This window comes from Pseudomonas sp. 5.2, from assembly GCF_059025405.1.
Map to the genome: position 1 here is coordinate 113506 of NZ_JBYBHH010000014.1, position 55859 is coordinate 169364.

Below are 55859 nucleotides of genomic sequence, written 5' to 3' on the forward strand. Positions count from 1 at the left end.
TTCATGGGCATCACGGTGATCGTCGCCCCCACTGAGCAACAGGCCCAAGCCAAGCATGCCGAGTACCTGCGCCATGCCAGCCCCGAGGCCGGCGTGGCGCACTTTGCCGCCTCCACCGGCATCGACTTTGCGGCCTATGGGCTGGACGAGCCGATCGGCTTCAGCAAGGGCAACGCCATTCAATCGGCCACGCGCCAGCTGCAGGAAAACGCCTGGACCCGCCGCCGCCTGCTTGATCAGCACGCCCTGGGCGGGCGCTACGTGACCCTGGTCGGCACGCCTGAACAGGTTGCCGATGCCCTGATCGCCTGGCTCGACGAAACCGGGCTGGACGGCTTCAACCTGACCCGCACCGTCACACCAGAAAGCTTTGAGGATTTCATCGACCTGGTCATCCCGCAGCTACAACAGCGTGGCCGCTACAAGACCGCCTACGCCGAGGGCACCCTGCGCGAGAAGTTGTTCGATACCGACCATCCGCACCTGCCCGCCAGCCATCCCGGCTCGCGCTACCGCTTTACCCAAACCCCTGCCCCGACTGGAGCCCTGCACCATGCTTGAGAAACTGTTCCGGCCCGTCGCGGCCATTGCGGTCACCCTTGGCCTGTCCGCCAGCGCCTTCGCCGCCGAGCCGTTGAAAATCGGTACGACCTCCGCCTTCGCGATTCCCCTGGAAACCGCCGTGGAAGAAGCCCACAAGCAAGGCCTGGACGTGAAGCTGATCGAGTTCAGCGACTGGATAGCCCCCAATGTCAGCCTCAACAGCGGCGACATAGACGTGAACTACTTCCAGCACATCCCGTTCCTGGAAAACGCCAAGGCCGCTGCGGGCTTCAACCTGGTGCCCTACGCACCAGGCATCATCAACAACGTCGGCCTGTACTCGAAAAAGTACAAAAGCTTCGCCGAGCTGCCCGAAGGCGCAAGCGTGGCCATCGCCAACGACCCGATCAACAGCGGCCGTGGCCTGCAGCTACTGGCCAAGGCGGGGCTGATCACGCTTAAACCTGGGGTCGGCTACAAGGCCACGGAAGACGACATCATCGCCAACCCCAAGCACCTTAAAATCCTTCAGGTCGAGGCGGTGCAACTGGTGCGCGCCTATGATGACGCCGACCTGGTTCAGGGCTACCCGGCCTACATCCGCCTGGCCAACAGCTTCGACGCCACCTCCGCGCTGCTGTTCGATGGCCTGGAAAACAAAGAGTACGTGATCCAGTTCGTCATTCGCCCGCAAAGCAAGGACGACCCGCGCCTGGCCAAGTTCGTCGATATCTACCAGCACTCGCCCGCGGTGCGCGCGGCCTTGAACAAAGCCCACGGCAACCTCTACCAGGCCGGTTGGGAGGGCTGACATGAGCCAGGCCAGCGCGCTCAGGGCGCCGACACCCCAACCATTGCCGCCAACGGCCAAGGAACAGGCCCTGCGCCCAGAGGTCAACGAAGCCCACGTGCGCTTCATCGGCCTCGGCAAGACCTACCCTGGCCAGGCTCAGCCTGCCTTGCAAGGCATCGACCTGAACATCCGCCATGGCGAGATCTTCGGCATCATCGGCCGCAGCGGCGCCGGCAAGTCGTCGCTGCTGCGTACCATCAACCGCCTGGAACAACCCAGCCAGGGCCGCGTGCTGATCGACCAGGTGGACATCGCGCCCTTCGACGAGGACCGCTTGGTTGCGCTGCGCCGGCGCATCGGCATGATTTTCCAGCACTTCAACCTGATGTCGGCCAAGACCGTGTGGCAGAACGTCGAGCTGCCGCTGAAAGTGGCCGGCGTGCCCAAGGCCGAGCGCCAGCGCAAGGTGCGCGCACTGCTGGAGCTGGTCGGCCTGCAGGAAAAGCACCACGTCTACCCCGCGCAGTTGTCGGGCGGGCAAAAGCAACGCGTCGGCATCGCACGGGCGCTGGTGCACGACCCCGAGATTCTCTTGTGCGACGAGGCCACCTCGGCACTCGACCCTGAAACCACGGCCTCGATCCTTGAACTGCTGCGTGACATCAATCAGCGCCTGGGCCTGACCATTGTGCTGATCACCCATGAAATGGCGGTAATCCGCGATATCTGCCACCGCGTAGTGGTGCTGGAGCGCGGCGAAGTGGTCGAGCAAGGGGAAGTCTGGCGGGTATTCGGCACACCGCGCCATGAAGTGACGCGGACCTTGCTCGCGCCCTTGCAGGCCAAGCTGCCCGCGACTTTGCAGGCCAGCCTCAAGGCCAGCCCGCAGAGCCGCGACAGCGCCGTGGTGCTCAAGCTGACCTTGCTCGGCGAGCCGGAGCTTTCTGCCCTGTTCACCGACCTCGGCGGCCGCGTGCGCCTGCTGCAAGGTGGCGTTGAAACCATCGGTGAGCATGCCGTGGGGCAGTTGATCCTGTCGGTGCAGCATTCGCCACACGACACCCACCAATTGTTGGAGCGTGCCCGCCGTTGGGCCGAAGACGTGGAGGTACTGGGCCATGTGGTTTGATCGCCTGCTTGAAGGCTTGCTCGACACCCTGCTGATGGTCGGCGTGTCGTCGCTGATCGCGCTGTTGGTCGGTGTACCGATGGCGGTGCTGCTGGTCACCAGCGACAAGGGCGGCATCTTCGAGGCACCGCTGCTGAACCGGGTGCTGGGCGCGTTCGTCAACCTGTTCCGCTCGATCCCGTTTCTGATCCTGATGGTCGCGCTGATCCCCTTCACCCGCCTGGTGGTAGGCACCACCTATGGCGTGTGGGCGGCCGTGGTGCCGTTGACCATCGCCGCCACCCCCTTCTTTGCCCGGATTGCCGAGGTGAGCTTGCGCGAAGTGGACCACGGCCTGGTGGAAGCGGCGCAGGCCATGGGCTGCCGGCGCTGGCACATCGTCTGGCATGTACTGCTGCCCGAGGCGCTGCCCGGCATCGTCGGGGGGTTCACCATTACCCTGGTGACCCTCATCAACTCGTCAGCCATGGCCGGGGCGATTGGCGCCGGTGGGCTGGGCGACATTGCCTATCGGTATGGGTACCAGCGCTTCGACAGCCAGATCATGCTGACCGTGATCGCCATGCTGGTGGCGTTGGTGGCGTTGATTCAACTGGGTGGGGATCGGCTGGCGAAGGGGTTGAACAAGCGGTGAGTTATTTGGGGCCCTTTTGCGGCCCCATTCGACGTCGCGCAGAAAACTAAATTATCGTTGAGATAGAAACCATATAAAGGCGCTAAACCGTTCTAGCGAAACAATACTTTCGTTTTTTTGCACTGATCTCTTCTCATACCCTAAAACTAAATAAAACCTTAGTTTTCCTTGAATGTTCCCTGTCGCCGACCATAATCGAAACTATTCTTTCGAACCGGCTGAACACCCATGGGCTCCCTCAAACAGATCCAGACACCTCTCGATTTGGGAAATGCAGTACGTGAGGTACGCAAAAACCAGGCAATAACCCAATCGGACCTGGCCCTCATCGTCGGCAAAAGCCACGTCCTGCTCAGGGACATCGAGCGAGGCAAGGGCAGTGTGTCACTCGCAAGCGTCCTGCAAGTGATGCAGGAGCTTGGCATACGGGTCTATGTGGATGTGCCTGACAAATGAGAGCCCTCCAAATTCTGATCAACAGCCACCACGTTGCAACGCTCAGCGACAACGCAGGTGTCTGGAGCCTGGAATATACGCCAGCCTGGATAGCCCGACCCGACGGCTATGATCTGTCGCCCGCACTGCCTCGTGCCAAAGGCTTGCTGGTTGATGGATCATCCGAGCGCCCTGTCCAATGGTTCTTCGACAATCTGCTGCCCGAAGAGCAAGCACGCACATTGCTGGCCAGCGATGCAAAGCTCGAATTCGCGGACGCTTTTGGCTTGCTCAGCTACTACGGTTCAGAGTCGGCAGGTGCAATCACATTGCTACCTGAGCCACAACTTGAGCAGGCGAGCGGGCTGAAGCCCATCTCGGACGCTCAGTTGAGTGAGAGGATTCGCAACCTGCCCCGAGTCGCACTGACTACAGGTGCCCCGAAGCGTATGTCACTCGCTGGCGCGCAGCACAAGCTGCCGATTGTCATGGACAAAGACGCCCTGTTCGAACCGATCGGCAACACGCCGTCGACCCATATCCTCAAGCCCGACCACCCTGACCGTAACCTCTATGACGCGACCGCAGTGAACGAGTGGTTCGTGATGAGTCTTGCACGAGCGGTAGGGCTGCAAGTACCCGATGTGAAGGTTCGCCGCGTACCCGAGGCAGCCTATCTGATCGAGCGCTTTGACCGCACACGGGTGAATGATCGGCTCGAACGCGTGCATGCACTGGATGCTTGCCAATTGCTCACGCTCGACAAAAGCTTCAAGTACCAACAAGCGACTGCAGAAACGTTACGAAAGATTCTCGGGCAGGTCCGGAATGTGGCCCAGACGCGGCTTCAGCTATTCAGGTGGTTGGTATTCAACATTGTCGTTGGCAACAACGATGCCCACTTGAAAAACCTGTCGTTCTTCGTGCGTCCGGATGCGTATTACCTCGCACCGCACTACGACCTCTTGTGCACCGCCGTTTACGGCGAATCCGCTGCCCCTTGGCTTGAGGCAGAACTGGTGTGGAAGCCAGAAGGCGTCCGCACCCACGCTGACATTACCAGGGCCAGCGTCATCAGCCTCGGTGAAGCCATTGGCGTACGCCCGCCGCTGGGTAACAAGATCATTGATGAGCTGGTACCGGGCGTTGAAGATGCAGCACGAGACCTTCTGGAAAAAAACGTCCATGCCTGGCATGCCGGTGAAAGCAGGCTGGTCAGGCGCATCGTCCATGGCGTGATCCGCGACATGACGGAAAAACTACGGCCCTGAGCCATCACCCCCACTCTAGGTCCTGCGCCGGCACCGGCCGGCCGAACCAGTAACCCTGGCCCAACTGGCACTGCTCCTGCAGCAGGAAGCTGGCCTGCTCTTGCTGCTCGATGCCCTCGGCATGCACTTGCATGCCCATGCTGCGGGCCAGGGCAATGATCACCCGCACGATCGCGATGTCGTCATCGTCATGAGGCAGGCCCGCGACAAAGCCCTGATCGATCTTCAGCTTCTGCACCGGCAAACGCTTGAGCCGCAGCAACGACGAATACCCCGTGCCAAAGTCGTCGATCGCCAAGGTCACGCCCAGTTCACGCAGCCGATGCAGCTGCTCCAGCGCCACTTCCGGGTCTTCCATCACCGCACTCTCGGTGACTTCCAGCTCCAGCATCGCCGGGGCCAGGCCGGTTTCGTGCAGCACTTCGGCCACCTGCCGATACAACGCGTGCTGGCCAAACAGACGGCTTGAGATATTCACCGCGACGAACGCCAGCTGCCGGCCTTCGCGCTGCCACTGCACCATCTGCAGGCAAGCCTGACGCAGCACCCAGGTGTCGATTTCGGCAATCAACCCGGTGCGCTCGGCGATCGGTATGAACTCGCTCGGCGGCACCAGGCCACGCTGAGGATGCGCCCAGCGCACCAGGGTCTCGACCCCCACCCGCTCGGCCGTGGCCAGGTCATGCACCGGCTGGAAGTACACCCGCAGTTCATCCTGCTCCAAGGCACGGCGCAGCTCGCCCGCGGTTTCCACCCGGTGCTGGGCGTGCGCGGTCAGCTCTTCGGTGTACAGCGCATAACAGGCGCGCCCGCTGCTCTTGGCCTTGAACAGTGCCGCGTCGGCATTGCGCAGCAACTGCTCGGTGCCCAGCGCATCGCTGGGGAACAGGCTGATGCCGACGCTGACACTGATGAACAGGCGATGGCCATCAAACACGAACGGCTCGCGCATACGCTCGATGATGCGTTGTGCCAGCTTGCCCGCCTGGCCGACCTGCTGGCAGTTCTCGGCCAGAACACCGAACTCGTCCCCCCCCAGCCGCGCCAGGGTCACCCCATTGCCCACCACCTCGCCCAGGCGCTCGCCCACCAGCTTGAGCAACTGATCGCCGATGGTGTGGCCAAGGCCGTCGTTGATGCTCTGGAAATGGTCCAGGTCGAGCAGCAGCAAACCGCAACCGCGTTTGTTGGCTTGCGCCGTCACCAGCGCCTGCTCGACGCGGTCGGTGAACAGCAGGCGGTTGGGCAGACCGGTCAGCGGGTCGTGATGGGCCAGGTAGGCCAGTTCCTGCTCGGTATGTTTGATCGCACTGATGTCGCTGAAAACCGCCACGTAATGGCTTAGCTCACCAGCGTCATCGCGTATGGCGCAGATCGTCTGCCATTGCGGGTAGATCTCGCCGCTTTTGCGGCGGTTCCAGATCTCGCCGCTCCATTCGCCCTTTTCGGCCAGGGTGGCAAAGATCTGCTGATAGAACGACGCCCCATGGCGGCCCGACTTGAACTTGTTCGGGCGCTGGCCAATGACCTCGTCCTGCTGGTAACCGGTAATACGCATGAAGGCGCGGTTGACGTGCACGATCAGGCCTTGGCGGTCGGTCACCAGCACCCCTTCGAGGGTACTGTCGAACACCGCCGCCGCCATGCGCAGCCGCTCGCGGTCCTCACAGCGCAGGCGCGCGCCAATGCCAATGAAATTGAGCAGGCGTGCCCGCGACACGAAAATCAGCACCGCGCTGAACAAGACCCAGATCACCACATTGATCTGCCGCCCCACCGTCAGTGCCAGCGGGTCGTCAGTCATACCATGCAGGAGCATCTCCGCCAGCACCAGCCAGAGGATCGACAGCACCACATAGAGCGCAGCCATGCGCAAGGCGTCGCGAACGGAAACAGACATGTCGGGTGGAATGGCCCATGAACGAAGAGCGCGCATTATAAAGGGTGAAACATATCGTGACGTCCTATCTGAAAGGGTGACTGGTTTTATTTCCCTGCCAAGGGATAATCAGACCCTTCCCCTGTGTTCTCGAGGGTTTTAACACCTATGTGGTACAACGGCCTGCTCGACTTGTCGGCCTGGCAACTGGTCGGCATCACTTTGTTGATGACCCATGTGACCATCGTCAGCGTCACGGTTTACCTGCATCGCTACTCCGCGCACCGGGCCTTGGAGCTCAACGGCGCGCTCAAGCATTTCTTCCGTTTCTGGCTGTGGCTGACCACGGCGCAGAACACCCGCGAGTGGACCGCCGTCCACCGCAAGCACCACGCCAAGTGCGAAACCCCGGACGACCCGCACAGCCCGGTGCACAAGGGTTTGAGCACGGTCCTGCGCAAAGGCGCCGAGCTCTACCGCGAAGAGGCACGCAACCCCGAAACCCTGCGCATCTACGGCAAGAACTGCCCGGACGACTGGATCGAGCGCAACCTCTACTCGCGGTACAAGCTAGGCGGCATTGCCCTGCTGGCGGTGATCGACTTGCTGCTGTTCGGCACTCTTGGCATCACCATCTGGGCCGTGCAGATGATGTGGATTCCGTTCTGGGCCGCTGGCGTGGTCAATGGCCTGGGCCATGCCGTCGGCTACCGCAATTTCGAATGCCGGGACGCCGCCACCAACCTGGTGCCGTGGGGCATCGTCATCGGTGGCGAAGAGCTGCACAACAACCACCACACCTACCCCAACTCGGCCAAGCTGTCGGTAAAACGCTGGGAATTCGACATGGGCTGGGCCTGGATACGCCTGTTCTGCTTCCTGCGCCTGGCCAAGGTGCAGCGCGTGGCGCCGATCGCCCACAGGGTCGAAGGCAAGGCCAACCTGGACATGGACACTGCCATGGCGATCCTCAACAATCGCTTCCAGATCATGGCCCAGTACCGCAAGCTGGTGATCGGCCCGCTGGTGCAGCAAGAGCTGGCCAAGGTCGACGCGTCGATGCGCCACCGTTTCCGCCGCGCCAAGCGCCTGCTGTCGCGGGAGACCAGCCTGCTGGAAGACCGCCACCACGTGCGCATCGAGACGCTGCTCGCGCATAGCCAGGCCCTCAAGGTCATTTACGAAAAACGCCTGGCCCTGCAGCAAATCTGGGCACGCACCAGCGCCAATGGCCACGACATGCTCGCGGCCATGAAGGACTGGGTGCACGAGGCCGAAGCCAGCGGCATCCATGCCCTGCACGACTTCGCCGCACAACTTAAAACCTACTCCCTGCGCCCAACTGGCGCCTGACCGCCGTTGATCGGCACGCCCTGCTGGCAGGGCGTGCCGCCTGGAACTTCCCCCCCTGCCCACCACTCCAACTCGGCACATCGCCCGCGTGGCGGGCCTGATGCTGGCCGCACGCTCACTTGTCGAGACTCGCTCGTGCACATGGCCAAGAACATTCCAACTTCCCTGCCCGGCACCCCACCTCCAGAAGCCGCCAAGACCTTGCTGGCCCTGCTGCACGCCCAAGGCGAAGTCGCCCGCCTGAGTGAACGCGAACAACTCTTCAGTTCGTTGCTGGACAGCGTCAATGCCGTACTCTGGGCCTTTGACTGGGAAGCTCGCCAGGTGCTCTACGTCAGCCCGGCGTACGAACGTATCTTTGGCCGCCCGATCAGCCTGGTGCTGGCCGACTACAACGAGTGGCGCGACAGCATCTACCCCGACGACCTGGAGTACGCCGAGCGCAGCCTGGCCCAAGTGCTGCTCAAAGGCTCGGTGGAAGACCGCGAATACCGCATCCTCAATGCCGAAGGCCAGGTGCGCTGGCTGAGTGACAAGTGCTACATCAACCAGCACCGCGAGGGCGAACAGCGGGTCATCGTTGTCGGTATCGCCGAAGACATCACCGAAAAGAAGCAACTCGAAGGCGAACTGCATCGCCTGGCCACCACCGACGTGCTGACCCAGAGCAGCAACCGCCGGCACTTCTTCGAATGTGCCCAGCAGGCCTTCGACAGCGCCCGCGAGGACGGCACGCCACTGGCCTTCCTGCTGCTGGACATCGACGATTTCAAACAGATCAACGACAGCTACGGGCACCAGGAAGGCGACCAGGTGCTGCAGCGCATCGCCGACAGCGGCAAAGCCGTGCTACGCCGAGGGGACCAGTTTGGACGTATTGGTGGCGAGGAGTTTGCGGCCGTGTTCCCAGGCTGTAATGCACAAGTGGCCGAGCAGATCGCCGAGCGTTTGCAGCGAGAGATCCAACGGCTGAGCTTCAGCCACGACGAGCACGTCTACGGGGTGACCGTGAGCCAGGGGCTGACGGCGTTGACGGATGAGGATGAGTCGCTGGACAGCCTGTTCGCCCGCGCCGATGCGGCGATGTATCGGGCCAAGCGGCAGGGGAAGAATCAGATCGTGCGCGGATAGGGAGCGGGGGCGCGTTGCGCCCCTTTCGCGACACAAGGCCGCTCCCACCAGATGCAGCACAAAACTCGGGCATTATGCTATCGCTGTGGGAGCGGCCTTGTGTCGCGAAAGGACCGCAAAGCGGTCCCAAGATGTCAGGTATCAGCGCCGCTCTCACCGACAGGTAATTCTTCACGCTGCGGCTTCACCTCTGGGTTCTCAACCTTGCGCAACCGGCCCAGCTCCGCCAAGCCGAGCTTGAGCAGCCGTGCAGTCTTGTTACTGGCAACCTGCTCCAACCCATGCTCAGCCGGCAGCCGTGACAATTGCCCGGCCAGGTTCATCGCCAGGATCTCCCGCGAATACACACCACCGCCCAGTTGGTAAATGGCCGCAATCAATTCACGCAGTGCCAGTGGCAAGCGCCAGCGCGTGCGCAGCGCCGAACCGAATGCCGCGCCGTATTCATCGAGCGACTTGCGGACCGTGCCCTCGTCCAACTCACCGCCGGCCAGGCGCCACTCTTGCAGGCAGCGCAGCACCGCCAGGTCGCCCAGGCAATGCAACAGCCCGGCACAGTAACAACGCCCTTCATCCAGCTCCAACATACGCGCCAGGCTGCGGCCGTATTCAGCGCAGTGCAGCGAGAGGTTCCAGAAGTGCGCCGCGTGCTGCGCCAGCAAGGGATCGCTCAGCCGTGCGCTGCGCTTGAGGGTCATGCCCAGGATGAGGTTCATGCTCTGGGTGCTGCCAAGCTTGTTCAACGCCTGCAGCAACGTTTGCACGGGCGCGTCGCGGTGCAGGGCGGCGCTGTTAGCGGCGGCGATCAGCACCGCGGTAACCTGCGGGTCGTTGCGCACTTCCTCTTCAAGCACCTTGAGGTTCAGGCCCTGAGGGTTCAGCGCGCGCTTGATCGCCACCTGCACATCGGCCAGCAGCGGCCCGCCATCGGCAGTCGCGCGGCGCTGCTCGAGGTAACCGGTCAGGCTGGCACCCGGCTGCAAAGGCGGCACCGGGCAGGCGATTTCTTCGCCAACGGCCAGCAGGAGTTCTTCCAGGCGCTTGCGCAGGTTATCCAGGTTCAGGGGCTTGCTCAGGTAAGCGGTGGGGTGCAGGGGCAACGCTTCGCGCACGCTGGCACTGTCGCTGCGGCTGCTCATGAGAATGAACGGCAACCCCGGGCCTTTGGCGCGGACCTTGCGCAGCAGGTCGAGGCCATCGACGCCGGCCAGCTCACGCGCAGCGATGATCAGGTCGGGCTTGCTCGACAGCGCACTCAGCGCCTGCGAGCCGTCGGCGCAGACCTGCAGACGGGCGTCGCAACGCACGCTGAGCAGCATCTCCTTGAGCATGTCACGCACCCACGGGTCGCCCTCGACAATCAGTACGCAAGGTGGGGTGGGGTCTACAGCGCTCATGGCCAACTCCTGAATATCCCTGACACGCAATCCGTCGCAGCTTCCAAGGCAAGTCCTGCGTCAACGATAGCGTCCATCGCGTTTTCTGGGCACAAAAAAAACCCGCCGAGGCGGGTTTTTTCTGAAGCGTGTCACATTAGGCGAGTTCGGCGAAGCACTCTTCGATGATCGCCAGGCCTTTGTCCAACAGTGCGTCTTCGGCGGTCAGCGGGACCAGAATACGCAGGACGTTGCCGTAGGTGCCGCAAGACAGCAGGATCAGACCCTTGTCGCGTGCCTTGGCAACAACCTGGCCAACAGCAGCAGCGTTCGGGGTGTGAGTGCCTTTCTCGAAGACTTCGACAGCAATCATCGAGCCCAGACCACGGATGTCACCGATGATCGGGTTCTTTTCCTGGATCTTGCGCAGGCCAGTCACCAGGTGCTCACCAACAGCCTTGCTGCGGTCCAGCAGTTTTTCTTCTTCGAACACTTCGATCACGGCCAGGGCCGCGGCGCAAGCGATCGGCGAACCGGCGTAGGTGCCGCCCAGGCCGCCTGGTGCGATGGCGTCCATGTACTCGGCCTTGCCGCACACACCGGCCAGCGGGAAGCCGCCAGCGATGGATTTGGCGAAGGTGGTCAGGTCAGGCGCGACGCCCATCTGTTCCATGGCGAAGAAGGTGCCAGTACGGCCAGCGCCGGTCTGCACTTCGTCGGCGATCAGCAGGATGCCGTGCTGGTCGCACAGGGCGCGCAGGCGCTGCATCAGCTCTTTCGGCGCTGGCAGGAAGCCGCCTTCGCCTTGTACGGGCTCGAGGATGATCGCGGCGATGTCCTTAGGCTCGGCATCGTTCTTGAAGATGCGCTCAACCGAGGCGATGGCGTCGTCGACGCTCACACCGTGCAGTTCGTTCGGGAACAGTGCGCGGAAGATGCCGCCTGGCATCAGGCCCATGCCAGCGGAGTACGGCACGACCTTGCCGGTCAGGCCCAGGGTCATCATGGTACGGCCGTGGTAGGCGCCGGTGAAGGCGATCACGCCAGCGCGGCCAGTGGCGGCACGGGCGATCTTGACGGCGTTTTCAACGGCTTCGGAGCCGGTGGTGACCAGCAGGGTCTTCTTGTCGAAGTCGCCTGGGACCAGCTTGTTGATCTTTTCGCACAGCTCTACGTAGGGTTCGTAGGCCAGCACCTGGAAGCAGGTGTGGCTGACTTTGGTCAGCTGCTCTTGCACGGCTGCAACCACTTTCGGGTGCAGGTGGCCGGTGTTCAGTACTGCGATGCCGCCCGCGAAGTCGATCAGTTCGCGGCCTTCAACGTCGATCACCGTCGAGTTCTTCGCGGTGTCTACGAAGATCGGGTGGATTTGGCCGACGCCACGTGGGACGGCGGCTACACGGCGTTGCATCAAGGATTCGTTGGTCTTGCTCATAATGCCCTCATTGCGCCGATCAGAATGGCGCTTTTATTCGGGGGTGGCTGGGAGTGCTCGCGCACAGTATTCGTTGATCGACTGCCGTGAACGCCCTGGCCACCAGGTACTGCATGTAAAAAAGGCCAGCGAGACGTCGCTCTCGCGCCCCGCTGGCAGAGGTAAAGCCTTTTAACCGGTGATCAGACGCTGATGCACAGGTATTTGATTTCGAGGTAATCCTCGATACCGTATTTGGAACCTTCGCGGCCCAGGCCCGAAGCCTTGATACCGCCAAACGGTGCGACTTCGTTGGAAATCAGGCCGGTGTTGATGCCAACCATGCCGTATTCCAGCGCTTCGGCAACACGGAACACACGGCTCATGTCGCGGGCGTAGAAGTACGAAGCCAGGCCGAACTCGGTGTCGTTGGACATGGCGATGACTTCGGCTTCGTCCTGGAAGCGGAACAGCGGCGCCAGTGGGCCGAAGGTCTCTTCCTTGGCGACAGCAGCGGTCTTCGGCACGTTGACCAGAATGGTCGGCTCGAAGAAGTTGCCTTCGATCAGCTTGCCACCGGCCAGCACCTTGGCGCCTTTGGCGACCGCGTCTTCGATGTGTTCCTGAACCTTGGCGACAGCTTTGCCGTCGATCAGCGGGCCAGTGGTGGTGCCGTCTTCCAGACCGTTACCGATTTTCAGCTTGGCCACTGCAGCAGCCAGCTTCTCGGCGAACGCGTCGTAGACGCCGTCCTGCACGTAGATACGGTTGGCGCAGACGCAGGTCTGGCCGTTGTTGCGGTACTTGGAGATGATCGCGCCTTCGACTGCCTTGTCCAGGTCAGCGTCGTCGAACACGATGAACGGCGCGTTGCCGCCCAGCTCCAGGGAAACCTTCTTGATGTCCTTGGCGCATTCTTGCATCAGCTGGCGACCGATTTCGGTCGAGCCGGTGAAGGACAGTTTGCGAACCAGGGAGTTGCCAGTCAGCTCGCCGCCGACTTCGCCAGCGCTGCCGGTGACGACGCTCAGCACACCAGCCGGGATGCCGGCACGGTGAGCCAGCTCGACCAGGGCCAGCGCGGAGTACGGGGTCTGCGAAGCAGGCTTGAGCACCATGGTGCAGCCAGCGGCCAGGGCGGGGCCGGCTTTACGGGTGATCATGGCCGCCGGGAAGTTCCACGGGGTGATGGCCGCGGTAACGCCGATTGGCTGCTTGATGACGATCAGGCGCTTGTCAGGCTGGTGGCCTGGGATGGTGTCACCGTAGACGCGCTTGGCTTCTTCGGCGAACCACTCGATGAACGAGGCGGCGTAGGCGATTTCGCCTTTGGCTTCGGCCAGTGGCTTGCCTTGCTCGGTGGTCATCAGGCGAGCCAGGTCGTCCTGGTTCTCGATCATCAGTTCGAACCAGCGACGCAGCTTGGCCGAACGCTCTTTGGCGGTCAGGGCGCGCCAGGCCGGCAGGGCCTTGTCGGCGGCTTCGATGGCGCGGCGGGTTTCCGCGGTGCCCATCTTCGGCACGGTACCGATGACTTCGCCGGTGGCCGGGTTGGTCACCTTGATGGTCTGGCCATTGTCCGCATCCAGCCACTCACCATTGATATAGGCTTGCTGGCGGAACAACTGAGCGTCTTTGAGCTGCATGTCGGCTTCCCGAATTGTTGATTGTTGAAAAGCGCCCAAAGCAGGGCATCGAGCGTTTGAAATCTCAAACGAATGCTAAGCGGCTGCTGGGGTGTAGGACAATAGGCTGTTCGAAAAAAAGAACGAATGGTTGAACAGCCTATCCGAAATCGCCCGCAAAAGGGCCGGTACAGGGTAGACGATCGGGCTGAAAGAAATGTGAAAGGGGGAGTGTTTGGCGTGAGATTTTCAGCGCCTATGAGATCGAGCGCCGCCCGCGCGGCGCTTCGCGGGGCAAGCCCGCTCCCACATCTGTTTCGGGCCAGTTATCCCGAAGGATTGGCGCGCGGCCCCTTGGCGCCCGTCTCAATATCGCGTCGTACAAACAAGGTGGTCGCGCGCAAATGCCACAGGTCTCACTGGCCCGAAACAGATGTGGGAGCGGCGGTGCGGCGGTCCGACTTGCCCCGCGAAGCGCCGCGCGGGCGGCGCTCGATTTGCGCCCCACCTCAAAATCCAAGGCTGGCGCATGAAAGCCACACCCCTTGATCAAGAAACGATCAAACCTCAGAACGCCTTGCCCAGGTCTATCACCAACGCCCGATACCCGACACTGCCCGGCTGCCGGCTGTGCACCTTCAGCTCCACCAGCACCTCCTGCGTCCCGCGGCGCACCTCATTGAGCACGGTGGTAGTCAGCTTCTCTGGGGTGAGGAAATTCACCGAGGCCGAATAGATGAACTGGGTATCGGTCTCGGGCCGGTAGGCCACCACCGAGGTCACCGGGCTGTACCATTCGTCACCGCGCGCTTTGCCGTACTCCCACACCTGCTCGACCGTGCCCTTGGCCTCGTCGATCTTGTACTCCACCGCGCGGCTGTAATTGCCGGCCAGCTTGGTCGGGGCAAAATCGCGCCCCCAGCCGTTGTCGAACACGGTCAACGTGCCTTTGCCCGTGAGCCAGGCGGTGTGCTGGGTCCAGGACCAATCGAAGCCTTCGCTCTGCACCGGCGTCAGCACCTTGTCCTGCAAGCGCTGCGGCCACCCCTGTGGCGAGGCGAGAATCCACTTCACGGTTTTGTCACGGCCGATCTTCACCACGCCTTGATGGCGTGCTGAAACGATGATGCTGTCGTCATCTGCGTCGTAGTCGATGGCATTGACGTGCGCCCAGTTGCGCCCGGTGCCAACGCCTGGGGTGTCACCGAACGGCAGGTCGCCTTCGGCCAGTTCGTTGGCCAGCCGGTCTTCGTGCTTTTGCACGCCGTCGGGTAATTGGATCGCCGCCTTGCCAAGGGTTTCCAGCAGGTCGCCGCGGTACGGGTCGAGGATCTGGTTCAGGTCCCAGAAGTCCAACACATCACCCGCTTCGCTCACCTCGATGATGTGGTCACGGATCGAGCGCACGCGCTTGCCGTCTGGCCGGCGATAGTCGCTGGTACCCACCCGCAACAGGTAAGTGCCATTGGCGGTCTCACGGATTTCGTGGGAGAAGTCGGCAAACTTGTCCGGCAAGCTGCGTTGCCAGATGCGCCGGCCAAGCAAGTCGTACTTGGAATAAGTCTGGCCCTGGCCCCAGATCAACTTGCCGTCACGGGTTTGCTGGAAGCCCATGGTGCCGCCCAGGCCGTCCCGGCGGTTGGAATCGTGAATCTGCTCGATATCCAGGTACCAGCGCACGTCGCCATTACTGTCGGCGATCCAGTTGTTGCCCACTTGATCCCACTCGGCAGCACCGCCCAGGGCATTCCACTTGAAGGCGCGGCCGCCCGGGATATCCCCCTGCAGGTGGTTGAACAGGTAAAGACGGTTTTCGAAGCCGGGCGCTACCTTGATGGGTTCGACCTCTGGCAACGCCGCAGTCTGCTTCGCCACCACCGGCAGGCGCACTGCCGGCGCATAGACCTGATAACGCTCGCGGATGCGCTCGCCATCGAGCTTGTAGGTCACTTCGACCTGGTTGACGTAGTCAGGGTACAGCCCGAACACCGGGATGCCGCCATAGGTCCACAGCGAGCGGTCCGACACCTCGTAGGCGATGTCTACGCCCCGCTCGCCGCGGCCCAGCACGCGCACATGGGCCGCACTCAGCGTACGCCCGCCATCGCGGATGATGGCTGTCAGCGGTGCCAGGCGGTACGGGTTGACCACCACGTCGCCCAACAGCGCCTCATCAGGCCCGGGGACCTTGGCTGTGAGGCAGGCGCCTTCAGGCAATGCAGGGGTTTCGGTTTTAGCATTCATGGCAAAGCTCCTTGTGCTCAGAAGTCGTAACGGGCGGTAGCGCCGAAGGTGCGAGGGGTGCCGAGTACCCCGGCATAGCCACCGTTGGCGGAGTTCCACAAGCTGGTGAAGTAGGTCTTGTCGCCGGCGTTTTTCACCCACAGCGACAGGTCGAGCACGCCGTCGCCCTGGTCCAGGCGCACGCCGGTGGAGAGGTTGACCAGCGCATAGCTGGGGATCTGGCCGAAATCAGAGTCGTCGATGGTGCCCACCGCCTTGGAACGGAAGGCGTAGCTGGCGGTGACGTAGGGCTCGACGCGCTCGGCCAGCTGCCACTTGTACTGGGCGTTGAGGTTGGCGATGTACTTGGAGGCACCGACCACCTGATGGCCCGACAGGTCGCAGGTGGCGGTGGCATTGGCCAGGCTAACTTCGGGCGGGCATGGCGCATCGTCGTACTGGGTGTAGCGCACGTCGTTCCACGAGCCGTTGAAGTTGACCGTGAGGCCGCGCACCGGCAGTGCCGTGGCCTCGAACTCCAGGCCACGCGAACGCACACGCCCCGCGTTGGCCAGGTACTGCACGCGGTTGGCCTCGTCATACACGTTGGCCTGGTAGCCATGCACTTCGGCCCAGAACAGGTTGGCGTTGAGCTGCAGGCGATCATCCAGCAGCGTGCTCTTGACCCCGATTTCGGCGTTGTTGACCCGCTCGGTGCCGACCAGCAGCGAGTCAGTGCCCAAGCGCGGCGCGGCGCCGACGGTAAGGTTGATACCCCCGGATTTCTCGCCATGGGTCAGGGTGGCATAACCCAGTACCTGGTCGTTGAAGCGGTAACTCAGGCCCAGCAGGCCAGAGGGGCTGAAGCTGTACTGGTTGAGATCCCCCGAGTCGTAGGCCCCCACCCGACCCTGGCGCGCCGCCGCTGCGGCGCCGGTGACCGCCGCGCCCCCCGTAGGCGCATCACGGGTCACCCAGGCGCTTTTCTCCTCGTAAGTGCCGCGCACACCGGCGGTGAAGTCCAGGCGGTCGGTAAGGTGCCAGGTGCCCTGGGCGAACAGGGCATAGCTGTCGGTGTCGATGTGGCCATCACCGAGGGTGTTGACGTTGTTCAGGGCGCCCGCCGGGGTGATGTTCCAGATGTCTGCCTGAGGGCCGTAATAGGTGAAGGACTTATTGTCCAGGTCCTGCTTGAAGTAGTACGCGCCCAGCACGTAGTCGAAGGCACCACCGGTCGGCGAAGCCAGGCGAATCTCCTGCGAATACTGCTTGTCGCGCACCGACACACCAGCGCTGTAGAACACCGGCACGTTGAGGCCATCGTCGTTGCGCGGGGTAAAGTCCCACCAGCGGTAGGCGGTGATCGAGGTGAGGGTGAAGTCGTTGGGCAAGGTCCAGTTGGCCTCGACCGAAGTGCCACCCTGGAACACCGTCACCTGCTGATCGGCATCGAAATTGACCTTGCGGTCCTTGCCCGACACCAGCGTCGCGCCGGCCTGCGCTGCCAGGCTCTCGTAGCGGTTGACGCCGTTGATGGTCGGGCCGGTGCTGTACAAGCTGAGGATGCCGTTGTTGGAATCTTCTTCGTTGTACTCGCCGATCCAGCGCAGGTTGAAGGTTTCGCTGGGCTTGAACAGCAATTGGGTACGAAAGCCCTGGCGCTTGCCGCCGTTGAGGTCGTCACCGTTGTGGATGTTTTTCACGTAGCCATCGTCTTCGGTGCGGTAGGCACTGATGCGCCCGGCCAGGGTGTCGCTGATCGGCCCGGAAAAGCTGCCCTGGGTCTGCAGGTAGCCATCTTCGCCAATCGACTGCTGAACGCTGCCCTCGCGGTGGAAGGTCGGCTTGCGCGTGGTGATGTTGAGCACACCGGCGGTGGTGTTCTTGCCGAACAGCGTGCCTTGCGGGCCGCGCAGCACCTCCAGTTGCTCGACATCCAGCAGGTCGAACACCGCCATGCCGGGGCGACCGAGGTAGACGTTGTCCAGGTAGATGCCGACGCTGCCTTCCAGGCCATCGCTGGCCGGGTTGTTGCCCAGGCCACGGATCGAGATGCTCGATTGACGGGCATGCACATAGGCGACGTTGGTGCTGGGCACCAGTTGTTGCAGGTCCTGCACGCGGTAGATGCGCTGGGTTTCCAGGGTTTCGCTGTTCAGCACGCTGATCGGCGTGGGCACGCTCTGTGCGGTTTCTTCACGACGGCGGGCGTTGACGGTAACGGTGCCAAGCTTGGCCTCCTGCTCCACGGCAGGGGCTGTGCTGACAGGCGCTTCGGCAAAGCTGCCAGTGGATGCCGCCAGCAACACGCCAGCGGCCAAGGGTTGCAGGGTGAACCGCGATGCGCGCGCAGGCCAACGGGAAACTCGGGACATGCTGATGCTCCTTGAGGCATGGGCCCTGAGCGAGCATTTCCGTTGGCGGAACCGAATCGCGGTCAGTCGGGCTTATATTCTTTTAAGTGATATAAATATTTGTAATTCATATTTAGTGGAATAAGTAACAGCCTTTATAAGGGGACTCACCCTTATCAGCAATTGCATTTGACCGAAGGTTTTAATGTAGAAAATGCATATCGATCTCCGTCAGCTGCGCCATTACATTGCCCTGGTCGAGCACCGCAGTTTCGTGGCCGCGGCCGCTGCGGTGAACCTGTCGCAATCGGCCTTCAGCCGCAGCATCCAGACCCTCGAGCACAACATCGGCTGCCGCCTGGTGGACCGCGCCAGCAAAGAGCTGGCCCCCACCCGCCAGGGTTTGCTGGTGTTGGAGCATTCACGGCGGCTGGTACACGGGGCGCACAACCTGGTCAATGAAATCCACCAGTTCAACGGCGCCACCACGGGCGTGGTGCGCTTCGGTTCCGGCCCTGCGCCAGCGGGGGGCTTGGTGCCACGGGCAGTGGCGCGCTTCGTCGCCGAATACCCAGCGGCGCGCACGTGTTTTCAGGTGGATAACTGGCAGGCGTTGAACCGCAAGCTGATCGCCGAAGAGATCGAGTTTTTCGTCGCCGACACGCGCCAGTTCGAGTCAGACCCGGATTACCGCGTGCACAAGCTGGCCCCGCAGCGCTGGCACTTCTGCTGCCGCGCTGGTCACCCGCTGACCACGCGGCAGGCAGTGCAGGCGCGGGACCTGTTCGAGTACCCACTGGCTACCACCTTTCGCCCGCCGAACATCCGCAAGGTCCTCAGCGACCTCAGCGGGCGGCAGGACTTTCTGCCCTCGGTGGAATGCGAACATGGCTATGCGTTGCTGAATGTGGTGATGCATTCGGACACCATCGGCATTGCCTGCAATGCCAACCTGCGGCCGTATCAACGTGACGGGGGGCTGGTGGCGCTGAAGCTTTCGGACTTGGCGCCGGAGCACGAAGAAGCGTTTTATACCCGCTATGGGGTGGTGAGCCGGGTGGGGTATGGGTTGTCGCCGTTGGCGCAGGGGTTGGTCAGGCAGTTGATTGCCTGTGATACCGACCTATGAACAACCCTATCGCCCGCTGTGTGTAGGAGCAGCCTTGTGCTGCGAAGAGGCCGGCGCATGCCAAACGTAATGAGCCTGGCAGCTCCGGCCTCTTCGCAGCACAAGGCTGCTCCCACAGACTGGGCAGTACTTAGCCTTTACGGGTTGTGCGGCTCAGTTGCCCATCCACCCCCACCGGCACCTCACCCGCCAACGTCACCCGCCGAACCACACGCGGCTGGGTGCCATAGTCATCCACCGCATAATGCTGCGTCGCGCGGTTATCCCAGATCGCCACATCCCCCGCTTGCCAGCGCCAGCGCACGGTATTTTCCAAGCGCGTGACATGCCCCTGCAGCACGGCAAACAGGTGCTGCGAATCGGCCAGCGAATAGCCCTTGATGCGCTTCACGAAGTGCCCCAACTGCAGCGCCCGCTCACCGCTGACCGGGTGCACGCGCACGACCGGATGCTCGGTCTCGTACACCGTCGAGGTGAACACCTGGCGATAACGCTCCAGCTTGGCCGGGTCGACGTCAGGCTTGAGGGACGCGTAGTCGTATTCGTTGCTGTGCACCGCCCACAACTTGTCGGCCAGCTCGCGCAGTGGCTCGGGCAGCTCCTGGTACGCCGCTGCGGTGTTGGCCCACACGGTATCCCCACCAGACGCCGGCGCCACCACGCTGCGCAGGATGGACGCCTTAGGGTAGGCATCGACGAAGGTCACGTCTGTGTGCCAGGAGTTGGCCCGCTGGCCTTCGGCACCATCGAGCTGGAGCAGGTAGCTGGTGCCATCGACCACCGGCACGGTGGGGTGGGCGACCGGTTCGCCCAGCAACTTGGCGAAGCCTTCCTGGCTCTGGTCGTCCAGGTGGGTCTGGCCACGGAAGAAGATCACTTTGTGCTCGACCAAGGCCGCCTGTATGGCATCGATCGTGGCGGCATCCAGGTCGGCAGACAGCTTCAACCCGCGGATCTCGGCGCCGATACGGCCGGCAACCGGGTGGATGTCGAGTTCAAGGGCGAGTGGCGCGGTGGCCAGGGCGGCATTGCTCATGGTCGTGGTCCTTGCGGTAATTGTCGGTTCAAAGGGTTAGCGGGCGGCCTGGACGGCCTGTTGCTGTTGCAGTGCGGTGTCGAGAAAGCGTGGTTCGACCCAGTCGGCAACCTGGAAGCCACGGCGGATCAGGCGCTCTTTGGCGGCCAGGTCGACGCCCTGCTGCAGTTGGGCCAGAAAATCAGCGTCCAGGCGTGGGTCGAAGTAATGCGCGAGGTTTTCCTTGGCCAAGTCATCGCTGAGGATGCTGCGCGGCCAGTTGGCGTTGTTTGCCACCAGGTCGACATAGGCGTCGCGGTTGTGTTCGTCACGCAGCCACGCGGTAGCCTGCTCCTGGGCATTGACCAGGCGCTGCACCAGGTCTGGGTGCTGGCGGATGAATTCGCCGGTACCCAGCAAGACCGCCTGGGTGCTGCCGGCGCCTTGCAGGTCGCGGGAATTGACGGGCAGCTCGACCAGCCCACGTTCACGCAGCGCCAGCAGGTTCGACAGGCCCCAGGTGGCATCGATCTGCTTGGCGGCGATTGCGGCGTTGGCAGCGTTGAAGTCGAGGTTGATCACCTTCAGGTCACGCTCGGACAGCCCCTGGCTAGCCAGCGCGCTGGCGAACGACAGCTGGTTGGCAGTGCCGCGGAACACCGCCACACGCTTGCCCTTGAGGTCGTGCAGGGTCTTGATGCCGGACCCCGGCACCACCCCCAGGTAGCTTTTCACCCCGCGCACGCCGGCCGACAGCACGCGGGTATCCAAGCCATTGGCCTTGCCGACGATCGCAGCCAGGTCCCCCAGGTAGGCAAAGTCGGCTTGGCCATTGGCCAGGGCCTCGTTCACCACCGGCCCTGCGCCCTTGAAGAAGTGCCAATCGATGCGGATGCCGTCCTTGGCAAATTCCTTCTCCAGCAATTGCTGGTCGCGCAGCACATCGACCACGCCCCCGGCGCTGTGTTTGCTGCCAGCGCTCAAGTCGGGCACGGCGATGCGGATGCTCGCTGGCTGGGCTGACTCGGCAGCGTGGGCGTTGAAGATGAAGACCAGCCCAAGGGCGGTGATCAGGTGGCGTAGTGGGGTTTTCATGGCAAGGCTCCTTGGCAGGCTGCCACCGACGAAGGCCGGCGCTTTGGCCAGAAGCTAGGCAGGTCTGGTTAGAACCTACAAAGATCAAAACTTCATTTTTTAGTAACCAGAAGGCATAAATCAGGCGTTATGCGGGCCTGCGGGGGGCTTGCGGGGAACGCATGGAAAATATGAGGAAAACGCAACGGTAAGGGGTTTGCGCATGCAAGGGTTGCATGCTCTTATCTCTTGAAATGCGCACTTATGAATTTTTAATTCCATTAGTGCATAAGATAACAACGCTTCGTTCGAGAGATGCCGATGAATGGAATTCTGAACAGGAGTTGGGGGTGGCTTCGGGGGCCGCTTCGCGGCCCTTTCGCGACGCAAGGCAGCGCCTACACGAGGGCTGCGTACCTTTCTTGGGTATTGCCGGTGTTGATCGCGGTGTTGTGGGTGGTCGCCAGCCAGCAACACTGGATGAGCGAGCAGATTTTGCCGGCGCCTTCGCGGGTGTGGGAGAGCGCGCTGGAGTTTGGCTCTGGGGAGCTTTGGGGGCACCTGTGGATAAGTGTGCAGCGGCTGTTCTGGGGCTTGGCGGTCGGGATTGTCAGCGGGTTGCTGCTGGGCACCTGGCTGGGGTCGTCGCGGCGGGCACAGACGCTGGTGCTGCCCACCTTCGTCGCGCTGGCGCAAATTCCCACCCTGGCCTGGATTCCGCTGTTCATGCTGTTTTTCGGCATCGGTGAGTTGCTGAAGCTGGTGGTGCTGGTCAAAGCCGTGGTGGTGCCGGTCACCCTGCACACCCTGGTCGGCGTGCGCGATGCCCAACCCAAACTGCGTGAAGCTGCAGCGGCGTTGCGCTTGCCCCGTCACCTGTTGTTCCTGCGGCTGCTGTTGCCCGCCGCCCTGCCCGCCTTCCTCACGGGCGTACGCCTGGCCCTGGCCACCGGCTGGACGTCGTTGCTGGCCGTGGAGCTGTTGGCCTCCAGCGAGGGCATCGGCTACCTGATGGTGTGGGGCCGGCAGTTGTTCATGCTCGACCTGGTGCTGCTCTGCATCCTGGTGATCGGCCTGGTTGGGGCGCTCATGGAGCAAGGCTTCTCGCGCCTGGAGAAACGCCTACTGTTCTGGCCGCAACCCGCAACCGGCGAGCAGCAGCGCGGCCCGATCCCAAAAGGTTGGCAAAGCCTGCTGCTGCCGATTGCACTGCTGGCACTGTGGCAGGTCACCAGCAACGTTGGCTGGGTCGACCAGAACATCCTCACGTCACCGCTGGGCGTGCTGCACACCCTGTTCAGCGGGCTGGCGGACGGCACGCTGCCACAGGCGTTGCTGCTGAGCCTGCAACGCACCTTGACCGGCCTGGTGCTGGGCGGTGGCGCGGGTTTGCTGGTTGGCCTGCTGCTGGGGCTTTCGCACCGCGCCGAGCGCGTGTTCGGCCCGAGCCTGACGGCCGTGCGCCAAGTGGCGCTGTTTGCCTGGGTGCCTCTGCTTACGGCCTGGTTCGGCCTGGGCGAAGGCGCCAAGACTGTGTTCGTGGCCCTGGCGGCGTTCTTCCCGTTGCTGATCGCCACCCAGCGCGGTATCGCCGGGCTGTCGCCTCAGCTGGGCGAGGCCGCCCGCACCTTGCGCCTGAGCCTGTGGCAACGCTTGCGCCGGTTGGTGCTGCCCGGCGCTGCCCCGGCGATTTTCGCCGGCCTGCGCCTGTCGCTGATCTACGCCTGGCTGGGCACCATCGGCGCCGAATACTTCATGCCTTCTGACGGCGGCATCGCCAGCCTGATGATCGGCGCCCAACAGCTGTTCCGCATGGACCAGGTGATAGCCGCCATGGTCCTGATCGGCCTGGTCGGCGCCCTGCTCGGCACCCTCGGACAACGCCTCGAATCGCGCGCCACGCGCTGGAGAACCGCATGAATGCCTTCAACACCTCGCACCTGCCTGCGGCCAATCAACCCGACGTCACCCCGCCATTGGTCAGCTTCGAGGGGGTCGGTAAGGTATTCCGCGTCGATGGCCAACCGTTGGAGGCCATTCACGATTTCAACCTGTCGATCAACGAAGGCGAATTCATCGCCATCGTCGGTGCGTCCGGCTGTGGCAAATCCACCCTGCTGCGCCTGCTGGTGGGGCTCGACACCGACTACAGCGGCAGCATCCGCGTCGACGGGCGCGCGGTCAGTGGCATCGGCGGCGAACGCGGCATCGTGTTTCAGGAACACCGCCTGTTCCCCTGGCTGACGGTGGAGCAGAACATCGCCCTGGGGCTGGTCAACGAACAGCTGACCCAGGGTGAGCGCGCCCGGCGCGTGCATGAATTTGTGCTGCTGGTCGGCCTTAGCGGGTTCGAGTCTGCTTACCCGCACCAGCTTTCCGGCGGCATGGCCCAGCGCGTGGCAATCGCCCGCGGGCTGGTGGCAAGCCCACGGATCCTGTTGCTTGACGAGCCCTTCGGCGCGCTCGATGCGCTGACCCGCCAGCAACTGCAGGATGAGCTGCTGGCCATTCGGGAACGAGCCGGCATCACCACCCTGCTGGTGACCCACGACGCCGAAGAGGCCACCTACCTGGCCGACCGGGTGGTCGTGCTGGAACCGCGCCCGGGGCGGATCAAGTCGGTGGTCGAAATCGACCTGCCACACCCGCGCCTGCGCACAGGCGTGGCGCTGCATGGGCTGCGCGAGAAGGTGCTGCACCAAATCACCGGTGCCGGCGGTTACCTGCCACCCGTGGTTCGCCGAGTAGAAGGGCTGCGGCCCGAGCTGATCGCACTCTGATGGCCTGTAGGAGCAGCCTTGTGCTGCGAAGAGGCCGGCGATAACAGCACACGTCTGCGTTGCTGCCACTGGCCTCTTCGCAGCACAAGGCTGCTCCTACAGGCGTTATGCCCAAAGCACGGGTAAAAACAGCTACAGATCAAGGCGATGGACGCAACCGAAACAGATGGGTATCATGCGTGCGCGTTGCACTCGTAGCTCAGCTGGATAGAGTACTGCCCTCCGAAGGCAGGGGTCGTGGGTTCGAATCCCGCCGAGTGCGCCATCTTCGAAAGCCCTGGGATTTTTCCCGGGGCTTTTTCGTTTGTGCGACATGTCGCGTTTCTGGTACTCCCGTACTGCAGAGCATTGGTGTTAGCGTGGGCACCTTCCCGTTTTTCGAACGGGTACCCCCAACAATGACTCGCGAAGGAATGCGCGCGCCCATGTACCTGAAAAAACTCACCGCTACCTCACTGCTGCTGGCCAGCATCGGCCTGTTCAGCGTACCGGCCCATGCCAACCTCTCCCAGCAACAATCCGCGGCCATCATCAAGGCCTACGACGGCACAGAACTGGCGGACTTCAAACAGTTCATCGGCAAGCTCAACGGCAGCGACCTGGCCAAGGCCGACAACCTCGGCGAGACGCTGAGCGCGTACCTGGCCAACAAGCCGCTGGCCGACGAGCAGCAGAACGAAATCAACCGCCTGCTGGGCCTGTATACCCGTATCAAGTACGGCAAGGCCGCCACCGAGACCCTGCGCGAACTGGTGGCCATCCCCACCTTCAGCGTCGATGGCGTACCGCAGCACGAGAACCCCGAGTTCCTGAAGATCGCGGACAAGATCAAAGCCCTGGCCGAAGGCTTTGGCCTGACGTTCCGCAATATCGACAACCGGGTCTACGAGATCACCCTGGGCGAAGGCAAAGAGGTGGTCGGCATCCATGCCCACGCCGACGTGGTGCCGGTCAACCCGGACAACTGGAAGCTGGACGATGGCACTCGCCTCGACCCCTTCAAGGTCACGCTGGTGGGTGACCGCATGTATGGCCGCGGCACCGAAGACGACAAGAACGGCATCGTCGTGGCGCTGTATGCGCTGAAAGTGGCCAAGGACGAGAAGCTGCCGCTGGCCCGGCAACTCAAACTGCTGGTGGACACCACCGAAGAAACCAGCGGTGACGCGATCCCTTACTACTTCGAGCGCAACCCAACGCCCGACTACAACCTGGCGCTGGATGGCGGCTACCCGGTGGTCATCGCCGAGAAAGGCTACGGCACGGTCATGGCCAGCTTCGCCAAGCGCGCCGGCACCGGCAAGGGCGCCGAAATCACCCACCTCACCGGCGGCCTGGCCACCAACCAGATCCCGACGACGTCGGTCGCCACCCTGGCCAGCGACAAGCCTGCCGAACTGGCGGCCAGCCTGAACAAGGCCGGTGCCGCGTATGTGAAGGGCAACGGCGGTGATTTCAGCATCGATGCCAAGGTGGTTGGCAAGGACGTGCAGCTCACGGTGAAAGGCGTCTCGGCCCACTCCTCGGAGCCGGAGTCCGGGGTTAACCCGGTGGCGCGCATGCTGGTGTTCATCGATGGCCTGGGCAAGCAGGTGCCACTCAAGCACAACCAGTTCACCGACGCCGCCCGCTATGCCAGCGACAACTGGGGCCTGGACTACCTGGGCAAAAAGCTCGGCGTGGGCTTTGAAGACGCGTTCATGGGGCCGCTGACCGCCTCGCCGACCTTTGTCGGCGTGGACGACAAGGGGCTGAAACTGGCGGTCAACCTGCGTATCCCGAAGGGCAAGGAAATTGCCGTGATCAAGGATGACCTGGCGACCAAGCTGGATAAATGGAAGAGCACCAGCCACGTCCCGGTGGCCTTCGACTACAGCCTCGACGCGCCGATGTACCGCAACCCGGAGGGCGAGTGGGTCAAGGCCCTGCTTGCCGTGGCCAGCGAGAACCTGGGCATGAAGCACGAGTTTGGCACCTCGGCGGGGGCTACCTCGGTGCATGACTTGCCCAACGGCGTGCAGTTCGGCCTGGCCATGCCTGACGTGAAATACACCGGGCACAACGACAACGAGTTCAAGACCGTGGAGCAGTTCATGCTGGATCTGCAGGTAGTGAGCGAGATGGTCGCGCGCATCGGGCAGATGCCGAAGCTGTAGCGCAATCACCTGTAGGCGCAGCCTTGTGCTGCGAAGAGGCCGGTAAACCTAGCAGAGTTGCATACTCAGTACCGGCCTCTTCGCAGCGCAAGGCTGCTCCTACAAGGGTGCGTATTACCCGGAGGCCGGGTTACCGAAGGTCGGTACTCAGGCTAGGCGTGCCAAAGCCTTCCAACGTTGCGTTGGACGCATTCAAGTACTGCGCCCAGAAGTCGTTCAGCGCATCCATGGTCTTGCCAGAGCGGTAGGCATGCTTCACCGCGTCGGTGACCAGCCCAGCGCCAGACACATACACCCGTGCGCCTTGCAGGTCGGCGTACAGCCCCTTGCTCTGCGCAAGCTTCAGCTCGTTGCCAACGTTCAGTTGCTTGATCTGGTTGGCCGCGTAGAAGCTGGTGTAGTCGGAATGCTCAAGCATGTCCGAAATCAGGTACACCACCCGCTCCTGGATACCCTGCTCTTTGCCCATGTCTTCACCGACACGGCGCAGGGTGTTCATGATTTCGCTCTTGGGGATGTCCTGACGCGCCTCGCGCAGGCCCTTCACGAACAGCCCGCCGAAACCGGTCTGAAACGCCTTTTTCTGGGTCGCCAGGCACTGGTCCAGGCCACGCAGCTTGCGCATGTTCACATCGTCGCGAACCTCGCCCTGCAACGGCGTGTCCAGCTCGCCGGCATACACCAGGCGCTGATACTCACCCGGCAGGAACGCCGAGAAGGTATAGAGCCTGACGCGATCGCCCGGCTGCACGAACCGGTCGATCTGGCCCCAGGCGCTGCGCTGCAGGTCTTCTGGCATCGGGATGGTCTGATCGATGATCACCACCAGCTCGCGGCCGGAACCTGCAGGCTTGATGTCTGCCAGGCCGTTGCGCGTGTAGCAGCTCTGCAGATCGTTGCGTTCGGCGGCCAGCGCTGCACACGGCAGCGCCAGCGCCAGGATCAGGGCCTTGGCAAGCCTCATGACAGCATGCCCTCCTTCTTCGCCGGGAACAGGCCAAGCGCCTTGAGTGCTTGCTGTTGCTCGCGGATGTCGCGCAGTTGCGCCTCGCTGACATTCAGCGCACGGCTGGCGGCGGCCAGGCTTTCTTCCGGCAGGCCAGTCACATCGTGGAACTCGGAGGCCTTGATAGCGACCGGCTCGGCCACTGCAGCAGCAGGGGCAACAGGGGCTACGGCAGGCGCAGGCTCGACCGGCATCGCGGCGACAGCAACGGCTACAGCCGCGGGTGCTGGTGCAACGGTTTCAATCGGCCGGGCTGGCTTCTCTGGCTGCTCCGATACTTTGTCAGCCTTGTGTTCGACGAAGCTCAAGAAATTGCGGCGGGCGGTGTTTTCCCCATCCAGTGCAGTCAGCACATTGGCATCGGTGTGATCACGGCTGGACAACAAGGTCTGCAAGCGGCGCAGCTTGTCATCGGCATGGCTGGCGATGGCCGAACGCTTCTGGTCCATCGCATCGAGCATTTCTTCGGAGGTGGCGTACTTGTGGGTGCGCTGCCAGGCGGTGTGCGAGTGCGTACCGGCGAAGAAGTAGCGGCTGGCCAACCACAGGCTGATGCCTTGGATCGCCACGTAGATCAGCGACAGCATCACGTAGGTCGTCAGGCTGGCCTTGCGGATCGCCTGCATCTTGTCGTCGATGGTGGCGTTATCCGCTTCATCGTTGATGGCCTGGGATTCTGCTGGCAGGTCGAACGGCGAGCCCGCGGTGCTGCTTTGCGTGGACGCTTCGGCACGCATGCCGTTGACCATCTCGGTCTCGATGCTGTCCAGGGTGGCCGAACGGATGAGGAAGGCACCAATGGCCATGGCCACCACGAACGCACCGCAGGTGATCAACCAGAAGAACTTGCGCGTGACGTTGGCGTTCACGTCCTTCACACGGGCCAGCAACTGCTCGTAGTCAGGCTTGTCCGAGTCGCTGAAGGAGTCTTCCAGGTTGATGGCTTTGTTGGCTTTCAGCGAGCGCGAGCGCTTGGAAGGCTCTTCACCCTGCCACCAATGGCGGGCGCGAGCGACCAGGCTGTTGTGGTGCACCGCGTGCCCGGCAGCCTCGGCCAGAAACGCCGACGCAACGGCCAGCAGAATCGCCACGAATGCCGTCAGCCAGTGACGGTCATTGGTCGACGCGTCCATGTTGACCCAGCCGGCGACCACATAGGCAAACCCCATGGCCTCGATCACCACCAGCAACAGGACAACCGCCAACACCCACCACGGCCGCGCAGAACGCCCGGCCTCACCGGCCTTGGACAGGTAGTCCAGGTAGGCACTGTAGGCGTTCGCGTCCTTGGCGTAGAGCTTGAACTTCTTGTTGTACACGTTCGACAGGGTGACTTCGTGGTTGATCCAGCCTTCAGCGTCGACCGAAGCCGGCTTGCGCGACAGGCGCGCGACCGTACCGATCAAGGGGAAGCTGTGCCAGACACGGGTCAGGAAGTAGGAAACCTCTTCCCAATAGTTACGCACGATCACCGCAGTGATCAGCAACGAAAGCAGGCCGGCAGAGAGCAACTGATTGGCGAGAATCAGTGATTTAAGTGCAGCGAGCGAAAAGTCTTCCATTCAGGACGTCCTTGACTGGGGTTATTTGGTAGCCGGGATCGGCTTGTAGGAAGCGACGAACGCGTCACTGCCGGCGGCATAGAACAAGGCACCTTGGCTGACCTCGGCGTTGCCTTTGCTGAATACGATGTCCATGCACGAAATCGATGCCTGGGCATCACTGGCGAAGACCCGGTAGAGCACTTCGCTTTCGCCTTCATAGGTGTTGGCCACGGCCTTCATGGTGCGTGGTTTGTGCTGCGTGGGCTGTTTGTAGTCTTCGACCAACTGCAGAATCGGCTGGCGGTCGACCATGGCGTTCTCACGCAAGATCGATACCGGCGACACGGTCACCAGGTGCCCGTTGACCAGGTTGGCCCAGACCCGGTTGTTGTAACCCGGCAGGTAGTCCTTGGTGGCACGGCGCTGCAAAGGTTGGTCGTTGACCATGCTCAGCACTTCACCGGCATTGCGTGGGCGGTCGGCCTCGCAGCTGGACATCGGCATCTGCGCGGCGTATGCGCTGCTGATCAGCGTGAAGCCACTCTGTTTCGGCTTGATATTCTGCGCCATGGTCCAGCTGTAGTTGGCCACGGGGGTACCGGCGAAATCGACCTGCGGACGCACAGCTGCAACAGCCTTCGCGGTGCTGGTGCTGGTGCTGCTGGTACTGGTGGTTGCGCTGGCGGTACTGCTGGCCGTGGCCGGCGTGCGCTGTGCCGTGGTCGGCTTGCTCGCGGCAGGCTTGCTGCTCGCTTGTGCGGTAGTGGTCGCCTGCCGAGGTTTGGCAGCGGTCGAGGTGCCGTAGTGCAGGTAGCGGGTGTTGCCCGCTTCTGCCTGGGCGCGCATTACCAGGGCCTGTTCGTTGGCCAGCTCGACGATTTCCACACGGCGGTTCTGGCCACGCAGCAACGGGTCGCTGTTATCGGCAATCGGGCGCGATGCCCCGGCGCCTTGGTAATAGATGGCACTGGCCGGGATGCCGGCCTGCAGCATGACCTTGCCCACGGTCTTGGCGCGGCGCTCGGACAGCTTCTGGTTGAAATCGGCATTGCCCACGGCATCGCTGTGGCCAACGATCAACAAGCGACGTGCCTGCGCCTCCTTGGCGGCGGCCTGCTTGTCGGTGGCGGCCGGCTTGGCATACATCTGCGCCAGCTTGGCCACGGCGCGCTGGCCGTTGGGGGTCAGTTGGTCGGAGCCGGTGGCGAACATCCCGGTGTCTTCGATCTGGGTCACCAGGCCCGCCTGTTCAGGGACGGCGGTCACCACCGCAGCCGAGGCAACGGTCAACTTCTCGGTGGTGATCTTCAGGTTCTCTTCCTTGGCGATGCGGTCAAGCTCCTGCAAGCGCGACTGCCAGACATAACCGGCGATGCACCCCAACGTGCCGCCGACTGCAACGCCCGGCAAGATGCCGTCCTTGCCTTTAAGGGCATAACCGGCAGCGCCCCCTGCAACAACCCCGACACCGCAGAGCACGGGCATGCCGTAGTCCCTGCCAATGTCTTTAACGCTCTTGGAAATATTGTCGATCTGTTGGCTGCTGCAACCGGCAGCGGTAATGAAGGCGCAACTGAGCGCTGTGAGGCGAAACATGCTTTGCATTGCGGCTCCTTGCCGAAACAGGTCTGGATGATGGCAACTTGACATGCATTGTCACAGATTATCGGGGATTTTGCCCCACCCAGGTAAGCATCTCCAGCGCCGGATACACGGCTTGCCAGGGTGCTTGGTACACAATCGATTCAACCATGACGTTTTTCAATCGCCTCCATGCCGTTTCCTGCATTGCCGTGCAGAGCGCCGTATCGGATGCTTTATTTACGTTGAGACAGCGCTTATTCCATCCGCAGAGGCCCGTATGAAGACCGTCAAAGAAATCCTCAAGACCAAGTCGCAACACCAGACCGTTTACACCATAGGCCCTGATGACTCGGTGCTGGAGGCCCTGAAGCTGCTGGCGGAAAAGAATATCGGTGCGCTGCCGGTGGTGGAGAACAATCAGGTGGTGGGCATTGTCAGTGAACGTGACTACGCCCGTAAGTTGGTACTGAAGGGCCGCTCGTCAGCGGCAACGCCAGTGCGTGAGATCATGAGCGCCCCGGTGATTACGGTGGACCCGACACAGAGCTTGGCATATTGCATGAACGAGATGACCGATCGGCATTTACGTCACCTGCCAGTGGTCAGCAATGGCGAACTGCTGGGCCTGTTGTCGATTGGCGACCTGGTGAAGGAAACCATCGCCGAACAGGCCAACCTGATCCTGCAGCTGGAGCAGTACATCCGCGGCGAGTAAACCGCCTCAGTGGTAGGCGCGCTCCAGTTCGTCCAGTTGGTGGTCGAAGCTGCGCAGGCGCGCCGACCAGGTGTACACCAGTACTTCAAGGTCGCGGTTGAGCACGGCAGTGGTGCCATTGCCCGTGCTCGTCGGCTCGCCCAGGTCGAGCTGATAGCGTTCGCGGGCCATGGCCGCCGCCACGCTGGAGAGGTCCCGTGCGTTGGCCAGCCAATGGTGGTGGTGATCGTGGATTTCGCGGTCGAGCGCCCGGCACTGGCGCTTCAAGGCGTCCAGGCTTTGCTCCAGCGGGGTGCCCTTGAGCTCACCCATGACTTCTTCGAAGGTGCGCCCGGAGTGCCAGTAGCTGCCCCAGAAATAGCGGTCGAATACCGTTTCGACCCGGCGCAGGGCAACCTTGGTGTTCCAGATGGTTAGCAACGTTCGCCCCTGGATCACCTCACGCTTGTTCAGGCGCAACTGTTGCCAGGCGATCCAGGTCAGCGCCACCAGCGCAACCGCCACGGTGACCGCGGCGGCGGCGTAGAGAAACTGCACCGCCTGGTTCATCTGTTGCGTCTGCCTGATGCCATAGAAGTAACTGGCCGTCAGCGTGCCCAGGATCGTCACGGAGCACCAGAACCCTGGTGCGTAGGGATCTTTCATCGCGCTATCCCCTTATTGTTTTCCTGAGCATAGCAACGGCCAATCACTCGTCAGGTGCCGCTCGGCGCTTTATTTTCGGGGGCGGCGCAACGCCTCGTTGAGTTGGTCGAAAGGGACTGCCCAATCAGCATCTTCGTTGATGCTGTCCTTGAGGAAGTTGCGCTGGGCATCGGTCCAGAACGGGGCATCGACCAGCTTGATCTCGTTTTGCAGCGGCGAGTGGCTGGTGATGAATTGATCGATACTCAAAGCATCGTCAGGCAAGCCCAGCTGTTTGAACAGCTCGGCGAATGGATGGATCGGTGCTTCCATGATTCCTCCTAAAAGCCGGTCAGGCCGTCCACGACGCCCGCCCGGCGTTGGCTTGAGAACATCAGCACAGCTCACGCACTTCGGCGTGCGGTACCAGCTTCATGAACTGCTCCATGCTCATGTGGATCAGGTGATCGTGGTCACCCGCCTCCAGGTAGACATCACCTTGCCGGGTAAGGGTCGGGTCGAGCAGCATTTTTATATCGTAGGCATCGCCAAGTGCCGGCACTGCGCCGCGTTCGCAATCGCCGAACAGCGTCGGCAGGCCGCTTTCGCGGGTCAGTTGCCAGGCGCCCGACATGCGCACCTTGCTCATGTCCAGATGCCGGTTGGCCGGTAGCACGGCCAGGATGTAGTTGCCATGCCGGTCATCGAGCACCACCGACTTGGCGACCCGCTCGGCGGGTACACCGGCCGTACGTGCCGACTCCAGGCTGGTGGCTGAATGTGGATGGGGAATGATGTCGTAGTCGCAGTTGGCCTTGTCCAGGCGAGCCTGCAGGGTCTTTGCCATACGCATGATGCACCTCCGGTATTGCGCCCCCAATCTTCAATTTTAGGCCCTGGCCCGGCAGGCATGACTAAACTTGTGTAATAGAGACGAACGAGGTGACGACAGGTGGCCGCTCGCTGGTGGCGCTGGCTGTTGCTGTTGATGCTGCTTGGGCTGGCACCGGGCAGCCAGGCAGCGCCCGGTGCCGTCTGGGTGTTGAGCATCGACGATGCCATCGGCCCGGCCAGTGCCGACTACCTGGTGCGCAGCCTGGACCAGGCCCATGCGCAAGGCGCGCAACTGGTGGTCATCCGCATGGATACCCCTGGCGGCCTGGACAGCGCCATGCGCCAGATGATCAAAGCCATCCTCGCCAGCCCCGTGCCGGTTGCCAGCTTCGTCGCGCCCAGCGGTGCACGGGCCGCTAGCGCTGGCACTTACATCCTTTATGCCAGCCATGTCGCAGCCATGGCCCCCGGGACCAACCTGGGCGCGGCCACCCCGGTGCAGATCGGCGGCCCCCCGGGCATGCCCAAGGACGACAAGGCCAAGCCCAGTGGTGATGAACAAACCCTCGCCCGCAAGCAGGTCAATGACGCTGCTGCCTACATACGCGGCCTGGCGCAGCTGCGCGGGCGCAATGCCGATTGGGCGGAGCAGGCCGTGCGCGAAGCCGTCAGCTTGTCGGCCAGCGAGGCATTGCGGCTGAAGGTGGTCGACCTCGTGGCAACTGACCTGCCCGACCTGCTGCGCCAACTCGACGGCAAAACACTGGACGCTGCCGGCCAGCCGCAGCAGATGCACACCCGCGCAGCCAGCCTGGTCGAACACCTGCCGGACTGGCGCACACGCCTGCTGGCCGTCATCACCAACCCCAGCGTGGCGCTGATCCTGATCATGGTCGGCGTGTACGGCCTGCTGTTCGAGTTCATGAGCCCCGGCTCCACCGTAGGCGGCGTGATCGGCGGTATCTGCCTGCTACTGGCGCTGTATGCCCTGCAATTGCTGCCGGTGAGCTACGCCGGGGTGGCGCTGATCCTGCTCGGGCTGGCGTTCATGATTGCCGAGGCGTTCTTGCCCAGCTTTGGCGTGGTCGGCTTTGGCGGCATCGTGGCCTTCGTGGTCGGCGCAGTGATTTTGATGGACACCGACGTGCCTGGGTTCGGCATCCCCTTGCCCTTGATCGCCAGCCTGGCAGTGCTGTCGGCGCTGTTCATCGGTGGCGTGCTGGGCATGGCCCTGAAAGCGCGCAAGCGCGCCCTGGTCAGCGGCGATGCCGGCTTGGTCGGCAGCCTAGTCACGGTTACCCAGGTGCTGGCAGACAACCCGTTCTGCGGTTCGGTGCAGGCGCAGGGCGAACAGTGGCAGGTTCAGTGCGCGACGCCACTGCAGCCTGGCCAACACGTGCGAGTCACGGCGCGCCGTGGCGTGATGCTGGAGGTCAGCGCTGCTGCACCTGCGGCCCAAGGAGAATGACGATGTTCATGCAATTGGGTTTCGGCGCCCTGCTGATGCTGCTGGGCGTGTTGTTGCTGTCGGCGTTCCGGATCTTGCGCGAGTACGAGCGCGGCGTGGTGTTCCAGCTGGGGCGGTTCTGGCAGGTGAAAGGGCCGGGGTTGATCCTGCTGATCCCGGTCATCCAGCAGATGGTTCGGGTCGATCTGCGCACGGTCGTGCTGGATGTACCGCCGCAGGACGTGATCACCCGCGACAACGTCTCGGTCAAGGTCAATGCCGTGCTGTACTTTCGCGTGCTCGACCCACAAAAAGCGATCATTCAGGTCGAAGACTTTCTCGTCGCTACCAGCCAACTGGCCCAGACAACCTTACGCGCCGTGCTTGGCAAGCATGAGCTGGACGAGCTGTTGGCCGAGCGCGAGCAACTGAATGCCGATATCCGCCAGGTGCTGGACGCGCAAACCGATGCCTGGGGCATCAAAGTGGCCAATGTCGAGATCAAGCACGTCGACCTCAACGAATCGATGGTGCGTGCCATCGCGCGCCAGGCCGAGGCCGAACGTGAGCGACGGGCCAAGGTGATTCATGCCGAAGGGGAGTTGCAGGCGTCCGAAAAACTGATGCAGGCGGCGCAGATGCTCAGCAAAGAGCCAGGGGCGATGCAGTTGCGCTACATGCAGACGCTGGGGGCGATTGCCGGGGACAAGAGCTCGACCATCGTCTTTCCACTGCCGCTGGATTTGCTCAAGGGCTTTGTGGAAAAGCCGAAATAACCGGGGGCGCTTGTGCGCCCCCGATGGCCAGTCAGATAGGCGCGCGACGCAGGGTCGCGAGGAAGGTTGCCGCGCCGATGAACAACCCGGCAAAGGTGCGGTTCAGCCGCTTCTGCTGTTTGGGTGTACGCAGCAGGCGCAGCACCCGCGAAGCCAGGCCGGTGTAGCCCGCCATCACCAGCATGTCGACGGTGATCATGGTGACGGTGATGGCCACGTACTGCGGCAGCAGGGCCTCATGTGGGTTGATGAACTGCGGCAGCACCGCCAGCATGAACACCAGTGCCTTGGGGTTGCTGACGTTGACCAGAAAACCACGGAACACCAGGCTCAGCGGTTTGCCGATCGGGCGCACGGCAGACTCTTCGCTCATGTCCATCGGCAGCGCGCGCCATTGCTTGTAGGCCAGGTAGACCAGGTAGGCAACGCCAAACCACTTGATCACCGTAAAGGCGGTGGCGGAAGCGGCGAGGATGGCGCCGACGCCGGCGGCGATGATGGCGATCTGTACGATCAGGCCAATCTGCAGGCCTAGCGCGTTCCAGTAACCGCGCCAGAAACCGTACTGCAGGCCGCTGGACATCGAGGCAATCGCCCCGGCCCCCGGTGAAAGGCTGATCACCCAACACGCGGCAAAGAAGCCCAACCACACTTCCATCGACATCACACACCTCGCTCGAACATATGTTGCAAAACGTTAAGCTAAGATGTTGGCGAAAAAATAACCAGCGGATTTTGCAGATTTGTTTAGGGTTTGGGGTTTTGGTTGCGGTTGAGATCGAGCGCCGCCCGCGCGGCGTTTCGCAGCACAAGGCTGCTCCACGGGCCAGTTATTCCTGTGGCATGGGCGCGAGACCCCTTTGCGCCTGACACGAACAGATGTAGGAGCAGCCTTGTGCTGCGAAACGCCGCGCGAGCGGCGCTCGATCTCACAAACGCTAAAAGGCTCCCGCCCTACGCCCCAAAGACCTCAGCTTCAGGACAGCGCCTCAAGCTCGGTCTGCATGCTTTCCAACGTTTCCAGCGCTTCCATCCAGGATTCCTCAAGCTCGCCTTCGCGCTGCTTGAGCTTGCTCTGGCGGGCCAGCACATCGCGCAGTTCATCCTTGCGCGCCGCCTCGTACAGGCCACTGTCGCCCAACGCTGTTTCGATCTCAGCCAGTTGCGCATGCACCTGGTTAAGCTCGGCTTCCAGCTTGTCGGCCGCCTTTTTGTGCGGTGCCAGTTGCTGACGCAAGGCCGCTGCAGCCTGGCGCTGAGCTTTCTTGTCGGTCTTGTCCGGGTTGGCCGGGCTGTTGCTGACCGGCGCGTTGCGCTGACGGTACTCGACCAGCCAGCGGCTGTAGTCTTCCAGGTCGCCATCGAACGTATCGACCTTGCCGTCAGCCACCAGCAGGAAATCGTCGGTGGTGCTTTTGAGCAGGTGACGGTCGTGGGAAACCACCACCACAGCACCGGCGAACTCCTGCAAGGCCATGGTCAGCGCCAAGCGCATTTCCAGGTCCAGGTGGTTGGTCGGTTCGTCGAGCAGCAACAGGTTCGGCCGTTCCCAGGCGATCAGCGCCAGGGCAAGGCGGGCCTTTTCACCACCGGAGAAATTCACCACCGGCTCGTCGACACGGTCACCGTGGAAATCGAAGCCGCCGAGGAAGTCGCGCAGCGTCTGCTCACGCTCGGTCGGGGCAATCCGCTGCAGGTGCAACAGCGGGCTGGCCTTGTCGTCGAGGGAGTCGAGCTGGTGCTGGGCGAAGTAGCCCACCGCCAGGTTCTCGCCACGTACCAGGCGCCCGGACAGCGGCTCCAGCTCGCCGGCAAGGTTCTTGATCAGGGTCGACTTGCCCGCGCCGTTGGGGCCGAGCAGGCCGATACGCGCACCCGGCACCAGCTGCAGCTTGACCTTCTCAAGGATGGCCTTGTCGCCATAACCCAGGCGGCCTTCGGACATGTCCAGCAGTGGGCTGGAGATTTTCTGCGATTCGCGGAAGACGAAGTCGAACGGCGAATCGACATGCGCCGCCGACAACTCTTCCATGCGCTCCAGGGCCTTGATCCGGCTCTGGGCCTGGCGGGCCTTGGTGGCCTGTGCCTTGAAGCGGGCGATGTACTTTTCCATGTGCGCACGCTGGGCCTGCTGCTTCTCGTAGGCTTGCTGCTGTTGCGCCAGGCGCTCGGCACGGGTGCGCTCGAAGGCGGTGTAGCCGCCCTTGTACAGGTTCAGCTTGCGCTGCTCGACGTGCACCACGTGGTCGACCACGGCATCGAGGAAATCGCGGTCGTGGGAAATCAGCAACAGGGTGCCGGGGTAGCCCTTGAGCCAGTCTTCCAGCCAGAGGATGGCATCCAGGTCCAGGTGGTTGGTGGGCTCGTCGAGCAGCAGCAGGTCGGACGGGCACATCAGTGCCTGTGCCAGGTTCAGGCGCATCCGCCAGCCACCGGAGAAGTCACCGACGCGGCGGTCCATCTGTTCGTTGGTGAAGCCAAGGCCGGCCAGCAATTTGCGTGCTCGGGCATCGGCGGTATAGCCATCGGCACTTTCCAGCTCGCTGTGCAGGCGCGCCAGGGCCGTGCCGTCGTGCGCCGTTTCGGCGATGGCAAGCTCGGCCTGCACCTTGCGCAGGCGCACGTCGCCATCGAGCACATAGTCCACCGCGAGGCGATCGAGGGTATCGACCTCCTGGCGCATGTGGGCGATGCGCCAGTCGCCGGGCAGCTGGCAATCGCCGGAATCGGGCGAAAGCTCACCGCGCAGCAAGGCGAACAGGCTGGATTTTCCGGCGCCGTTGGCACCGATCAAACCGGCCTTGTGGCCGGCGTGCAAGGTCATCTCGGCGCCTTCTAGCAAGCGCTGCGGACCACGCTGTAAAGTGAGGTTGGATAGTCTGATCATGATGGTCGCGGAGTCTACCAGCTTCCTCGGCCCGTAGCGTGAGTGGAATCATGTACACCGACCTGTGGAATCACGCCCTGGCCTTGTATGCCAGGGCCGGCGTGGAAGAGGCCTGCCTTGACGTGCAAGCGTTGGGCGGTGACGTTTGCCTGTTGCTCTGCGGCACCTGGCTGCAAGCACGCGGCGTGGCCGCGACAGGTGAGCGCACAAAAGCCCTGCGCGACATTGCCGAACCTTGGCAGCGTGAGGTGGTGACGCCATTGCGTAACCTGCGCCAGCAATGGCGCACGGCAGCGCACAACGATGCGCAGTTGGCAGCGTTGCGTGAGCAAGTAAAGGGGTTGGAATTGCAGGCCGAGAAGGCCTTGCTGGAACGCCTGCAGGCGTGCTCGCAACAGTGGCCCGCGGACTCGCACGAGCCCACGGACGACTGGCTGGCCCGGCTAGCGCCGGACCAGGCCCAAGATCACCGCGCGCTGCATCAATTGCGCGTCGCGGCGGCAGCGCTTCAGGATGCCGAAGACGGCGCCTGAGCCGGGGTGCTGGCGGGTGCCGACGGTGCTGCGGCCGGGCTGGCCGAGTTGGTCGCGGCGGCAGGCGCACTGGTGGCAGCCGTGGCGGGCTTGGTTTCGGCTGGCTTGCTCGCGGCTGGTTTGGCAGCAGCCGGTTTTGCAGCCGCTTTCACCGCCGGTTTTGCAGCCGGTTTGGCGGCAGTACGCGCGGGTGCTTTAGCGGCAGCCGCGGGCTTGGCAGCAGGCTTGGCCGCAGGTTTTGCAGCTGCAGGTTTAGCTGGGGCTTTGGCCGCTGCAGGTTTGGCTGCCGGTTTAGCAGCGGCGGCTTTGGCTGGCGCCTTGGCAGCAGCTGGCTTGGCTGCGGGTTTTGCAGCTGCAGCCTTGGCCGGTGCTTTGGCAGCGACGGCTTTAGCGGCTGGCTTGGCCGCAGGTTTGGCGGCGGCGGTTTTGGTTGGTGCCTTGGCGGCAGCGGCTTTTGCTGGCGCTTTGGCCGGCGCTTTGGTGGCAGCGGCTTTGGCGGCTGGCTTGGCGGCAGCAGCTCTGGCCGGCGCCTTGGCTGCAGGTGCTTTGGCGGCAGGTTTGGCGGCCGTGGCGCGTGCTGCTGGCTTGCTGGCAGCCTTGGCCGGTGCTTTAGCAGCAGCTGGTTTTGCAGCCTTGGCAGCGACGGCGCGCTGGTCCAGTGCCTTGCTGGCGGCTTCACGCACCTTGCCCACACCTTGGGCCAGCTTCAGGCTGTCCTGGGCATCACGCTTGAGCTGTTGGATGTAGGTACGGGTCTGGGTCTGGCGGTCCTTGAGCGAGTCGAGCAACCCTTCAAGTTCACCGATAGCTTTTTGTGCCTTGGTCTGCGCCTTGGCTTTACCTGCCTTGGCCGCATCCTGCAGTTTCAGGCGACCGTTGTGCAGTTTCTCTTGTGCCTTGCCACGTTGCTTTTCCAACTTGGCCAGCAGTTTTTCCGCATCAGCCAGCGCTTGCGAGCAGGCATCTTCCAAATGTTCGAGCAGGCTGCCCGAAAGTTGCTGGAGCAGGTGCAACGGCGTACTTACTGGCTTCTTTTTGGCCGACATGGTTTACCTCCTGGCTGACGAGATTGCGGCTCATACTATGCTTCTGCTGCTACCGCCGCTAGGGCATGTTGACAGTAATATTTACGCCGCGTTGCATGCCTGGGCAAAGTTGTTATCTTGCAGCTCCGTGAAAGTGTAGTTGCTGAATTAAGCGTTGCTCATATTTGGCAGATACAGGCCAACCCCGATGTTGGCTGCTACGGCCCGCTCATTGCGCAGGAACTGTCCATGCCGCGTTTTCTTGTTTTAGGTTTGTGCCTGGTGGCGCCTTTTGCCCTGGCCAATGCAGACGACCACGACCTGGCCTACAGCCTGGGTGCCAGCCTGGGCGAGCGGCTGCGCGAAGAGATGCCGGGGCTGCAACTGGACGCCCTGGTCGAAGGCCTGCGCCAGTCCTATCAAGGGCAACCACTGAAGCTCGACAAGGCACGTATGCAGGCTGTGCTGCAGCAGCATGAAGCGCAAGCCGACAACGCCGCCGAGCAGGCTCAGGCAGAAAAAATCAAGGCGGTGGAAACACGCTTCATGGCCAACGAGCGGGCGCGTGCCGGTGTGCATGAACTGCCCGAAGGCGTGCTTTACAGCGAACTGCAAAGCGGCGCCGGCGCGCAGCCGAAAGCGGGTGGCAAGGTACAGGTACGCTACGTGGGCAGGTTGCCGGATGGCTCGGTGTTCGACCAAAACCAGCAGCCGCAGTGGTTCAGCCTGGATTCGGTGATCGAAGGGTGGCGGGTGGCGTTGCCTCGGATGCATGCAGGCGCGAAATGGCGCCTGGTGATTCCGTCAGCGCAAGCCTACGGTGCCGAGGGCGCGGGTGACCTGATCGCGCCCTATACCCCCTTGGTATTCGAGATCGAACTGCTGGCGGTTGGCGACTGACGCCACGCCTCAGGCTTCGACCGTGCCCTCTTCCTTGTGCGCGTTGTGCAACACCTCGATCAGGCAATCCTCCAGCTCGAAGCGCTCGTGCAGCAGGGCACCCAACTTCGTCAGCTTGTCGGCGAAACGTTCTGGGTCCGTGCACTCACCCTTTGCGCAATGGTCATTGAAGGCCAGTGCAATCTGGGTGCTGTCATCGATGCGTGGGTTGATCTGCGTGGCCAATTCAAGGCCGCGAGTGTCGCCGAAGGCCTTGGCTTCACTGACCAGCTGTTCGCTGACTTCGAAATGCCAAGCCGAGACATAATCGACCAGCACCGCGCAAAAATCGCGGTTCTTGTCCTTGTCGGCGAAGGCTGGCTTGGCGTCGCGCAACGCGCGGAAAGCCTGCACCAGTTCATGGCGCTCCTCCAGCCAACGGTCGATCAGCTTGTGAACCCCACCCCAGCGTTCCTGGGCGTTCTGACAACTATCGAGCATGGCGATCTCTTCCCTTCTGGGTAGATGCCGCTGCACCTCGCACCACGACCGCGCAGCACAAAGGTGACATCAGCAGGACGGCATCGAGCAGTTGTATTTTCGGTATGCGTGCTGGGAGATTATTCCCGCGCGTGCTGACCATCAAGGTACGCAGCAGACAAAGTTCATACAAGTGTTTAATACCCCGTTACAACACCATTGGTCGCGATAGCGTCCCAGGCTTGCGCCAGGTCAATCGCCCGCCAGGGTGCGGAAACGATACGCCAGTAGGCGGCTCAAGGGCAGCGCGCCCAGTATCAGGAATGCCAGCAGGCTCCATTCAGGCAGTGTCAGGTCAACAAAGCTCCAGGTCAGCGCGTTGCAATCCGGGCCACCCAGCAGCAATTGCCGCGCAGCTTCACGCCAGGATTGCTCGAACACATCCCAAATCGGAGCCGGGCACACGTGAACTGCCCCACCCGCCCCTTGCAGCCAGACATGCCGTGCCGCCAGCAACGCCCCCGCCGCCGAGCAGGCCAACAGTGCTTGCGAGTAACGGCGGATACCCGACCTTCCCGGTGCCTGCAGCACTGCGCCCAGGCAAAGCAGCCCATACAGGCCCAGTAACAAACGTTGACTGAAGCACAACGGGCACGGCACCAGCCCCAGCGCACTTTCCAGGTGAAATGACCCGGCCAGCACAGCCAACGCGGCAAGGCAGGCAGGAAAGAAAAAAGTGCGTAAACGGGCCGGCAGCATGGGCGATGGAGGTCCCGGGGAATGAAGTGGCTTGAAACGGTAGAGGAAGTAACCGCTGTGTTTCAAGGCACTACAGGGACGACAAGTCGCTGAATAGCAAAGGAAGTTTCCTGCCTGGCAGTAGGAAACGTCTTAAGAAATGGACTGCAGAACTAACTTATATCGCCGGACAAGTTACCCGCCCCCTTAGCCAGCACGCTGGCGCGAACTAAGGGGTAACCCAGGTAAAACGCTTAGGCGTAACTCAGGCGCGCACTGCTTCTGGCAACGGCAGCGCCAGCAAGCGCTCATCCAGCAAGCCGAGGCCTTCCTGGAACAGCTGGTTGCTGCGCTCGGTCTCGCCAAGGCCGGCGAGCAAACGGGCCAGTTCGGCACAGGTTTCCGGGTTGCGCTCCATCTGCAAGCTGCTTTCCAGATAGTCCCGCGCCTTGCCCCACAGGCGGTTCTGCAAGCTCAGACGGCCGAGGGTCAGCAGCAGGCTTGGGTCCTGTGGATGCGCCTTCAGCCAGCCTTCGGCTGTTTGCAACTGGCGCGCCGGGTCATCACCGCGCACCAGGCCATACAAGCGAGCCAGGTGGCTTTCGTACTCACGCTTGAGGGCCGTGCGCAGCACTTGCTCGGCTTCGCCCTGGGCGCCGACCTGGCGCAGCTGCTCGGCGTAGGCCAGCACCAACTGCGGCTCCTGGCGCTGGGCGGCAGTCAGTTGCTGCCAGGCACGTTCCAGGGCCTGACGCGCACTTTGCGCATCCTCGCCGCGGGTTGTCGCCAGGCTCAGGTTCTGGCCCCACGCACGCTTTTCAAGCTCGGCAAGCTCAGCCGCTGGCAGCACCTTGCCCTTGCGCAGGTCAGGCAGCAGGCGAATCAGCGCCGACCAATCGCCACGTTCCAGGTACAGGCGCTGCAGCAGGCGCAGCACCTGGGTGTTATGCGGGTGCCGCGCCTGCATCGCCAACAGGGTTTCCAGCGCACCGTCCGTGTCGCCACGGTCCATCTGCAACTGGGCATGGGTCAGGGCAATGGCCAGTTCCGCCTGCGGCTGACGCTCCAGGGCGCGCTCAAGCAGGTTGTCGCTGTCTTCCTTGCGGCCTTGCTCGTTGGCGGCGCGGGCGGCGCCGAGGTAGTACAGCAAGGGCTGGCGTTCAGCTTCGGCGGCGCGGTGCAGGTGGCGCTGGGCACTGGCCCAGCGGCCCTCGGCGAGGTCCAACTGGCCTTGCTCGATGGAAAGACGGATGCGCCGGCTGCGGTTACGACGCGACCACGGGTTGACCACGCCGCTGGAGGTCAGCACCAGGCCAACCAGGTAGCGCAGCAACCCGAGCAGGGCGATCACGGCCACAAGCCCCGCCAGCGCCGCCCAAAGCCCCGACTGGTAGCGGAAGCTGCCATAGGCGATCAAGACGTAGCCACTGTGCTTGGCCACCGCAATGCCCAGCGCGGCGGCGATCACGATCGCCAGTACGGCCAGCAGGTAGACCCGCTTCATGGTTTGCCCCCTTCACCCTCGGCCGGCAGGTGGCGGCGCTGGATGTAGGCTTGCACCGAGGCCAGGCTCTCGCTCAGGTCAGGGGTGACCACAGACACCGGTTGCTCGGCCAAGGCATTGAGGCTGTCGAGCATGGCCTTGCTTTGTGGGTTGTCGGCATTGAAGTTGGCCAGCAGTACGCTGCGCGCATCATCCAGTGCCTGGGTGTAGACCTTGGCCTCGCCATTGAGCGCGGCCCACTGGGCTTGCTCGATGGTCAGGCTCAGGGCCAGGCGCAGCTGGTTGAGCGACTGCCCGGCCAGCAGCGGCCGCACGTTGTCATCGGCGTTGAAGTCGATCTGGAAATACTTCGAGATTTCCGCCCACCACTGCGACCAGCGACTGGCGCCATCGCCGTCGGAGGTCAGCGCACCGAGCGCATCGGCATTGCTCTCGAACTCAGGCGACTGGGCACTGAGTTGTTGCACCAGCTCGCGCTGTGCAGCCAGTTTGAGGAACAGGCCCGTGCGGTCTGGCTGCTGCGTGCTGTTGAGGGTTGCCAGGCTGCGCGCCAACTGCTCGCGGGCGGCGAAGGCACCGGGGTCGCTCTGCTCGCGAAGGATTTCGTCGGCGCCTTCGACCAGGGCCTTGGCGCTGGTGATGTCCTGCAGCGCCGAGAGGCGCAGGGTAGCCAGGCGCAGCAAGTGTTCGGCCTCTGCCAGGCGCCATTCCTTGCGGCTCTCGCCCAGCACGGTTTCCAGACGCTGGCTGAGGCGTTGCTGATCGCCTTGCAGCTGCGAAACGAGGCGGCGGCGGTCTTCCAGCTCGCTGGCGGCCGGCAGGCTGGCCAGCTGCGCGCTGATCTGCTGTTCACGCTGCTGCAGCGCTTCGGCGCGCTGGTTCAGGGCTTCAAGGTGCTGCCCTTGGTTGAATTCGCTGCCTTGCAGTTGCCGCACCTGCCAGACACCCCAGCCACCTATTGCGACCCCGGCCGCACCCAGCAGCAGCGCCAGCGCTGCCAGACCGGTGCCGGAGCGCTTGGCGGGTGTGGCGGTGACGGGATCCGCCGGCGTCTGGGCCGACGGCTGATCGTTATTGGACAAGACAGTTTCGCTCACGTATCCATCCTTTGCATGGGGGCGCTAGGCGTTCAGCTTAGCGCCTTAAGAGGCAGGTGCAGCGCTGCGCTGCACAGCTGCCAGCAAGGCCGTGGCACTGGCGCCACGGCAATCCACAACCTGTTGGGCCCCGGCGGCCCTGGCCTGCTCGGCAACCCGCGGGCTCGGCACGAACAGCGGCAGACGCGCCACCTGCGGCCAATCGGCGCCGGCCATCTGCTGCAAATGTTCAAAACCCTGCCCACTGCTGACCACCAGGCCATTGAGGCGTTCCGCTTCGATGCGACGCATCAGCGTGCCCGCCGGGTACTCCGGCAGGCAGCGACGATACAGTTCCAGATAATCGACACTAGCACCTTGCTCTGCAAGACGCTCTGCCAGCAGTTCGCGACCTCCCACGCCACGGACGATAAGGACGCGTGGTGTAGGAAGCGCGATAGCGTCGCGCAAGACCGGCAGTGCGAGCAAGGCCTCGCTGTCGTCACCTTGCGTAGGGAAAGTCACCTGAAGACCGGCGGACTGCAGCACTGCAGCCGTTGCTTCACCGACGGTAAACCAGCCGGTTGCCGGAGGCTGCAGGCCGGCGTGCGCGAGTTGCTCAAGCAGCAACCTGGCGGCCGGTTTGCTGACCACGATCATGGCCTGGTAGTGCCCCAGCACGGCAAGCCGCTGACGCGCCACGTCGCCCAATCGCACAGGCTCGATCGCCAATAACGGCAGGCAGTTGCTGGCCACGCCGGCGGCTGCCAGGCTCTGCGCCAGTGCCGCGCAGTCCTCTTCAGGCCGGGTCAGCAACAGGCGCCAAGGGCTCACGGGTGCCCGGCCTCGCCATAGACTTCCTTGAGGATGGCCTCGGCGCCTTGGCCGAGCAGGTCTTCGGCAACCTGCACGCCCAAGGCTTCAGCCGACGCGCGCGGCGCCCGGGCATCGGCCACCAGCAAGGTGCCACCGCTCGGCTGGCCGACCAGGCCGCGCAACCACAATTGGTCGCCTTCAAGCACTGCGTAGCAGGCAATCGGCACCTGGCAGCCGCCATTAAGGCGCTTGTTCAGGGCCCGTTCGGCCACCACCCGGTCGGCGGTGTCGAGATGGTGCAGCGGCGCCAGCAGTGCATGGATTTCGCTGTCGGCACTGCGGCATTCGATACCCACTGCGCCTTGGCCGCCCGCGGGCAGGCTGTCATCGACGCTGATGCTGGCGGTGATGCGGTCTTCGAAACCGAGGCGGATCAAGCCGGCGGCGGCGAGGATGATCGCGTCATATTCGCCAGCGTCGAGCTTGGCCAGGCGGGTATTGACGTTGCCACGCAGGAAGCGGATTTCGAGGTCTGGCCGACGCGCCAGCAACTGGGCCTGGCGGCGCAGGCTGGAGGTGCCGACGATGCTGCCGGCGGGCAAGGCTTCGAGGCTTTCAAAACGGTTGGAAACGAACGCGTCGCGCGGGTCTTCCCGCTCGCAGATGCAGTACAGGCCCAGGCCTTCAGGGAAGTCCATGGGCACGTCTTTCATCGAGTGCACGGCGATGTCGGCTTCGTTGTCCAGCAGGGCGGTTTCCAGTTCCTTGACGAACAGGCCCTTGCCGCCGATTTTCGCCAGCGGCGCATCCAGCAGCTTGTCACCGCGGCTGACCATGGGCACCAGGGTCACGATCAGCCCAGGGTGCGCCTGCTCGAGGCGGGCTTTGACGTATTCGGCCTGCCACAGGGCCAAGGCACTTTTACGGGTGGCAATGCGGATTTCGCGAGTGGACATGGAACGCCCCGATGCAGAGAAATGCTGCCGATGATAACAGCTCCGGCGGCATCACCAGCAGATGCGGGTCAATGGCTATGTACGTCCCATGCGCGGCCGTGGGCAGCGGCCGCGCAAAGACGTGGTCAGAGCGTCTGCATCATCTTGCGCACGCCAGCCACATGGCGCCGGCTGACGGTCAGGGCATCGCCGTCCAGGCCTTTGAGAAACAGCTGAAAATGCCCAAGCGGGGTGCGCTGCAGGCGTTCGATACGCTCGCGGGCCACCAGCGCGTTGCGGTGGATACGCACGAAGCGTTCGCCAAATTCGTCTTCCAGGGCCTTGAGGGGCTCATCGAGCAACACCTCACCGCCCTCGTGGCGCAAGGTCACGTATTTGTGGTCAGCGATGAAATAGATAACCTGGGGCAAGGGAATCAGCTCGATGCCCTTTCGCGTTCGCGCACTGATATGGCTGCGCGGGCCGCCGCCTTCATTGGCCGGCCGGGTGAGCGCCGCCAATTGGGCGCGGTTGGGCTTCTCGGCCTTGCGCAGCGCATCGCGCAACGCCTGAGGCTGGAAGGGTTTGGTCACATGGCTGAGGGTGCTGTCCTTGAAAGCCTCTGTGCCGTATTCATCGTCGCCGGTGCAAAACACCACCGAGGGCGGCGCTTCGCGCTCGCACAGGCGAGCAGCGACCTGAAGGCCATCCAGGCCAGGCATGCCGATGTCCAGCAGGACCACATCGGGCTTTAGGCTTTCGATCAGCGCCAGGGCCTCCTCGCCGTTGGTGGCGCTTGGCTCCAGCACGGTATAACCCTCTAGTTCGCCGAGTAGCCTACTGAGGCGTTCACGGCCTTGGGGTTCGTCATCAACGATCAGGACATTCATAATTGCGCTGGATTCCTGAATGAGTCTCGCACAGGTGTAGCGTAGACAAGTGTGGTTCGAGCGACACTGCGTGTCACGCTCTAGACCGGTGCAATGGCCAAAGATTCACTCGGCCGGCAGATTCACTGCCAGTCCTCTGTCCAACTGTAGACGGTCCGTGGAACACTGCCGTTCAATCCTGCAAATCCTTGCTTGCTCGTTTGCCTGCCCATTTGCCGTCATTTCTCTCGACCGGCGTCCTGCGGCAGCCAGCCCAACCCTGCTATTATCGGCGCCACTTTTTCGTTCACGCCTGCAATGAGTGAATCCATGAGCACCGACAAGACCAATCAGTCCTGGGGCGGCCGCTTCAGTGAGCCCGTCGACGCCTTCGTCGCCCGTTTCACCGCTTCGGTCGATTTCGACAAGCGCCTGTACCGCCACGACATCATGGGTTCGATCGCCCACGCCACCATGTTGGCGCAGGTCGGCGTGCTCAGCGATGCCGAGCGCGACACCATCATCGATGGCCTGAAGACCATCCAGGGCGAGATCGAGGCCGGCAACTTCGACTGGCGCGTCGACCTTGAAGACGTGCACATGAACATCGAGGCACGCCTGACCGATCGCATCGGCATCACCGGTAAAAAGCTGCACACCGGCCGCAGCCGCAACGACCAGGTCGCCACCGACATCCGCCTGTGGCTGCGCGACGAGATCGACCTGATCCTGGCCGAAATCACCCGCCTGCAACAGGGCCTGCTGGAGCAGGCAGAGCGTGAAGCCGAGACCATCATGCCCGGCTTCACCCACCTGCAAACCGCCCAGCCGGTCACCTTCGGCCACCACTTGCTGGCCTGGTTCGAAATGCTCAGCCGCGACTACGAGCGCCTGGTCGACTGCCGCAAGCGCACCAACCGCATGCCCCTGGGCAGCGCCGCGCTGGCCGGCACCACCTACCCGATCGACCGCGAGCTCACCTGCAAGCTGCTGGGCTTCGAGGACGTATCGGGCAACTCGCTGGACGGCGTTTCGGACCGTGACTTCGCCATCGAATTCTGCGCTGCCGCGAGCCTGGCGATGATGCACCTGTCGCGCTTCTCCGAAGAGCTGGTGCTGTGGACCAGCGCCCAGTTCCAGTTCATCGACCTGCCTGATCGCTTCTGCACCGGCAGCTCGATCATGCCGCAGAAAAAGAACCCAGACGTGCCGGAGCTGGTACGTGGCAAGAGCGGCCGCGTGTTCGGCGCCCTGATGGGCCTGCTGACCCTGATGAAAGGCCAACCGCTGGCCTACAACAAGGACAACCAGGAAGACAAGGAACCGCTGTTCGACGCCGCCGATACCCTGCGCGACTCGCTGCGTGCCTTTGCCGACATGATCCCGGCCATCAAGCCCAAGCACGCGATCATGCGTGAAGCGGCCCTGCGCGGGTTCTCCACCGCCACTGACCTGGCTGACTACCTGGTACGCCGTGGCCTGCCGTTCCGTGACTGCCACGAAATCGTCGGCCACGCGGTGAAGTATGGCGTGGACACTGGCAAGGACCTGGCCGAGATGAGCCTGGACGAACTGCGCCAGTTCAGCGACCAGATCGAGCAGGACGTGTTCGCTGTGCTGACCCTGGAAGGGTCGGTCAATGCCCGTGACCACATTGGTGGTACCGCACCGGCGCGGGTGCGTGCGGCCGTGGTGCGCGGCCAGGCGCTGCTGGCTTCGCGCTAACTGCTTGTTGTAGGAGCAGCCTTGTGCTGCGAAGAGGCCGGTGCAAACACCATGGATCTAAGGCGTTTGCACCGGCCTCTTCGCAGCACAAGGCTGCTCCTACAGGTTCAGCGCTAGCTACAGTTAGCGCTTGCCGCTACGAATCATCTCCATGAAGGCCGGCATCGCCGCGTCCTTGTCTGCCAGGATCCGCGCCATGTGCGGGTTCTCGCGCATTTTCTCCAGCAATGCCTTGGCCTCGGGGAAGTCCGCGAGGAAGTCGAGGTTCAGCACCTTCTTGCCCACCGCGTAGGCCAGGTCGACCGAGAAGCAGAACATCAGGTCGGCAATGGTCAGCTGCTCACCCGCCACATAGGGTGCGAAGCGCCCATTGCGCTTGAGCGTGGCGAAGCCTGCCAGCAGGTCGGCACGGGCGCGTTCCTTGATCAACGGCTCCACCGCCATGCCAAAGAAGGACTCGGCATAGCAGGTACGCGCCGGCAGCTCGATGTACAGCTCGATTTCCTTCAGCAGTTCACGCACCTTGGCCTGCTCGAACGGGTCGGTTGGCAGTAGTGCCTTGCCGCCTTGGGTCTGCTCGATGTAGTCGAGGATCACACTGGTTTCGCTGATGAAGCCGTGCTCGGTTTCCAGTACCGGTACCTTGCCCCGCGGGCTGACTTCCAGTGCCTTGGGCGCCTGGCCGCCGTAGAAGGTGACCTCCTCGAAAGGCAGGCCTTTTTCCAGCAGCGCCAGCTTGACCATGTTGTAGTAGTTACTGACCGAGAATCCGTGAAGCTTGAGCATGGGGTAACAGCCTCCAGGCCGTATGGGGATGGCCCGGCTTTTATAGCCCCTGCGCCAGCGCCTGACCAGCGTCATGCACCCGGTCGATGACCGGACATTGCCAGCACAGGCGTGGCAAACTGTATGCCCCATCACAGGAGTACCGCCATGAGCGAGCCCACCGACATCGACAATGACGACGAAGCCTTCGCCGAGGCAACGCTGACACAGGCCATCGAGAACCAGATCGAAAGCGGCGAGCCGCCGGCCGCCAAAGCCACCTTCAACAAGCTCACCCTGGTAGGCTACGCGCGCGAGGACATCCTCAACCTGATGGCCCATGTGTTGGCCTTCGAGATCGACAACATGCTGGTGGAAGACCGCGCCTTCAATAGCGAGTGGTATGAAAACGCCCTGCGCGCCCTGCCCGAGCTGCCACCTGAGATGGATCAAGGCGACGACGAATAACCCGACTACACTCGAAGGTCAGGCACCGATGACGGTGCCGCCATCCTCGTCTGGAAGTCAGGAGTCGCCATGTCCTTTACCCCCGATCTGATCGCCGAACTGGAAGTCCTCGCGCTGTTCAAGCACGACAGCAGCCAGGAAGGCATCAAGATAAACAGCCACGCCTCCCCTGCCCTGATCGCGGCCGCTCAGCGCCTGTTCGAGAAAGGGCTGACCGATCAACCCGATGGTGGCTACCTGACCAGCCTGGGTCATGACGCCGTCGACAGTGTTCAACTGCTGCAGAACATTCTCAAGGCGCCACAACCGGCCTGATCGAACAGGTATACCAGGAGGGCGGCCTTAGCTGGCCGCCGCCCTGCGCTTCTCGGCCAACCGCGAGCGCCCGTACAGGAACACGATGGCCAGCAATGCCACCGCCTGGGCTGCCAGCGAGTAGGCATCGGCATGAATGCCCAGCCAGTCGAACTCGAAGAACGCCACCGGCCGCGTGCCCAGCACCCCGGCCTCTTGCAGTGCCTTGACGCCGTGCCCGGCGAACACCACAGACAGCGCGCACAACAGCGCCGCGTTGATGCTGAAGAACAGCGACAGCGGCAGCTTGGCCGAACCGCGCAAAATCACCCACGCCAACCCCACCAGCAGCACCAGCGCCGTGGCGCCCCCTGCCAACACCGCCTGATGCCCGGCAGGCCCCGCCTGCAGCCACAGGGTTTCGTAGAACAGGATCACCTCGAACAGCTCGCGGTACACCGAGAAGAACGCCAGCATGGCAAAGCCAAAGCGCCCGCCGCCACTGACCAGGCTGTTCTTGATGTAGTCCTGCCAGGCCGCAGCGTGGCGTCGGTCGTGCATCCATACCCCCAACCACAGCACCATGACCGCAGCAAACAGCGCCGTGCAGCCTTCCAGCAGCTCGCGCTGGGCACCGCCCACGTCGATCACATAAGCCGCCAGGGCCCAGGTGGCAAAGCCGGCAACCAGCGCCAGGCCCCAGCCGATATTGACGCTGCGTACAGCCGACTGCTGGCCGGTGTTGCGCAGGAAGGCCAGGATCGCCGCCAGCACCAGAATCGCTTCAAGGCCTTCACGCAGCAAAATCAACAGCCCGGAAATGTAGCTCAGCGACCAACTCAGGCCATCGCTGCCCAGCAGTTTGGCGGCCTGGCCGAGCTTGGTCTTGGCTTCGTTCAGGCGCTGCTCAGCCTGGGCCACCGGCAAACCATCCTGAAGCGACTGGCGGTAAGCCATGAGGGATTTTTCGGTGTCTTTGCGCGCTTGGGTATCGATGTTGTCCAGCGAGCTTTCCACCAGCTCGAACCCTTCCAGGTACGCGGCCACCGACAGGTCATACGCCTGGTCGTGATCGCCTTCGCGGTAGGCGGCCAGGCTTTTATCCAGGGTGCTGGCGGTGTACTCGAGCAACTGCGCCGGGCCGCGTTTGACCTGCGGCGGCTGGGCACGCTGGGCACGGAAAGCGTCCAGCGCACTGGCACCTTCGTTGGCCGCGACTTCAGCCGGGGTCTGGCGGGCAAGGTCGGCCAGGTTCCAGACCTTGTCACCTTTGGCGGCTTCAGGCTGGGCAGTGAAGCCCGCTACATAGGCAGCGACGTCCCAGCGCTGACGCTCATCGAGTTGATCGGCGAACGATGGCATCTCGGTGCCTTCGATGCCCAGGCCAAGGGTGTTGTACAGGTCGAACAGGCTCAACTGGTCAAGCCGCTCGACGCTGCGCAGGTTAGCGGGCGGCGGTTCCAGGCCGACACCGGCCGGGCCATCGCCGGCGCCGGTATCGCCATGGCAGATCGAGCAGTTCTGCGCATACAGCGAAGCCCCGCGGGCCGGGTCCGGGGTAATCACCGGGGCCTGGCTAACCTCGTAGGCCACCGCCAGGCGCGCGCCCAACTGGCGGGCCTGACGGGCAACGGCGGCGCCTTCATGACGCTGCTCAATGGCCTGGCGCAACCCCTCTACGCCCTGCTCCAGTGCCGTTTGCTCAGCATGCGCCGGCAAACCTTTGACCAGTTCGGCCAGTAACGCAGTGAATTCCTGTTGCTCGCGGTATTCACCCTCGTCGATCACCTTGCCATCGCGCACGGTCGGTGGGTAGTCGGCACCGATGTAATCGAGCAGGTGCAAGGCCTTGGCGGCCTCGGCGGGGGCTTCGGCCAGCACCACGGTGCTGCACAGCGCCAGCACTGGGCCAAGCAGTAAAGCAGGCAGCCAGGCAAGCAGACGGGAACGGGTTTTCATGGCCAGTCTCGGAGGGAATGCGAAAGAGAACATTGTTCACTTCCACTTTCCTTTGCTCAAGGCTCGCCAGCGGATTTCATGAAAAATCTTGCGGCATATTCAAGGGAGGGCAGCCCCAGGAAAGCTGTCACCATTACGTACTCGAGTGAGAAAAAAATTGAGCAATACGCAGAAAATCACAATTTTCCTTGTAGAGTGAGAAAAAGTTTGCCCGATGAAACCGATGTGAGGATTTTCAAGATGAGGGCCGTCGGCTACTCACGCCTGATCCATCACCTGGAACTGACCGCAGTTCCTCTGCGTTACAAAGCAGTCATCGAGCCTGTCACACGCGTTCAGCTTATCGGCCACACACTGGCCGTCCCCGCCGCCATGGCACCAGAACCTGACAACCTTCTCGAACATGTGTTGTTCGCACTGAAACACGAAGGGATCAACCTGGCCGTGCTTGCTCAAGCTTTACCCTTCATCCCGGCCGAGCACTTTGAGTCAGCCTTCACACAGGCACCTAACGGTATCTACGTCAGAAAAGCCTGCTATCTATGGGAAATGTTCACAGGTAAACAGCTTGACCAAGCGGCACGCATACGGGTGCCTTACGCTCCGCTGTTCGACCCGCAACGCTATATCACCAGGCCTGGCCCTCGTAATCAGAAGTGGCGTATCGAGTTCAACGGCCTGGGTGACTTTACCTATTGTGCGACGGTCGAGCGCACGCCCGTTATCACAGGGTTGCTTGAGCACGACATACTCTCAAGAGCAAAAGCTTTCATGGCGGAGCTACCGCCGGTGATGATGGACCGCGCACTCAATTGGGCCTATCTGCACGAAACCAAAGACTCATTTGCCATTGAGCGAGAGGCGCCCTCAGAGAGTAAATCGCGACGTTTTATCCAACTCCTGCGCCAAGCTCATGAACGCCAGCCCCTTACAGAGGAATATCTGGTGGCACTACAGAATGCCACCCTCTCCAACCCCCTCGATTCAGCGGCAGCGTTCAGGCATGAGCAAAACTATCTTTCAGACAGTTCACAGGGTGCGGCAGGGGTGACTTACCTTCCTCCGCCTCCAGCATTGTGCAGAGAGTTGATGGAAAGCCTGATGGGTTTCGCTAATGAAGCGCCGTCGCAGATTGACCCGCTGGTGTGTGCCGCCATCATTTCATTCGGCTTCGTATTGATACACCCCTTCCTGGATGGCAATGGGCGTCTGTCCCGCTTTCTCATTCACCAAGCGTTGTGCAGGGCCGGAGCGTTGGAGAATGGGCTGCTGCTGCCTGTGTCAGTGGCCATGAAACACCAAGAGTTGCGCTACCTTGAGGCATTACAGTCGTTCTCAAGGCCAGTTCGCGACTTCTGGGAAGTTCAGTGGATCGATTTCGGCAAATACAGCTTCGAGTTCAAGGGCCACGAAGCCGTCTATCGTTATTGGGATGCGACGCCGTGCGTGGCCTTCACACTCGACATGGCCAGAATGGCCCTTGAGGTGGAGCTGCAAAAGGAAGCCGATTTCCTGGCCAGTTACGACGCTGTCTATCGGGCAGTGGACAATCAGTATGATGTCCGTGGCAGCGACTTGGCCAACCTGGTGATGATGTGCCTAACCAATGATGGCATCGTATCCAGGAACCGGCGCAAGCAATACCAATACACCGTTCCGGTCGAGGTATTCGACTTCATCGAACAGCAGTCGCAACACATCCTTGCGACACAACGGGCCGAAGCCAAGCAGGAGTGAGCACACTCACTCGCTGCCTTGGCGCTAGTGCACTCAATGCACCCTGTTCATCCCCCGCTCCATATCGTCGATCAATGCCTTGGCCATCTCGCTGAGAATCCGCGCTGCACTGCCGGCCACGCGGTCATTCTCCATTTCCGCTTCGGTGGTCAGGTGGCGGATGCAGCCGAGCAGTACGGACAGCTGAGAGAAGGCGTGGTTGAAGGGGACGTCAGGTTGCAGGCGGAACAGGTCGAAGGTTTCCTCGCCTGCGGTGGAAGACGCTGTGGGGTCGTCGCGCATTGTGTTGGTCCTCGGCTCAGGCGCTGGCGCGGGTGTGGTCGCACAGGGCGTTGATCATCCGGCACAACAGGCGGATGTTCATGCCCATCGCGTCACGCATCAGGCCAGGGCTGCTGTCTAGCAGGGCGGAGGTGGTCTGCTCCACAGTCAGGGTCAGGGCGCGGATCAGCAGGTCGCACGTTTCGGCGCAGGGAGGGTCTTGGAGCGTGATGAGGGGTGGGTCGAGCAGAAGGAGGGTTGAGGGCGGTGGGTCGGGGACGATTTTTTTCATGGTGGGGCACCTATGGCATGCGGATAGGTAACTGCCTTCCTTTTCGTCTCACGGATCTGGGTGGCAGTCATACGCGGGGTGAGACCCGGGTCCATAGGCATACCCGGCCAGACCGAAGCCTGCCCGCGTACGACCGCCATTAAGCGATGTGCTATAGAACCGGGTGTCTCACGCCCGATCGCCTTGCGAGGCGACCCGAGGACATTATTCCTGGGGCATCTCCCCGCCTAGACAGCACCTTCCGACAGGCGCGTAGGATAGTTCGCCTGATAGCGAGAGCTGAAGCATTTGGTTTCAGATTCGGAAATGTCTTACGGCTTCAAGATGTTCGCCGTCAGATTTTCAGCGCTCTTGAGATCGAGCGCCGCAACCCTGTCGCCAAACACCTTCTCGCCACCACGCAATGATCAAGGTTTGCCAGCAGCCCCCTTCCATCCCCCACCCAGCGCCAAAAACACCCCAATCTGCCCCACCGCCACCTGGCTATTCGCCGCCGCCAACTGCGCGCGCATATCGGTATACGTCCGCGTCGCCTGCAAATCCGCCAGGAACGACTCACGGCCAGCCTGGTAATACCGGTGCGTCTGGTCCGCCGCTTCCTTGGCCGACTTCTCTGCCTCGGCCAATGCATCACGCCGGTCGAGCAAGGCGCTGTACTGCGCCAGCCGGGTCTGGGTCTCGCGGATGGCGTTCAGCACCACGCCGTCGAAATGCGCCAGCGCCGCTTGGGTGGAGGCTTCGGCCATGCGGATGCGGGCACGGGTGCCGTTGGTGGGGATGGTCCAGCTGATCTGTGGGCCAAAGCCCCAGCGGTTGGTGGAGGGCTCGCCAAGGTTCTCGAGGATACCGATGGTGCCCACCTGGGCGCCGATGCTGATGTCCGGGTACAGCGCGCCCGTGGCCACGCCAATGTATGCGGTGGCGGCCGCCAGTTGGCGCTCGGCCTGGCGCACGTCGGGGCGGCGTTTGAGCAGCGCGGCACCGTCGCCTACCGGGATCAGTTGGGCCAGGTGCGGCAGTTCGGCGCAATCGGCGGTGCCGGCGGGCAACTGCTCGACCGGTTTGGCCAGCAGTGCAGCGAGGGTATACAAGCCCGTCTCGCGCTCGGCTTTGAAGCGTGGCAGCTCAGCGCGCAGGGATTTGAATTGGGTCTGCGAGCGGGTGACCTGGGTTTCGTCGCCACGGCCGGCATCGCGCAGGCGCTGGTTCAGCTTTACGCCTTGCTCCTGCAGGTCCAGCGACTCGCGGGCAATGTGGTATTCCTCGTTGGCCGAGCACACCTGGGTGTAGGCCTTGACCACATCCGCCACCAGGGTGATGCGTGCGGTGTCCGCGGCGGCCTGCACCGCGTCGGCGTTGGCCTTGGCCGCCTCGGTGCCGCGCTTGAAAGTGCCCCACAGGTCGAACTGGTAGGAGGCGCTGATGATGGCTTCACCGATATTGGCCACGGGTACCTTCTCGGGCAGCAAAAAGGCCTCGCCAGACTCCTGCAAGCGCTGGGCGCCAGCCTTGATGCCACCACTGAAACCGCCCTGCGATTCGGCCACTTCGACTTGGGCGCGGGCCTTGGCGATGTTGGCTGCGGCCACCCGCAGCTCGGTATTGGCGCTCAATGCCTGGCGCACCAGTTGGTTGAGGCGCTGATCCTGATACAGCTGCCACCAGTCTTCGGGCACCGGCGCCGATACCACACTGTCGGCGTCCTGGCGCAGCGGGCCGTTGAGGTCGCTGCGCTGCACGGCCGCGTCTTTCGGCACTTCGTAATCCGGGCC

General features: G+C 62.7%; 50 protein-coding genes and 1 tRNA gene (2 of these 51 only partly in view). 22 read left to right on the forward strand and 29 right to left on the reverse strand.

The features are described from left to right. The 6 genes from AC5PZ0_RS20735 to AC5PZ0_RS20760 all read left to right on the forward strand — a co-directional run. A protein-coding gene (locus tag AC5PZ0_RS20735; protein WP_493855650.1) for an LLM class flavin-dependent oxidoreductase crosses the window boundary here: on the forward strand, positions 1–561 show its end. The gene continues 831 nt to the left of window position 1, outside the view; 561 of the gene's 1392 nt are visible here — the last part of the coding sequence; its start codon lies beyond the left edge, outside the window; it ends in the stop codon at positions 559–561. Continuing rightward, positions 554–1354, forward strand: coding sequence for a MetQ/NlpA family ABC transporter substrate-binding protein (locus AC5PZ0_RS20740; protein WP_085273879.1), 801 nt, complete (start codon positions 554–556; stop codon positions 1352–1354). Before AC5PZ0_RS20735 ends, AC5PZ0_RS20740 begins: the two co-directional genes overlap by 8 nt. Before the next feature lies 1 nt (position 1355). Then, complete coding sequence (locus tag AC5PZ0_RS20745) at positions 1356–2465, forward strand: methionine ABC transporter ATP-binding protein (RefSeq protein WP_493855651.1); 1110 nt, start codon at positions 1356–1358, stop codon at positions 2463–2465. Then, entirely contained in the window at positions 2455–3099 is a 645-nt protein-coding gene (locus AC5PZ0_RS20750; RefSeq protein WP_008096606.1) for a methionine ABC transporter permease, read from the forward strand. The genes AC5PZ0_RS20745 and AC5PZ0_RS20750 overlap by 11 nt, the downstream gene beginning before the upstream one ends. Before the next feature lie 228 nt (positions 3100–3327). Further along, complete coding sequence (locus AC5PZ0_RS20755) at positions 3328–3555, forward strand: helix-turn-helix domain-containing protein (RefSeq protein ID WP_033694250.1); 228 nt, start codon at positions 3328–3330, stop codon at positions 3553–3555. Beyond that, entirely contained in the window at positions 3552–4805 is a 1254-nt protein-coding gene (locus tag AC5PZ0_RS20760) for a HipA domain-containing protein (protein WP_493855652.1), read from the forward strand. The genes AC5PZ0_RS20755 and AC5PZ0_RS20760 overlap by 4 nt, the downstream gene beginning before the upstream one ends. Positions 4806–4809: 4 nt before the next feature. On the opposite strand, the gene dibA is transcribed toward AC5PZ0_RS20760, so the two are convergent. Continuing rightward, positions 4810–6705 (reverse strand): phosphodiesterase DibA, encoded by a 1896-nt coding sequence (gene dibA / locus AC5PZ0_RS20765; RefSeq protein WP_454242669.1) that lies wholly within the window; start codon positions 6703–6705, stop codon positions 4810–4812. A 147-nt stretch (positions 6706–6852) separates the two neighbouring features. On the opposite strand from dibA, the gene desA reads away from it, so the two are divergent. Beyond that, complete coding sequence (gene desA, locus AC5PZ0_RS20770; protein WP_027595158.1) at positions 6853–8037, forward strand: delta-9 fatty acid desaturase DesA; 1185 nt, start codon at positions 6853–6855, stop codon at positions 8035–8037. 141 nt (positions 8038–8178) lie between these two features. Next, on the forward strand, positions 8179–9168 hold the full coding sequence (locus tag AC5PZ0_RS20775; RefSeq protein ID WP_027595157.1) for a GGDEF domain-containing protein: 990 nt from the start codon (positions 8179–8181) through the stop codon (positions 9166–9168). A 134-nt stretch (positions 9169–9302) separates the two neighbouring features. Here the strand turns inward: AC5PZ0_RS20775 and AC5PZ0_RS20780 are convergent, their stop codons facing one another. From AC5PZ0_RS20780 to AC5PZ0_RS20800, 5 genes are all read right to left on the reverse strand, one after another. Next, positions 9303–10565 carry an HDOD domain-containing protein gene (locus AC5PZ0_RS20780; protein ID WP_493855653.1) on the reverse strand — a complete coding sequence of 421 codons (1263 nt, stop codon included), beginning with the start codon at positions 10563–10565 and terminating at the stop codon, positions 9303–9305. 136 nt (positions 10566–10701) lie between these two features. Next, positions 10702–11979 carry a 4-aminobutyrate--2-oxoglutarate transaminase gene (gene gabT / locus AC5PZ0_RS20785; RefSeq protein ID WP_027595155.1) on the reverse strand — a complete coding sequence of 426 codons (1278 nt, stop codon included), beginning with the start codon at positions 11977–11979 and terminating at the stop codon, positions 10702–10704. 182 nt (positions 11980–12161) lie between these two features. Further along, entirely contained in the window at positions 12162–13604 is a 1443-nt protein-coding gene (gene gabD, locus AC5PZ0_RS20790; protein ID WP_027595154.1) for an NADP-dependent succinate-semialdehyde dehydrogenase, read from the reverse strand. Positions 13605–14150: 546 nt separating this feature from the next. Continuing rightward, positions 14151–15827: an aryl-sulfate sulfotransferase gene (locus AC5PZ0_RS20795; RefSeq protein WP_099428054.1), complete on the reverse strand. Its 1677-nt coding sequence runs from the start codon at positions 15825–15827 to the stop codon at positions 14151–14153. Positions 15828–15844: 17 nt separating this feature from the next. After that, positions 15845–18181: a TonB-dependent receptor gene (locus tag AC5PZ0_RS20800; protein ID WP_493855654.1), complete on the reverse strand. Its 2337-nt coding sequence runs from the start codon at positions 18179–18181 to the stop codon at positions 15845–15847. 193 nt (positions 18182–18374) lie between these two features. On the opposite strand from AC5PZ0_RS20800, the gene AC5PZ0_RS20805 reads away from it, so the two are divergent. Next, the gene (locus AC5PZ0_RS20805) at positions 18375–19289 is read left to right on the forward strand and encodes a LysR family transcriptional regulator (protein WP_493855655.1); all 915 of its coding nucleotides are present in this window, start codon (positions 18375–18377) and stop codon (positions 19287–19289) included. Positions 19290–19419: 130 nt separating this feature from the next. Here the strand turns inward: AC5PZ0_RS20805 and AC5PZ0_RS20810 are convergent, their stop codons facing one another. Together AC5PZ0_RS20810 and AC5PZ0_RS20815 are read right to left on the reverse strand one after the other, a co-directional pair. Next, positions 19420–20325, reverse strand: a complete 906-nt coding sequence (locus AC5PZ0_RS20810; RefSeq protein ID WP_186681832.1) for a TauD/TfdA dioxygenase family protein — start codon at positions 20323–20325, stop codon at positions 19420–19422. A 36-nt stretch (positions 20326–20361) separates the two neighbouring features. Further along, positions 20362–21399 carry an ABC transporter substrate-binding protein gene (locus tag AC5PZ0_RS20815; RefSeq protein WP_493855656.1) on the reverse strand — a complete coding sequence of 346 codons (1038 nt, stop codon included), beginning with the start codon at positions 21397–21399 and terminating at the stop codon, positions 20362–20364. Between the two features lie 300 nt (positions 21400–21699). Between AC5PZ0_RS20815 and AC5PZ0_RS20820 the strand changes: the two genes are divergently transcribed. From AC5PZ0_RS20820 to AC5PZ0_RS20835, 4 genes are all read left to right on the forward strand, one after another. Next, on the forward strand, positions 21700–23298 hold the full coding sequence (locus AC5PZ0_RS20820) for an ABC transporter permease (protein ID WP_493855657.1): 1599 nt from the start codon (positions 21700–21702) through the stop codon (positions 23296–23298). Then, a complete protein-coding gene (locus AC5PZ0_RS20825) occupies positions 23295–24158 on the forward strand; it encodes an ABC transporter ATP-binding protein (RefSeq protein ID WP_050580764.1) in 864 nt (287 codons plus the stop codon). Before AC5PZ0_RS20820 ends, AC5PZ0_RS20825 begins: the two co-directional genes overlap by 4 nt. A gap of 188 nt (positions 24159–24346) precedes the next feature. Continuing rightward, positions 24347–24423: transfer RNA gene (locus AC5PZ0_RS20830), tRNA-Arg, on the forward strand. Positions 24424–24583: 160 nt separating this feature from the next. Then, a complete protein-coding gene (locus AC5PZ0_RS20835; RefSeq protein ID WP_493855658.1) occupies positions 24584–26314 on the forward strand; it encodes a dipeptidase in 1731 nt (576 codons plus the stop codon). 130 nt (positions 26315–26444) lie between these two features. Here the strand turns inward: AC5PZ0_RS20835 and AC5PZ0_RS20840 are convergent, their stop codons facing one another. From AC5PZ0_RS20840 to AC5PZ0_RS20850, 3 genes are read right to left on the reverse strand one after another with little or no spacing between them, the layout of a single operon-like run. Then, positions 26445–27278: a hypothetical protein gene (locus AC5PZ0_RS20840; RefSeq protein ID WP_027595145.1), complete on the reverse strand. Its 834-nt coding sequence runs from the start codon at positions 27276–27278 to the stop codon at positions 26445–26447. Then, positions 27275–28882 carry a hypothetical protein gene (locus AC5PZ0_RS20845; RefSeq protein ID WP_493855659.1) on the reverse strand — a complete coding sequence of 536 codons (1608 nt, stop codon included), beginning with the start codon at positions 28880–28882 and terminating at the stop codon, positions 27275–27277. Before AC5PZ0_RS20845 ends, AC5PZ0_RS20840 begins: the two co-directional genes overlap by 4 nt. Positions 28883–28903: 21 nt before the next feature. Continuing rightward, entirely contained in the window at positions 28904–30469 is a 1566-nt protein-coding gene (locus tag AC5PZ0_RS20850; RefSeq protein ID WP_274887233.1) for an OmpA family protein, read from the reverse strand. 256 nt (positions 30470–30725) lie between these two features. Between AC5PZ0_RS20850 and AC5PZ0_RS20855 the strand changes: the two genes are divergently transcribed. Further along, positions 30726–31163: a CBS domain-containing protein gene (locus tag AC5PZ0_RS20855; protein WP_238212755.1), complete on the forward strand. Its 438-nt coding sequence runs from the start codon at positions 30726–30728 to the stop codon at positions 31161–31163. A 6-nt stretch (positions 31164–31169) separates the two neighbouring features. Here the strand turns inward: AC5PZ0_RS20855 and AC5PZ0_RS20860 are convergent, their stop codons facing one another. From AC5PZ0_RS20860 to AC5PZ0_RS20870, 3 genes are all read right to left on the reverse strand, one after another. After that, the gene (locus AC5PZ0_RS20860; protein WP_027595141.1) at positions 31170–31808 is read right to left on the reverse strand and encodes a hypothetical protein; all 639 of its coding nucleotides are present in this window, start codon (positions 31806–31808) and stop codon (positions 31170–31172) included. A gap of 69 nt (positions 31809–31877) precedes the next feature. Next, on the reverse strand, positions 31878–32120 hold the full coding sequence (locus AC5PZ0_RS20865; protein ID WP_085273890.1) for a DUF2789 domain-containing protein: 243 nt from the start codon (positions 32118–32120) through the stop codon (positions 31878–31880). A gap of 61 nt (positions 32121–32181) precedes the next feature. Next, a complete protein-coding gene (locus tag AC5PZ0_RS20870) occupies positions 32182–32640 on the reverse strand; it encodes an aminoacyl-tRNA deacylase (RefSeq protein WP_027595139.1) in 459 nt (152 codons plus the stop codon). Between the two features lie 99 nt (positions 32641–32739). On the opposite strand from AC5PZ0_RS20870, the gene AC5PZ0_RS20875 reads away from it, so the two are divergent. Next, the gene (locus AC5PZ0_RS20875) at positions 32740–34089 is read left to right on the forward strand and encodes an NfeD family protein (protein ID WP_099428046.1); all 1350 of its coding nucleotides are present in this window, start codon (positions 32740–32742) and stop codon (positions 34087–34089) included. 2 nt (positions 34090–34091) lie between these two features. Beyond that, the gene (locus AC5PZ0_RS20880) at positions 34092–34844 is read left to right on the forward strand and encodes a slipin family protein (protein ID WP_027595137.1); all 753 of its coding nucleotides are present in this window, start codon (positions 34092–34094) and stop codon (positions 34842–34844) included. 31 nt (positions 34845–34875) lie between these two features. On the opposite strand, the gene AC5PZ0_RS20885 is transcribed toward AC5PZ0_RS20880, so the two are convergent. Beyond that, positions 34876–35508, reverse strand: coding sequence for a LysE family transporter (locus AC5PZ0_RS20885; RefSeq protein WP_027595136.1), 633 nt, complete (start codon positions 35506–35508; stop codon positions 34876–34878). 312 nt (positions 35509–35820) lie between these two features. Then, positions 35821–37731, reverse strand: coding sequence for an ATP-binding cassette domain-containing protein (locus AC5PZ0_RS20890; RefSeq protein WP_493855660.1), 1911 nt, complete (start codon positions 37729–37731; stop codon positions 35821–35823). Positions 37732–37781: 50 nt separating this feature from the next. On the opposite strand from AC5PZ0_RS20890, the gene AC5PZ0_RS20895 reads away from it, so the two are divergent. Then, positions 37782–38264, forward strand: a complete 483-nt coding sequence (locus tag AC5PZ0_RS20895) for a TIGR02444 family protein (protein WP_493855661.1) — start codon at positions 37782–37784, stop codon at positions 38262–38264. Here the strand turns inward: AC5PZ0_RS20895 and AC5PZ0_RS20900 are convergent. Continuing rightward, on the reverse strand, positions 38240–39310 hold the full coding sequence (locus tag AC5PZ0_RS20900) for an AlgP family protein (RefSeq protein ID WP_493855662.1): 1071 nt from the start codon (positions 39308–39310) through the stop codon (positions 38240–38242). The two genes, AC5PZ0_RS20895 and AC5PZ0_RS20900, sit on opposite strands and share 25 nt — an antisense overlap. A 228-nt stretch (positions 39311–39538) precedes the next feature. On the opposite strand from AC5PZ0_RS20900, the gene AC5PZ0_RS20905 reads away from it, so the two are divergent. Beyond that, the gene (locus tag AC5PZ0_RS20905; RefSeq protein WP_493855663.1) at positions 39539–40189 is read left to right on the forward strand and encodes an FKBP-type peptidyl-prolyl cis-trans isomerase; all 651 of its coding nucleotides are present in this window, start codon (positions 39539–39541) and stop codon (positions 40187–40189) included. Between the two features lie 9 nt (positions 40190–40198). On the opposite strand, the gene rsd is transcribed toward AC5PZ0_RS20905, so the two are convergent. The 7 genes from rsd to AC5PZ0_RS20940 form a co-directional block, all read right to left on the reverse strand. Next, complete coding sequence (gene rsd, locus AC5PZ0_RS20910) at positions 40199–40669, reverse strand: sigma D regulator (protein ID WP_493855664.1); 471 nt, start codon at positions 40667–40669, stop codon at positions 40199–40201. A 231-nt stretch (positions 40670–40900) separates the two neighbouring features. After that, positions 40901–41407, reverse strand: coding sequence for a disulfide bond formation protein B (locus AC5PZ0_RS20915; RefSeq protein ID WP_493855665.1), 507 nt, complete (start codon positions 41405–41407; stop codon positions 40901–40903). Between the two features lie 244 nt (positions 41408–41651). Beyond that, positions 41652–42890, reverse strand: a complete 1239-nt coding sequence (locus AC5PZ0_RS20920; RefSeq protein ID WP_186703109.1) for a heme biosynthesis protein HemY — start codon at positions 42888–42890, stop codon at positions 41652–41654. Beyond that, positions 42887–43987, reverse strand: a complete 1101-nt coding sequence (locus tag AC5PZ0_RS20925) for a uroporphyrinogen-III C-methyltransferase (RefSeq protein ID WP_097151363.1) — start codon at positions 43985–43987, stop codon at positions 42887–42889. The genes AC5PZ0_RS20920 and AC5PZ0_RS20925 overlap by 4 nt, the downstream gene beginning before the upstream one ends. A 45-nt stretch (positions 43988–44032) precedes the next feature. After that, positions 44033–44800 (reverse strand): uroporphyrinogen-III synthase, encoded by a 768-nt coding sequence (locus AC5PZ0_RS20930; protein WP_493855666.1) that lies wholly within the window; start codon positions 44798–44800, stop codon positions 44033–44035. Further along, positions 44797–45738: a hydroxymethylbilane synthase gene (gene hemC / locus AC5PZ0_RS20935; protein WP_493855667.1), complete on the reverse strand. Its 942-nt coding sequence runs from the start codon at positions 45736–45738 to the stop codon at positions 44797–44799. The genes AC5PZ0_RS20930 and hemC overlap by 4 nt, the downstream gene beginning before the upstream one ends. Before the next feature lie 125 nt (positions 45739–45863). Next, positions 45864–46607 carry a LytR/AlgR family response regulator transcription factor gene (locus tag AC5PZ0_RS20940; RefSeq protein WP_027595125.1) on the reverse strand — a complete coding sequence of 248 codons (744 nt, stop codon included), beginning with the start codon at positions 46605–46607 and terminating at the stop codon, positions 45864–45866. 309 nt (positions 46608–46916) lie between these two features. Between AC5PZ0_RS20940 and argH the strand changes: the two genes are divergently transcribed. After that, positions 46917–48311, forward strand: a complete 1395-nt coding sequence (gene argH / locus AC5PZ0_RS20945; protein ID WP_493855668.1) for an argininosuccinate lyase — start codon at positions 46917–46919, stop codon at positions 48309–48311. A gap of 123 nt (positions 48312–48434) precedes the next feature. On the opposite strand, the gene AC5PZ0_RS20950 is transcribed toward argH, so the two are convergent. Continuing rightward, complete coding sequence (locus tag AC5PZ0_RS20950; protein WP_454242684.1) at positions 48435–49097, reverse strand: glutathione S-transferase; 663 nt, start codon at positions 49095–49097, stop codon at positions 48435–48437. 147 nt (positions 49098–49244) lie between these two features. Here AC5PZ0_RS20950 and AC5PZ0_RS20955 point away from each other — a divergent pair, with 147 nt between their 5' ends. Together AC5PZ0_RS20955 and AC5PZ0_RS20960 are read left to right on the forward strand one after the other, a co-directional pair. Continuing rightward, positions 49245–49544, forward strand: a complete 300-nt coding sequence (locus tag AC5PZ0_RS20955; RefSeq protein WP_027595122.1) for a hypothetical protein — start codon at positions 49245–49247, stop codon at positions 49542–49544. A gap of 69 nt (positions 49545–49613) precedes the next feature. After that, a complete protein-coding gene (locus AC5PZ0_RS20960) occupies positions 49614–49859 on the forward strand; it encodes a TIGR02647 family protein (protein ID WP_027595121.1) in 246 nt (81 codons plus the stop codon). Between the two features lie 27 nt (positions 49860–49886). Here AC5PZ0_RS20960 and AC5PZ0_RS20965 read toward each other — a convergent pair whose 3' ends face one another. Continuing rightward, a complete protein-coding gene (locus AC5PZ0_RS20965; protein WP_493855669.1) occupies positions 49887–51830 on the reverse strand; it encodes an FTR1 family protein in 1944 nt (647 codons plus the stop codon). A gap of 207 nt (positions 51831–52037) precedes the next feature. On the opposite strand from AC5PZ0_RS20965, the gene AC5PZ0_RS20970 reads away from it, so the two are divergent. After that, a complete protein-coding gene (locus AC5PZ0_RS20970) occupies positions 52038–53534 on the forward strand; it encodes a Fic family protein (protein ID WP_493855674.1) in 1497 nt (498 codons plus the stop codon). Positions 53535–53567: 33 nt separating this feature from the next. Here the strand turns inward: AC5PZ0_RS20970 and AC5PZ0_RS20975 are convergent, their stop codons facing one another. From AC5PZ0_RS20975 to AC5PZ0_RS20985, 3 genes are all read right to left on the reverse strand, one after another. Continuing rightward, positions 53568–53816: a DUF3077 domain-containing protein gene (locus AC5PZ0_RS20975; RefSeq protein ID WP_027595118.1), complete on the reverse strand. Its 249-nt coding sequence runs from the start codon at positions 53814–53816 to the stop codon at positions 53568–53570. A 16-nt stretch (positions 53817–53832) separates the two neighbouring features. Beyond that, positions 53833–54087, reverse strand: coding sequence for a hypothetical protein (locus AC5PZ0_RS20980; RefSeq protein ID WP_274887223.1), 255 nt, complete (start codon positions 54085–54087; stop codon positions 53833–53835). Positions 54088–54494: 407 nt separating this feature from the next. Beyond that, positions 54495–55859, reverse strand: the 3' portion of a protein-coding gene (locus tag AC5PZ0_RS20985) for an efflux transporter outer membrane subunit (protein ID WP_186681800.1). It continues 57 nt past the right edge of the window; 1365 of the gene's 1422 nt are visible here — the last part of the coding sequence; its start codon lies beyond the right edge, outside the window; it ends in the stop codon at positions 54495–54497.

Excerpts from the sequence above, each read along its gene's own strand:
- AC5PZ0_RS20740 (WP_085273879.1), top strand. The coding sequence starts at position 554 with ATGCTTGAGAAACTGTTCCGGCCCGTCGCGGCCATTGCGGTCACCCTT.
- AC5PZ0_RS20745 (WP_493855651.1), top strand. The coding sequence starts at position 1,356 with ATGAGCCAGGCCAGCGCGCTCAGGGCGCCGACACCCCAACCATTGCCG.
- AC5PZ0_RS20750 (WP_008096606.1), top strand. The coding sequence starts at position 2,455 with ATGTGGTTTGATCGCCTGCTTGAAGGCTTGCTCGACACCCTGCTGATG.
- AC5PZ0_RS20755 (WP_033694250.1), top strand. The coding sequence starts at position 3,328 with ATGGGCTCCCTCAAACAGATCCAGACACCTCTCGATTTGGGAAATGCA.
- AC5PZ0_RS20760 (WP_493855652.1), top strand. The coding sequence starts at position 3,552 with ATGAGAGCCCTCCAAATTCTGATCAACAGCCACCACGTTGCAACGCTC.
- dibA (WP_454242669.1), bottom strand. The coding sequence starts at position 6,705 with ATGTCTGTTTCCGTTCGCGACGCCTTGCGCATGGCTGCGCTCTATGTG.
- desA (WP_027595158.1), top strand. The coding sequence starts at position 6,853 with ATGTGGTACAACGGCCTGCTCGACTTGTCGGCCTGGCAACTGGTCGGC.
- AC5PZ0_RS20775 (WP_027595157.1), top strand. The coding sequence starts at position 8,179 with ATGGCCAAGAACATTCCAACTTCCCTGCCCGGCACCCCACCTCCAGAA.
- AC5PZ0_RS20780 (WP_493855653.1), bottom strand. The coding sequence starts at position 10,565 with ATGAGCGCTGTAGACCCCACCCCACCTTGCGTACTGATTGTCGAGGGC.
- gabT (WP_027595155.1), bottom strand. The coding sequence starts at position 11,979 with ATGAGCAAGACCAACGAATCCTTGATGCAACGCCGTGTAGCCGCCGTC.
- gabD (WP_027595154.1), bottom strand. The coding sequence starts at position 13,604 with ATGCAGCTCAAAGACGCTCAGTTGTTCCGCCAGCAAGCCTATATCAAT.
- AC5PZ0_RS20795 (WP_099428054.1), bottom strand. The coding sequence starts at position 15,827 with ATGAATGCTAAAACCGAAACCCCTGCATTGCCTGAAGGCGCCTGCCTC.
- AC5PZ0_RS20800 (WP_493855654.1), bottom strand. The coding sequence starts at position 18,181 with ATGTCCCGAGTTTCCCGTTGGCCTGCGCGCGCATCGCGGTTCACCCTG.
- AC5PZ0_RS20805 (WP_493855655.1), top strand. The coding sequence starts at position 18,375 with ATGCATATCGATCTCCGTCAGCTGCGCCATTACATTGCCCTGGTCGAG.
- AC5PZ0_RS20810 (WP_186681832.1), bottom strand. The coding sequence starts at position 20,325 with ATGAGCAATGCCGCCCTGGCCACCGCGCCACTCGCCCTTGAACTCGAC.
- AC5PZ0_RS20815 (WP_493855656.1), bottom strand. The coding sequence starts at position 21,399 with ATGAAAACCCCACTACGCCACCTGATCACCGCCCTTGGGCTGGTCTTC.
- AC5PZ0_RS20820 (WP_493855657.1), top strand. The coding sequence starts at position 21,700 with ATGAATGGAATTCTGAACAGGAGTTGGGGGTGGCTTCGGGGGCCGCTT.
- AC5PZ0_RS20825 (WP_050580764.1), top strand. The coding sequence starts at position 23,295 with ATGAATGCCTTCAACACCTCGCACCTGCCTGCGGCCAATCAACCCGAC.
- AC5PZ0_RS20835 (WP_493855658.1), top strand. The coding sequence starts at position 24,584 with ATGTACCTGAAAAAACTCACCGCTACCTCACTGCTGCTGGCCAGCATC.
- AC5PZ0_RS20840 (WP_027595145.1), bottom strand. The coding sequence starts at position 27,278 with ATGAGGCTTGCCAAGGCCCTGATCCTGGCGCTGGCGCTGCCGTGTGCA.
- AC5PZ0_RS20845 (WP_493855659.1), bottom strand. The coding sequence starts at position 28,882 with ATGGAAGACTTTTCGCTCGCTGCACTTAAATCACTGATTCTCGCCAAT.
- AC5PZ0_RS20850 (WP_274887233.1), bottom strand. The coding sequence starts at position 30,469 with ATGCAAAGCATGTTTCGCCTCACAGCGCTCAGTTGCGCCTTCATTACC.
- AC5PZ0_RS20855 (WP_238212755.1), top strand. The coding sequence starts at position 30,726 with ATGAAGACCGTCAAAGAAATCCTCAAGACCAAGTCGCAACACCAGACC.
- AC5PZ0_RS20860 (WP_027595141.1), bottom strand. The coding sequence starts at position 31,808 with ATGAAAGATCCCTACGCACCAGGGTTCTGGTGCTCCGTGACGATCCTG.
- AC5PZ0_RS20865 (WP_085273890.1), bottom strand. The coding sequence starts at position 32,120 with ATGGAAGCACCGATCCATCCATTCGCCGAGCTGTTCAAACAGCTGGGC.
- AC5PZ0_RS20870 (WP_027595139.1), bottom strand. The coding sequence starts at position 32,640 with ATGCGTATGGCAAAGACCCTGCAGGCTCGCCTGGACAAGGCCAACTGC.
- AC5PZ0_RS20880 (WP_027595137.1), top strand. The coding sequence starts at position 34,092 with ATGTTCATGCAATTGGGTTTCGGCGCCCTGCTGATGCTGCTGGGCGTG.
- AC5PZ0_RS20885 (WP_027595136.1), bottom strand. The coding sequence starts at position 35,508 with ATGTCGATGGAAGTGTGGTTGGGCTTCTTTGCCGCGTGTTGGGTGATC.
- AC5PZ0_RS20890 (WP_493855660.1), bottom strand. The coding sequence starts at position 37,731 with ATGATCAGACTATCCAACCTCACTTTACAGCGTGGTCCGCAGCGCTTG.
- AC5PZ0_RS20895 (WP_493855661.1), top strand. The coding sequence starts at position 37,782 with ATGTACACCGACCTGTGGAATCACGCCCTGGCCTTGTATGCCAGGGCC.
- AC5PZ0_RS20900 (WP_493855662.1), bottom strand. The coding sequence starts at position 39,310 with ATGTCGGCCAAAAAGAAGCCAGTAAGTACGCCGTTGCACCTGCTCCAG.
- AC5PZ0_RS20905 (WP_493855663.1), top strand. The coding sequence starts at position 39,539 with ATGCCGCGTTTTCTTGTTTTAGGTTTGTGCCTGGTGGCGCCTTTTGCC.
- rsd (WP_493855664.1), bottom strand. The coding sequence starts at position 40,669 with ATGCTCGATAGTTGTCAGAACGCCCAGGAACGCTGGGGTGGGGTTCAC.
- AC5PZ0_RS20915 (WP_493855665.1), bottom strand. The coding sequence starts at position 41,407 with ATGCTGCCGGCCCGTTTACGCACTTTTTTCTTTCCTGCCTGCCTTGCC.
- AC5PZ0_RS20920 (WP_186703109.1), bottom strand. The coding sequence starts at position 42,890 with ATGAAGCGGGTCTACCTGCTGGCCGTACTGGCGATCGTGATCGCCGCC.
- hemC (WP_493855667.1), bottom strand. The coding sequence starts at position 45,738 with ATGTCCACTCGCGAAATCCGCATTGCCACCCGTAAAAGTGCCTTGGCC.
- AC5PZ0_RS20940 (WP_027595125.1), bottom strand. The coding sequence starts at position 46,607 with ATGAATGTCCTGATCGTTGATGACGAACCCCAAGGCCGTGAACGCCTC.
- argH (WP_493855668.1), top strand. The coding sequence starts at position 46,917 with ATGAGCACCGACAAGACCAATCAGTCCTGGGGCGGCCGCTTCAGTGAG.
- AC5PZ0_RS20950 (WP_454242684.1), bottom strand. The coding sequence starts at position 49,097 with ATGCTCAAGCTTCACGGATTCTCGGTCAGTAACTACTACAACATGGTC.
- AC5PZ0_RS20955 (WP_027595122.1), top strand. The coding sequence starts at position 49,245 with ATGAGCGAGCCCACCGACATCGACAATGACGACGAAGCCTTCGCCGAG.
- AC5PZ0_RS20960 (WP_027595121.1), top strand. The coding sequence starts at position 49,614 with ATGTCCTTTACCCCCGATCTGATCGCCGAACTGGAAGTCCTCGCGCTG.
- AC5PZ0_RS20965 (WP_493855669.1), bottom strand. The coding sequence starts at position 51,830 with ATGTTCTCTTTCGCATTCCCTCCGAGACTGGCCATGAAAACCCGTTCC.
- AC5PZ0_RS20970 (WP_493855674.1), top strand. The coding sequence starts at position 52,038 with ATGAGGGCCGTCGGCTACTCACGCCTGATCCATCACCTGGAACTGACC.
- AC5PZ0_RS20975 (WP_027595118.1), bottom strand. The coding sequence starts at position 53,816 with ATGCGCGACGACCCCACAGCGTCTTCCACCGCAGGCGAGGAAACCTTC.
- AC5PZ0_RS20980 (WP_274887223.1), bottom strand. The coding sequence starts at position 54,087 with ATGAAAAAAATCGTCCCCGACCCACCGCCCTCAACCCTCCTTCTGCTC.